This is a genomic window from Fictibacillus sp. KU28468 (assembly GCF_026153615.1).
In the GTDB taxonomy this organism is placed as follows: Bacteria; Bacillota; Bacilli; order Bacillales; family Fictibacillaceae; genus Fictibacillus_C; species Fictibacillus_C marinisediminis.
The window spans coordinates 3,546,708-3,604,106 of the sequence record NZ_CP110666.1 but is presented as its reverse complement, the minus strand read 5'-3'; the positions used below and the strand labels follow the sequence as shown (position 1 = coordinate 3,604,106).

Below are 57,399 nucleotides of genomic sequence, written 5' to 3'. Positions count from 1 at the left end.
ATGGACAAAAACGTCCCAGGCAGGCCGGCAACGAGAAGAGCTGTACCGAGGAAAATCGATCCGCTCACAATCGTTCCAGCGAAAGTTAATATCGCAGCTGTTAATGCATTTAGTTTAAAGCGCGAAACGAGTAGGAATAGTCCTAAAAAAACGAGTGCGGTTATTGGTTTATCGACCAGGTTGGCGATCTGCCCGCCCGGGAAAGTTGTTGTTATGGCTGTAATGACTCCTGTTGCCAGCGCAGCTACAATGACGTTAGAAAGCGACGGGAACATGATAATCGTTAGAAAAAGCATAGTAAGCATCATATCAGGCCTCATGCCTAAAAAGAATGGCGGCATAATAGCATGAAGAACATACCCCAATGCTAATAAAACACCTGTTAGTGCTAATGATTTAGTTTTCATTACTCATCTCTCCTCAACTCAACTCTTAATTCATCTTTCATAGGTGCACTTTTGCCCTATGCAAAGAAGTTATCACTATAATAACAAATCTGGAGCTTTTTGAACAGTAATTAAAGACTATTTATCATGTTTTTTCTGGAAATTTTCCATGAAATTCCTAAGTGCCTGACAGGCCTTAAGAGGAACTGCATTATAGGCTGATGCTCTGCATCCGCCGATGGACCTGTGGCCGGCCAGCCCGTAAAATCCTTGTTCATTTGCTTCTTTTAAAAACTGCTTCGTCAAATCTTCATTTTGTAAGGTGAACGTAATATTCATCAATGAACGGCTGTCCTCGGCAGCATGTCCTGAATAAAAGCCGCTGCTTTGATCAATGGCTTCATAGATGAGCTGCGCTTTTTCCTGGTTTCTTTTTTCGAGTTCCCCCAGACCGCCCAGATTTTCCGCCCATTCAAGAACGAGTTTCAAGAGATAGATGGAAAAGGTAGGCGGGGTGTTATAGAGCGAACGGTTTTTAATGTGTGTCTCATACGAAAGAATGGCCGGAAGCCCTTCATTTGCCAGTTCGGCTGCATCTTTTCGAAAAATTACTACCGTCACACCCGCAGGGCCCAGGTTCTTTTGAGCTCCTGCATAAATAAGGCCGAACTTATCTACGGGAATCCTTCTGCTTAAAATATCACTGGACATATCAGCGATCAAAAAAGGGTGGTCAATACCTTCGAATGAAGCCCATTGTGTACCATAGATGGTATTGTTGGATGTTATATGAACATACGAATATTCTTCAGGAGAAAAAGAAGGAAGATCAGGAATAGAGGCGTAGTTGGAAGCTTTTCCTGATACGATCTCTTTTGCATCTCCAAATTTACTGGCCTCTTTTAACGCTTTTTCAGACCAGGAACCGGTTAAGATATAGCCGGACTGTTCGTCGGGCTTCATAAAATTCATGGGTATCATCGCAAATTGCAGGCTAGCACCGCCCTGCAAGAATAGAACTTCATACTGATCGGGTATAGAAAGCAGTTCTTTTAAAAGGTTTTTTGCTTCTTCATGAACTTCCTCATAGTGTTTTCCGCGATGGCTGTGTTCCATAATGCTGATCCCCGTGTCCTGGAAATCCAAAAATTCTTCTTTTGCTTTTTCCAATACCTGCCGGGGTAAAGCTGCAGGTCCTGCGTTAAAATTATATACCTGTTTCATGAATAGAATTCCTCCCCTTATTTAGTGGTTTCAATGCTTTGTTAAAGCAGATTGTTAATTTCAATCATATTGGACATCGCATAGATGCTTAAAAGAGGCCCTCAAGTCTTTTTCTCCAATAAGAAGGGGTGATAGCTGGCGGTTCAATCACACCCCACCAAAAATCAACAACATGGACTAACAGAGCTTATAAAATAAAAAACTGCCTTGATTCAGGCAGCAGATATACAAATGTTATTAAGAAAGATGGGAAGCAATCGAGCTGGAAATCTCACTGAACTCTTCCTGTGAGTAATCATGGGTTTCCCACACCGCTCCAAAGCCATCTCCTTTGCCATAGCGGGGAATGATATGTACATGGTAATGAAAAACGGATTGTCCTGCAGGTTCTCCGTTATTATTCAGTACATTAAGACCGATGGGATCAAATGACTCTTTAATCGCTTCGGCAACGTCCGGAACAGCTGCGAACAGTTTTCCTGCTGCTTCAGCAGGCAGGGCATAAATATCTTTGTAATGTTCCTTTGGGATTACGAGGGTATGCCCTTTTGTGACTTGGCTGATATCGAGAAAGGCCAGAACGTTTTCGTCTTCATATACTTTATAGGCTGGTATTTCGCCCTTCACGATTTTACAAAAAATACAATGCTCGTCATGGTTCATTTCATCACCTCTGAAAATGTTTTTTCTCATTTTAGCATAAGTGCGGACAATATGTTATTGGAACATTTAGAAATTTAAACAAAGAAAGAGGACCCTACGTTTGTAGAGCCCTCTTCCTTATAGAGGTTAGAGAAGAAAGGAGAACCTGGAAACATACATTTCGATTTTTTTGCGAACACCTCATTCTGTTGGATTAAAAGCTTAGGTAAGCAATAATCTTTCCAAGAGAATCATCTCCCTGAATTTGGTTGTTCAAATCGTTATATAGCACCTAAAATCTCCCTCGAAGAAGGGGGGATGCCTTCTTCAAATATAGGTTTGCCAAGAATCAAGAAGTTTATCCATAAAAAATGCAGCCGTTGGAAAACAAAAAAGAAACATAGTATGATGAAGATGAAATAAAGACGGAATTGATAACAAATTAGAGGTGCCGCAGCTGTTCCTGAAAGGAAGGACAGCTTTTTTAAAACGTGGTTCGCGGTGCGGTTTTTCATATAAAATGGACAATCTCGGTAAAATAGAGGAGAAGCTGGGAAAGAAGGGGTCGAACATGAAAAAAATTCTTGAAGTCAACGGATTAACAGGAGGCTATTCACCTGACAGGCCTGTGCTGCATGATGTTTCCTTTAATGTGCATGCCAATGAAATCGTAGGGCTGATCGGTTTGAACGGAGCGGGTAAAAGTACGACCATCAAGCATGTTTTAGGTCTTATGGAGCCGAATAAAGGTACTTCCAGAATTAATGGGAAGACCTTTCAGGAGGAACCGGAGGAATATCGCGGACAGTTATCATACATACCAGAGACACCTATCCTGTACGAAGAGCTTACTCTTTGGGAACACCTCGAGATGACTGCCATGGCTTATGGCCTGGAGGAGCAGACGTTTTTAACAAGAGTAAGGCCCCTGCTTACGGAATTTAACATGGAAAATAAAATCAAATGGTTTCCTGGACATTTTTCAAAAGGTATGCGGCAGAAAGTCATGATCTTGTGCGCTTTCCTGGTAGAGCCTGAACTCTACATCGTTGACGAACCATTCGTCGGACTGGACCCGCTCGGCATTCATTCATTTCTGGAACTGATGGAAAGGTTTAAAAATAACGGAGCAGGCATCCTGATGTCAACACATATCCTGGCAACGGCGGAACGGTACTGCGATCGTTTCATCATCCTGCATGAAGGCAAGATCGCTTTGGAAGGGACGTTAGCGGAATTGAAAAATCAGGTCGGAAATCCTCAGGCTACGCTCGATGAGATCTATATTTATACCAGCAGAGGAAACAGGCCATGATGGATTTCACAAAGATATGGGAGAACAGGAAGGACCAGTATTTTACAATAGCGCTCCGCTACTTCAGATTGATTGGAAACAGCGGGTTCATGCTCTCGCTTTACATTTTGTTTGTGATGGGAAGCTTCTATTATGCCAGGATCCTTAAACAGCTGCCTGAAAACTTTCCAGCGTCCTGGCTGCTTGTAGCGGTGTTTGCCTATTTGCTGACAAAAAGCCCAGTACGGACGTTTTTGAAAAAAGGCGACCTCGTGTTTCTCCTGCCTGTCGAATCGAGAATGAAAGAATATTTCAGGCATTCCTTGCGCTATACGATCATCATTCAATGCTTCGTGATCGTCGTTGTGTTTCTCGCATTCGGGCCGCTGTTTTCAAAGTTCATTTCCGGAAGGCTGTTTGAGATGCTGCTGACCTTAATTCTGTTGCTGTCAGCAAAAATATGGAACGTCAAAACCTCATGGGAAGAACAGCGGCTGCCCTTTGACCGCAGCAGGAGGAACTATATGGCCATCCGTTTGGCTGTTAATGCAGTGTTCCTGTATCTTCTTTTTCAGAAGGCTTATGTGTTTATCATCGCTATTCTTGCCATTATGTACGTTTTATCAAATTTTGTGTTTGGTTACATCAAGAAAGTGCACGGCTACAAGTGGGAGCATTTGCTTGAAGTGGAAAATGGCATGATGATGAAGCTTTATCGGATTGCCAACTTGTTCACAGACGTCCCTCATCTGTCTCAAAAAGTAAAGCCGAGAAAGTGGCTGTCACTGCTTTCCAAAGTGGCCTATAAACAGAGACATACGTTTGACGGTTTATACCGCAAGACGTTTTTTCGATCCAATGATTATTATGGAATCTACATTAGACTGATCATCATCGGCGTTCTTTTCCTTTTCTGGATCCCGTCCGGGTGGTGGCATCCTTTACTCGTCTTGTTATTTATGCATGCAACAGGCGTACAATTGCTGCCGCTTTACGGTCACCACAGGGGAAACGTATGGTTTGAGCTGTATCCTGTCAAACACCAATGGCGTTTTCAGGCCTTTCAAAAATGGCTTCGTATCCTTTTATCCATCCAGGCCGTCCTTTATATTGCCTTTCTGCTTCTGACGGGAGGGACTTGGATGATTGGAGCTGTATCAGGAGTGGCTGCAGTTATCTTTGTTTGGCTGTTTACCGCTTACTATACTAAAAAACAGCTTTTGCGAGTAATGTAGTAGTAATACAACCAAGCAAGGCTGGGAAGGATTGAGGGGAAGCTGAATGGGAAAGTATGAAACACAAATTCTGGCTGAACTGAACAGATGGGAAAAAGAGATCAACAAAAAGCCCTCTCTCTGGGACCGATCTGCTAAAAAACTGCAAACCCGCATAAATGAACTTCTGCCCGAAAAGGTTCATCAGGTGATCACGAAAAGCATCAAAAGCATGGTGCACGGCACACTGATTGGTTCAGAATATACCTCGAAAAAGCAGCCGCTTGCTCCTCTTGCCCTCAGGGAAAGTGATCAAGCGGCAGATTCTTTAATCACCGCTTACCGCCGGACAGCTGCAGTTGAGGGGGCGGGGACAGGGGCGGGGGGATTTTTGCTGGGCCTTGCGGATTTTCCAATCTTATTAGGAATTAAAATGAAATTTCTGTTCGATGTGGCTGGAGTCTACGGATACAATGTAAAAGATTATCGTGAACGCCTGTATATTTTGTATATCTTTCAGCTTTCTTACTCAAGCCCGTTTAAGAGAAAAGAACTCTTGGAGAAAATCATGAACTGGGAACTGACCATTGCAGATTTTCCGTCTGAGCAGCAATATTTGCAGAATATTGATTGGCAATCTTTGCAGCAGGATTACAGAGATCATGTCGATCTAGTAAAAATGCTGCAGATGATCCCTGGTTTTGGAGCAGTAGTGGGTGCTTATGCGAACTATCGCTTTTTGGATGAACTTGGAAAAACAGCGAAGAATTGCTTCCGGCTGAGGACAATCAATCAATTAAAGGAAAAAGGCTGGCTGAAAGAGACATAATTAAAGCTGCCCCCGGATAAAGCAATTGGTTTATCCGGGGGCAGCTTTATTGTTTTATTTTAGAATCGGTTGTCTTTTAAGAGACGATCCATTTCTTCTTTATGTTTGGTTTCATCAGCAATCATGTCTTCGAGCTGGACAACCAGTTCCGTCAGTTTCAGCTGAGCTGCCTGCTCTTTGCGTTCTTCGTATCGGCGAATGGTGTCAATTTCTGCATTTCTTGCTTCTTCAAGCATTTGGCGTACATCTGTTACCTGTTTGACTTCTTTTGGAGTTGTTGTAGGTATTCCGCCGAGTGTGCTGATCTTTTCTGCAAGGTAAAGGGCATGGCCTTGTTCATCGCCAATTTCTGACTCAAAGAATGGCTTTAGCACTTGGCGAAAGATTCCTGAAACCGTTGCTGCGTTGTGATTGTACATAATGATCGCTGAATATTCGTTGGCTAGATCCTCGTTTAGTCCATCAATTAGTGCTTGTAAATCTTTTTCCATCTTTACATTACCTCCCAAAATTCATTCTGAGTTATTCTTCCCCGTTTGCATAATGGATAAACTATGGAAAAAAGGGTTTACTTCAGTTGGCAAAAGGAAATGTTAAGAGGTGTAGACAGATAGAAATGTAAAGGAGCGTGGATTTCAGTGGCTAAAATTGCAACTGTACTTACCAATTTATTTGAAGATGTTGAATATACAGACCCAGCGAAAGCTTATAAAGAAGCGGGTCACGAGGTAGTAGTGATCAGCTCGGAAAAAGGAAAACAGCTGGAAGGAAAGCAGAAAGAAGCAACCGTTACTGCTGACGCAGGCATTGGCGATGTCAGCCCTTCTGATTTTGATGCTCTTTTCATCCCCGGCGGCTTCTCGCCTGATCAACTTAGGGATGATGAACGGTTTGTGAGGTTCGCAAAAGATTTTGCTGATAACGGAAAACCAATCTTTGCGATCTGCCACGGCCCTCAGCTGTTAATTACAGCAGAAGTATTAAAGGGCAGAAAAGTAACAGGCTATAACTCCATTAAAGTGGATTTGAAAAATGCGGGAGCTAATTTTGTCGATGAAGAAGTGGCAGTTTGCGGAGGCAACCTTGTGACCAGCCGACAGCCTGATGACATCCCGGCATTCAACAAGGAGTCCCTTTCTATTCTTTCAAAATTAAATCAATAAAGGAGAAGAAAGCTATGGGCAATGAAGAAAAGCATATCCTGCACAAGGACGATACAGTGAACATCAACAAAGTAGATGATACTGTTGGACGCATCAGTGATGAACGCAAAGATGAAATTTTACGGAACTTTTCTGAATTTAAATCGTATCTTCATACAAGGGTGGCGCTTGGTGAGAAACTTGGATTAAATGAAGAAACACTTGCTAAAGCTGCACAAAAAGTTGCAGATCATCTGGCTGAGACCGAAGAGCCGCGCAATGCTGAAGAAAACCTTCTGAAAGAGCTTTGGAAGGCAGGCGACGAAAATCAAAGGCATCAATTGGCGCATATGCTTGTAAAACTTGTACAATAGGACGCAGAAAAAGCTGCTTTGATTGCTCTCAGCAGCTTTTTCTTATTGCCAGATGTTATGACTGAGAAGCAAGAGGTGTTAAAATGCTGAAAAAATGGATGAAAAAAATATCTTTCCCTATCGTCCCGGCTGTTCTGCTTGTGATTGGATTTTTGCTGGCGGCGGCTGCTATTTTTATTTTTGCTTCCCTCTCTGAGGAAATTGTTGAAAAGGAACCTTTTGAATTTGATCCGGTAATTATTGATGCCGTACGTTCTTATTCCTCACCGGGGCTGGATCGTGTGATGTTATTTTTCACAGAAATAGGGTCCAAACTGGCTCTTGGCATTCTGCTTGCTGTGGGTATGCTGTGGCTGTGGTTCAAACGGCAGAACCTATGGGGGATGGTATTCTTCCTGCTGGCTGTTGGCGGGGGAGGCTTATTGAACTTGCTGCTCAAAAATGCTTTTCAAAGAAAAAGGCCCAATGCAGATCCTTTGGTAGAAGCACTCGGCTTCAGTTTTCCAAGCGGGCATGCAATGGGCAGTATGGTGTATTACGGATTCCTGGGATATTTGGTTGTAAGGAGCAAGAGAAAGCCCTTAAGAAAAATAGGGTGGACCTTATTATTTGCGGTCGCCATAATTGGAATCGGCATCAGCCGCATTTATCTCGGTGTTCATTATCCCTCTGATATTATTGCCGGTTACTCTGCAGGATTGGTATGGCTTCTCTTATGCATAGCAGCCCTGGAGGCTGTTTATTTTTATAAACAGCCAAGGAGATGATACTCAGACTGGAAAATTGCCGACGATGACTGACAAATACTTTTCCAGGTTAACCAGTTCAGCGGGTGTATGGACATTTCGTTCACCATCACAGTCGATCAGTTGATCAGGCGCTGTATTCACCATAAGGCGGCTGGTTTTATAGTATTTGATATCGTCATTGGCGGGATTCTGGTTCAGCATTTTGGATTGAATCGTATCCCAGATTAAACGCAGAGATGGTTCTTTTACGATAAGAATATCGAATTTTCCGTCCTGTATATCGGTATCTGGGAAAAAGGCTTTGATGCCTCCAGTAAAAGGGCCATTTCCAACGATAAGCATGGCGGCTTCCCCTTGATACGTAAAGTCGGGGCTCTTGATATCAAGTTGAAACGGTTCATAATTTTTTAATGTTTGGGCGGCTGAAAGGTAGTAGGAGAGCCGTCCGAATTTATCTTTGATCTGGCTGTCTATATTGGTGGAAACTTGTGTAATGAGACCGATTCCCCAAAAGTTAAGAAAATAGTGAGCATTGCAGTGTCCAACGTCCAGCTGCTCGACCTTATGCTCCAAGATCTGCTCAACAGCTTTGAAGGGATTCTGATTCATGCCGATCGCCCTTGAGAAGTCGTTGCATGTACCTCCGGGAAGTATAGCAAACAAAGGCCTTTTTTCCAGAGGGCAAAGCGCGTTTACGAGCTCGTGAATGGTACCGTCTCCTCCCGCTCCAATCACGAGATCGACTTCACCTGCAATCTTCGTCAGATAGTTTCCTCCATCTCCAACATCCTGCGTTTGATGGACGATGACTTCGCTGTATTTTTCTTCTAGTTTTTGTACGACTTCATTTATGTTTTCAACAAGTTGCTTATTTCCGGCATTCGGATTTACGATAATGGCGGCTTTATTCATATCCGCGCCTCCCCATTCTTGTTACTAGAAATTCGAAATGACTTTTTTGTTTATAATACGATTGCCATTGTATATTTCAGTCAGGAAAAAGCCTGCAGAGCAGCAATTCTGCCTGCGGGCTTTTCGGGACGCCAATGTTTAAAAGCAGTTTTACGATTTTGAAACGACATCATATTCTTTTACAAAAGAGGGACCGGAAAATAGAGTCTGGGGCAGTCCTGAGCCGGTGCCTCTGTTCTTGTGGGCTTCGGCATAGGCATTCGACTGCTGCCAGCTCGTAAAATCTCCTTGTGATTTCCAAAGGGTCATCACAATATAAGGGTCATTTTCTTCTGGTCGCAGTACCCTGATGGCAGCAAAGCCCGATTCCTGTTCAACAAGACCTGCGCGCTGCTTAAAACGTTCTTCAAAGAGCGATTTTCCTTCTTCAGTTACTTGTATGTGGTTTAAGACAGCGAAAGAGCCTTCCTTCAATTGGCCTCTTGCATTTAAAATCTCATAGCCATGGCCCTCTTGGAAGGGATTTTCTCCTTCAAGCTCTGCGATCAGTGCCGCATCGCCGCTGCTTTCCAGCAGAATGGAGTGATCAGAAGAGGCTTCTGGAAGATTTTCTAAAAAGTGCTGAGTTCCATATGTGATATATAGCTTCATATAATCCGCTCCTTATGTTTTTTATGTTTGAAATGCAGTCATCTTTAATTCATGATTTACCCGCGGAAAGCAAATAATAAACGAAAGCAAAAACGGACAGCAGGCAGCGTAAGCAATTTTTTACTAGGGTCTGCAATTAAAAAGACTTTATCCTTGTTTTAGCGGATTCTGTAATAATATAGTAAAATAAGCAATCAGGTATGGGCACGTTGATAGGGAAACTTTGTATTGAAAAGAGGTACAGACGTGTTTAAAAACGGAATGCTTGGCATCGGTTTATTAATAGGAATATTGATAGCAGGTTTCATGGGCTATTTATTCATACTTATGGCTGGCGACTATGTCGTCGACGAGAAAGATCTTGTAATGAGCTCTGCCTCTAAACTTGTTGATATGAAGGGCAGCACAATCACCCGGATTTATTCTGAAAATCGGGAGCTGGTTTCAGCTGATGAAATCCCAGATGAAGTGAAGGATGCTTTTGTTGCGGTTGAGGATACAAGATTTTATGAGCATCACGGGCTGGATTTTCGCTCGATCGCCCGTGCAGTTTATCGTGATATCGCGGCAGGCCATAAAGTTGAGGGAGGCAGCACGATCACTCAGCAGCTTGCTAAGAACGCTTTTTTATCCCATGAGAAGTCATTGCTCCGAAAAACGAAGGAAGCAGTGATCGCTATCAATCTTGAAAGGAAGTACAGCAAGGACAAGATTTTGGAGATGTATTTAAATCAGATTTATTTTGGGCATGGCGCATACGGGATCCAGGCAGCGTCCAAATTTTATTTTAATAAAGATGTCAGCGATCTGACGGTTGAAGAAGGGGCCATGCTTGCCGGAATGCCCAAAGCCCCAAGCTATTACTCTCCGATCGAACATAAAGAAGCGAGTAAAAAAAGAAGAGACCTCGTATTGGACCTGATGGCAAAGCATCATTTTATTTCAGCCGAACAAGCGGTAAGGGCGAAAGGGAAGACAATTGCTCTTAATATCCACAAGGAAGAGCGGAATCCAGCACTTACTACTTACATTGATATGGTGCTCCATGAGGCTAAACAGAAATATCACCTTTCCAGGGAAGAAATGAGAAAAGGCGGCTACAAAGTTGTCGTGCCGCTGAAAGAAAGTACACAAGAGGCGATGTACCAGACCTTTTTAAAGCCGGATTATTTTGCAGGAACAGGGAAAGAGCGTCCTGAAGGAGCCATGGTGCTCATGGATGCTGATACAGGCGGAATTATTGCTGCGCAGGGAGGAAGAGGCTATCTCACGGAGGGGCTGAACCGGGTATATGTTAACCGGCAGCCGGGTTCCTCCTTTAAACCGCTTGCAGTTTATGCGCCTGCATTGGAGTCAAAGGCCTATAAACCTTATTCGATGTTAAAAGATGAACAGCTCAGCTACAACGGCTATGAACCGAAAAATTACGATGGACGATACAGGGGAAGGGTGTCCATGGCAGAAGCAATCCGAGATTCCATCAATGCTCCTGCTGTTTGGCTGCTCAACGAATTGGGAGTCGATCAATCAAAAGCAGCGTTGAGCAGTCTGGGGATGGATATCCCAGATAAAGGTCTCGGCATTGCACTCGGAGGTCTGGATCATGGTGTAACCCCTTATCAGATGATGGCAGCCTACCGTTCATTTGCACGTGAAGGAAAAACTGTCAAACCGTACGTCATCGCCAAAATTTATGACCGAAACGGCGAACTGGTAGGAAAGGCAAGCCACAAGGAAAAGAAAGTATTTAAAAAACAAACCGCATGGTACATGACCCGTATGCTTCAGCAAGTAGTGGAAAAAGGTACGGGGAGATACGGCACGGTTAATACAGAGCTGGCGGGCAAAACCGGTACAACAAACTATGAAGGTGTGCCGCATGCCAACAAAGATGCATGGTTTGTAGGATATAGCCCGAAAGTAGTAGGAGCAGCATGGATTGGATACGATAAAACGACGAATGAAAGCTATCTCAACACGTCCAGCGAAAAAGCAACAAGGCTCTTTAAAGATGTCATCAATCAGATGCCCTCACAGCGGGGCCTGACCTTTAAAAAGCCTAAAGGGGTAAAAGAGCTGGAGCCTCCGGTCGATCTCGTTAAGATCAAGGACCTGAAGGCTGATTTCGCATTGGGATCCTTCGGTGTTCCGGGAATAAAACTGACATGGACTCCATCAGCTGATAAACGATTGCAGTATAAAATCTACTCAGTCAAAGAAGGAAAGGCAACACATATTGATACCGTAACGGGCAAAGGAAGCTACAACGTATCCGCCAAATATTTGTTCAGCATGCCAAAGTTTTATGTCGTCCCGCTAAATCCGCAGACCGATCAGGAAGGCGAACCGTCCAACACCGTCTCCATGGAGTGGTTCAGATGATACCTTCGAAGTAAACAAGGTGCCAGGCACTCTGATGTAAACAAGGTGCCAGGCACTTCACTACGAAGTTTAGGTTAATATAGCAGTGCCAGGCACCCGCAACGGAGCAGTGCCAGGCACCAATCGACGAAGCTTTTGCAAGCACCAGCTTCGAAGCGGTGTCTGGCACCGTTTTTTGGTGCCTGGCACCATGTTTACATCCTGCGCTGTGATATTTGCCCGTTGTGGATTGTCAAATTCATGACATTTAAAACCGGAAGCTATACATTTATTGTGAATTCTTTTACAATGTTTAATGGATATGGAGCGAACGGGTTTCTAAACGTTAAATTACAGGAATTCATAGTAGGTCGGGACACAAAGTATAGGAAGAAACGTGGATCGGGCTTTTGCTTCAAAGCAGAAAGGTGTGTTGATTTTGACAGTTAACGATGAGTTTTTAAAAGCCTGCCGAAAAGAGAAAAACAGTTTTGTACCGGTTTGGTATATGCGCCAAGCAGGGCGTTCACAGCCGGAGTATCGAAAACTGAAAGAGAAATATTCGCTTTTTGACATTACTCACCGCCCCGAGCTTTGTGCTCAGGTCACGAAGCTTCCTGTCGACCAGCATGGTGTAGATGCAGCGATCCTTTATAAGGATATTATGTCGCCGGTTCCCGCTTTGGGCATCAACGTTGAGATCAAAGCTGGTGTTGGGCCTGTTATTGACCGTCCTGTACGCACAATGGAAGATGTAGAAAAGCTTGGAGCTATTCAGCCGGAGAAGGATGTACCTTATGTGCTCGACACAATTAAACTCCTTCGCCAGCAGCTAGAAGTGCCGCTGATTACATTTGCAGGTGCGCCGTTCACGATAGCAAGCTATATGATTGAAGGCGGGCCATCCAGGGATTATCACCATACAAAAGCACTGATGTTTTCTGATCCTGAAGCATGGTTCCTGCTTATGGACAAGCTTGGAGATATGACGATTGCTTATGCAAAAGCACAAATCGCTGCAGGCGCTCAGGCGTTCCAAATATTTGATTCCTGGGTCGGTGCGCTGAACGCAGAGGATTTTAGAACATATATCAAACCAGTAATGAACCGCATCTTTACAGCGCTTCGCAGTGAAGGGGTCCCCCTCATCCTCTATGGTACTGGAGCCCGGCACCTTCTTCACGAGTGGAACGACCTGCCGGTCGATGTTATCGGACTTGACTGGAGAACCTCTCCAAGAGAAGCCAGACAGATGGGGATTACTAAAGCATTGCAAGGTAATTTGGACCCATCCATCTTACTGGCCCCATGGAAGGTCATTGAGGAAAAAGCGAAGCAGATCCTTGACGAAGGAATGGAAGAACCAGGTTTCATTTTTAACGTTGGAAAAGGGATATTCCCACAGGTACAAGTGGAAACCCTGCAGCGTTTAACCGCGTTTATTCATGACTATTCTTCTAACAGGCTGGGGTGACGATGATGGGAAAACGAAAAGTAGGATTGCTTGTCATGGCTTACGGAACACCAAGAAGCCTTGAAGAAGTTGAGCCATATTATACACATATCAGACGCGGAAAAAAGCCTTCAGAAGAGCAGCTTCAAGATTTAACACGCCGTTATGAAATGATCGGGGGGATCTCTCCTCTCGCTAAAATAACGGAAGAACAGGCACAAAGGCTTGAAGAAATGATGAACAGCCGTTATGAAGATCTTGAGTTTAAGAGTTATTTAGGTTTAAAACACGTAGATCCATTTATTGAAGATGCCGTAAAACAAATGAAGGAAGATGGAATAAATGAAGCAGTCTCACTAGTCCTTGCTCCGCATTACTCTACGTTCAGTGTGAAATCATACAACGGAAGGGCAGCTGAGGAAGCGGGAAATCTAGGAGGCATAAACATCACCTCTATTGATCAATGGTATGATAACCCTAAGTTTATAGATTATTGGGTGAAGGAAATCAACAAGATTATGGATCAGATTCCTTCTGGCGAGAAAGAAAAAACAGTTGTTATTTTCTCCGCACACAGCCTTCCGGAACGTATTTTGCAGATGGGAGACCCTTATCCGGATCAGCTCAAGGAAACAGCTGATCTCATTGCCTCCAAGGCTGGCATCTCTCATTATACGATCGGCTGGCAAAGCGCAGGAAATACGCCAGAACCATGGATTGGTCCTGATGTACAGGAGTTAACTAGAGATCTGTATAAAGAGCACGGGTATATTTCCTATGTTTATTGTCCGGTAGGCTTTGTTGCCGATCATTTGGAAGTTCTGTTCGATAACGACTATGAATGCAAAGTAGTGACAGAAGAGCTTGGCGTAAACTATTATCGTCCGGCCATGCCGAATGCAAAGGATGAATTCATCGATTCACTTGCTGATGTCGTTTCAGAAGCCTTAACTCAAAAAGGAAAGTGATAATCATGCCAGAGCGGAAGCATGTAGTAATTATCGGCGGCGGTATAACAGGATTGACCGCCGCTTTTTACTTGCAGAAGGAAGCGAAAGAAAAAAATCTCCCCATTACTTACACGCTGATTGAAGCCTCTGACCGGCTCGGTGGAAAAATTAAAACCATTCATCGCGATGGTTTTGTCATTGAACGTGGTCCGGATTCTTATTTAGGACGCAAGCAAAGCCTGACGAAACTCATTGAACATGCTGGACTTGAAGAAAAACTGGTTTCCAATGAAACAGGTCAGGCCTATGTGATGTCTGGCGGCAAATTGCACCCTATCCCTGAAGGAGCCGTAATGGGTGTCCCTACCAAAGTGGGGCCGTTCATCAAGACCAAGTTATTTTCCAAAGCCGGCAAAGCGAGGGCTGCAATGGATCTTGTGCTTCCACGCCGTGAAGGAGCGGATCAGGATATTTCTGTCGGCCATTTTTTCCGGAGAAGGCTTGGAGACCAGGTTGTTGAAAACTTGATCGAGCCCTTGCTGTCTGGAATTTACGCAGGAGACATCGACCGGCTGAGCCTGCAGTCGACATTTCCTCAGTTTCAGGATGTGGAAAGAAAGTCCAGAAGCCTTATACTCGGTATGAAACAGAATATACCAAAGGCTTCTGAAAGACCGGGAACTTATGGCAAAAAGAAGAAAGGCCAGTTCTTGACCCTTTCTTCCGGTTTGGAATCTCTTGTAGAAAGACTCGAGGAGCTTCTTGAGCCGGAGAGTATCTGGAAAAACAAAAAGGTTTCAGGCATCGAACGTGAAGAAACAGGACGATACCGGGTTGAATTGGAAGATGGAACGAATACGCATGGTGATTCTGTGATTCTGGCTTCTCCTTATTCAGTAGCCAAGCAGCTGCTGCCAGAACAAATCAGGGTCGATGAGTTCCATTCCACACCATCAACATCAGTTGCAACCATAGCGATGGCTTTTCCGGCTTCAGCTCTGAAAAATGATATTAACGGTACAGGTTTCGTTATTTCGCGGAAGGAACCAACAACCATCACCGCGTGTACGTGGACACACCGAAAATGGCCGCATACAACGCCGGAAGGGAAAGTTCTGCTCCGCTGTTACGTGGGCAGGGCGAATAACCAGGAAATTGTTTTTGAGTCTGACGAAGCTATTCTGAAAGCCGTCCTGAATGATCTGGATAAAATCATGGACATTACCTCTGAACCTGATTTTTATTATGTTTCACGCTGGATTCAGTCCATGCCTCAATATGAGGTTAACCACAAACAATTGTGGCAAAAACTACAGAACAATCTTTCAGCACATTATCCGGGTGTATATGCTGCAGGTGCCTCCTATGAAGGTGTAGGGCTTCCCGATTGTGTAGCTTCAGCTGAAAAGGCGGTTACCCATATTATCAAAACCTTGCGATAGGCCACATCGGACCTATCGCGCTTTTTTGTGCTCAAAACATAAGAAAGGGATAAATTTGATATACTTGGTTTGCAGGGATTTACTGAAGGGACTTATGTGATGAAATACTTTTTACAGCCGCTGTTTGTGAATATAGCTGTTATCTTTTCTTTAACCTATATCGCCAATACGATTGTACCTTTTCTTATTGAGCGGAAGCTGGCGCTAAAGGCCAAAATGCTTTATGGGGGGATTGCCGGCATCTGTGCTTTGCTTTGTATGGCCTATCCTATTGAAACGCTGAAGGACTCCTTTTTTGACCTTAGAAACGTTCCGATTGTTGTTGCGACTCTCTACGGCGGATTGCTGCCAGGTGCGATATGCACGATCATTGTTTCCATAGCGAGGCTTATCATCGGGGGCCATTTTGCTTTCCTTGGCGTTGTGCTTGCCTTAGTGGCGTTTGTCATTGCAGGGGCATACAAAGGTTTTTTTACTGAGGAAATGAAAAAATGGAGAGCTGGAATAGTTATTGCGGCCGTTTACACGATCATCTATATGATGATTATTCATAGTGAGATGGATTTTCTTCCAAGAGACTTTTATTGGGTTTATTTCATTTGCTTTAATGTGTCTTTCTTTACTTCTATCATCCTTATTGAAAGATTGACGTTCATTAATATGAGGCTTGAAGAAACCGCCTATCTCGATAAACTCTCTGTGGTAGGGCAGATGGCAGCAGCGATCGCTCATGAGGTCAGGAACCCGCTGACTACTGTCCGGGGTCTCATTCAATTTTTGGCAAAGGATACGGAAGATAAAAAGCTGGAAGAGCTTGCTCCTTTAATATTGGATGAATTAGACCGAACCAATAAAATCATTACTGATTACTTAACTTTGGTCAAACCCGGAAAGCCAGATCTAAAGGCCCTTCAACTGGATAAATTGATCCAGGATACGCTCTCACTGATAAGGCCTTACGGATTTCTTCATAATACAGTCATTGCGTACGAGCTAACTGGAGAGAATGATGAAATCGTTGCTGATGAGCATCATGTGAAACAATGTCTGATCAATATTATTAAAAATGCCATTGAGTCAACTAATGGAAAAGAAGGGCTGATTACAGTTTATAAACATTCTTTCTCAAAAGACTCCATTACACTGGCGATTGAAGACAATGGAAAAGGCATGTCTGAAGAAGAACTTCAGCAGATCGGGCTTCCTTTTTATACAACAAAGACTAAGGGCACAGGTTTGGGCACAATGATTATTAGCCGGCTCATCCGTGATATCGGAGGGAGCGTGCGGTATGAAAGTAAACCGGAGGAAGGGACGAAGGTTTTATTGACCTTGCCAGTTAAATCTTCCTAATGATACTTGTGTGATCCGCAATAACGTGGTAAAGTTTGAAATTGACCAGATAGGAAAAATGGTCAGTGAAAGGGAATGAGCCCATGATTGATCGAAAACAAAATATTATCGAAGCTGCAGCAAAGTCTTTTTCGCTGTTTGGATATAAAGCCACCACTATGGATCAGGTAGCTAAAATTGCTAATGTCGGTAAAGGGACAATTTATACTTTTTTTGATAATAAAGAAGAACTGTTCAGGGAAATTGTAACCGATCTTGTAAGACAGATACGGCATGTCGCAGCAGATGCGATAAAGGAAGACCGAGCATTTCATGAAAATCTTCATTCCGCATTATATGGTGTCCTGGATTTCCGCAAGTCCCATCAGCTTGCAATCAAGATTGCACAGGAAGGAAGAGAACTGAATACTCCTGCCGTAAAAGAGGCAAGCGTCATGCTTGAGACGGCTGTAATCACTTTTATTAAACAAGAGCTTCAGAAAGCCATTGAAAAAGGAGAAATTAGAAAGTGCAACACAGAGATTACTTCTTTTGTGATGCTGAAAATGTACGTTTCGCTCGTATTTGATTGGGAGCAGGAACATGAGCCTCTCAGCAAGGAAGAGATTGCGGACATTATTGAAAATATTTTAATGACGGGACTTAAAAGGTAACAGTTGCAAACCTGTTATATTCGTGGTATTTTTGTGAATGACCAAATTTTAATTTTAGTCATTTTAAGTGATCTTTATTGCAAGATCTCTCTTTTTTTGAACTAAAATGACCGATTGACCAAAATAGTCATATTGTATGAAATGATAGAAATGGGTGAAATTAGCATGATAAGAAAACAATTTCAGGCCGTTCTCCGCAATCCGAAATTACTGATTCCGGTTGCAGCCATTTTGTTTATTCCCATCTTGTACAGTGGAATTTACTTGTGGGCTTTCTGGGATCCATATTCGCATACGGATAAGCTGCCGGTCGCTGTAGTAAACGAGGATAAGGGAGCTAAGCTGGATGGTGAAAAGCTTCAAATCGGTGATGATTTAGTAAAAGATCTGAAGGATAACTCAGACTTCAAGTGGGAATTTGTCAGTTCGGATAAAGCTGAAAAGGGCTTAAAGGATAATCAGTATTATGCGGTCATTGAGGTTCCGGGAAACTTCTCAGAAAAAGCTAAAACAGCGATGGATCCTCATCCTGATAAACTTCAGTTAAATTATAAAACAAATTCTGGCTATAACTATCTTGCCTCCCAAATCGGGAAAAAAGGTGTAGAACAGCTTGAAAACAAGCTCTCTAATGAAATTTCCAAAACGTATACCGGAATCATTTTTGATAAAATTGGTGAAATGGGCGATGGTTTCAAGAAAGCATCAGATGGTGCGGGAAAATTAGCTGATGGTTCTTCAAAAGCTTCTGGCGGCTCACACGATCTTGTTAAAGGCACTGAAGCCTTTTCAAACAAGACAGAAGACCTTCACAATGGATTGGGCCAACTGGCGGGAGGATCGTCACAGCTTTCTAAAGGCTTGAAACAATCCGAAGACGGAGCTGGAAAGCTGTACTCAGGCATGAAAGAGAAATCCCCTGAGATCGACCAGCTCAATAACGGCGCAAGCAGCCTTGAAAAGGGCCTGAACAGCCTCTCCGGGGGACTGGATCAGCTTGACCAAAAAGGAAATCAGATTACGTCTGGACAGGAACAGCTGGCCAAAGGCGCCGATGACTTGAAGACGGGAGCAGCGGCTGCTTATGAAGGCTCAGGTGTACTCGATGATAAAGGGAAAGATTTAGAGGATGGCGCCCGCAGCATTAAGGACGGAGCGGCAAAGTTATCCTCCGGGATGACAACGTTAAAAGACGGTGCTGACAAAACAGCAGCAGGAGCAAAAACCGTGAACAAGGGTCTTGCTTCTTTAAAAGAGGATATGGCGAAAAATCCCGATATGCCAAAGGCTGAAATATTGGCCCGGGTCGCAGCTCTTGAAGCTGGAAGCAAGCAAGTCAGCGACGGTACTCAAAAAGTAGCCGAGGGGGCAGCGCCTTTAAAAGCTGGTGCCGATCAACTTTCTGCTGGAGCTAACAAGTTATCAGCAGGCCAGGCACTGTTTCAAAAAGGTGTAGAAGCCCTTCATGCCGGCCAGAAGAAACTGGTAGACGGCACGGCTCAGCTGGCTTCTGGACAGCAGAAATTGCTTGAAGGAACAAAAACGTTTATGTCCAAAATCGGAGAAGCAAAAGGTGGTGCCGATCAATTAGCCGATGGCTCCGCTAAATTGTCTGCTGGAACAGCAGGGTTGTCCCAAGGCTGGTCCGGTCTTGTCGATAACGTCGGCAAACTCAGCCAAGGCCAGTCTAAACTGGCAAAAGGAAGCATTGTTCTTACGAATGGCCTGCAGAGTGCAAAAGGCGGTTCAGGGAAGCTGAGCGATGGAGCACGCCAGCTGAATGATGGGGCTGGTAAACTGGCTTCCGGTGTCGATTCTATTAAATCCGGCAATGAAAAACTGGCTGGAGAATTGAACAAAGCGGCAGAAAAGGCTCACAAAGCGAAAGCTACGGATGATGAAGTCAAAATGATTTCCAATCCGGTAAAAACCTTGAACGCCAGCACCGTAAAAGATATGACCTATGGAACCGGGCTTGCTCCATACTTCTTGTCCCTGGGACTGTTTGTAGGTGCCCTCATGCTGACCATTGTGTTCCCGCTCGTTGAACCAGCGATGAAACCCAAAAATGCATTCAGCTGGTTCTTCAGCAAATATGCTTTTATGGCAGTGACTGGCATTGTTCAAGCTCTAATCGCGGATCTGATCTTGCTGCAAGGTCTTGATCTCGAAGTACAGAGCACAGGCAGATTTGTTTTGTTCAGTATCATCATCAGCTTAACGTTCATGGCCATTATTCAGTTCCTTGTTACAACCATGGGCAACCCTGGACGATTTATCGTTATCCTGATGCTGATCTTCCAATTAACATCAAGCGGAGGAACATTCCCGATAGAAATGATTCCTTCTTCACTTCAGAGGGTTCACTTTTTTATGCCGATGTCCTATTCTATCGCCGGGCTGCGTGCTGTCATAACGACGGGGGATTACAGTCTTGTGTGGCAGAATGCGATTATACTCGGGTACTTTATGGTTCCAATGCTGGCAGCTTCCCTTCTCTTCTTCAGAATCAAAATGAAGAAGTTCAGAAACGAAGAACCTGCTGCGAACACTATCTAATACTAAGGCAGTCCTATCTATTAATGAAGGGACTGCTTTTTTGCTATGGCTCTTTTCTAAAAGATTGTTGCTTTGGGGGCATTTAAGTATAGAAACTTCATTGATCAGTTGATTGGAGTGCAAGGTGCGAGACTCCTCGAAAATGAATTTCACATTTTCTTCGTGCGATATAACGCTGCCGAAGCCTTCCTTGTCCTGCGGGAGCAGCGGGACAGGTGAGACCCGCAGACGCCTGCGCCGAGAAAGTAGGCGCTGGCGCCGGTAAGGCTCACCGCACTCCCCGCGAAAGTAGGCGTTTACGCCGGTAAAAGCGAGCAGCCTTAAACGGAAATCAACCACTCCCAAGAGCAGTAAAGGTTACGAAAACAGCCTTTTCTTTAAAACGTTGTTTAGCTCCAGCACTTGTCGGTCCTTAACAGACTACTAGAGTTTTTCTTAAATTTGCTTGCTAAATTGGTTTCTTGCTTGATCAAATAGGGAAACATAGGAATGATGATAAAAATATGCCGTGACAGAAAAGGAAAGAGAAAGTAGGAGATAGACCTTGATCACATTTAAAAACGTGGCAAAGAAGTACCCTGATGGCTTTGAAGCCCTTAAAAACATTGAATTTCATATTAAGAAAGGAGAATTGATTGCATTAATCGGGCCGAGCGGCTGCGGGAAGACGACAACAATGAAGATGATTAACCGCCTGATCGAACCGACAGGAGGAACCATTCTAATTGACGGTGAAGATATTTCTGAAAAAGATCCAGTTCAGCTTCGCCGAAATATAGGATACGTGATTCAGCAGATCGGCTTATTGCCCCATATGACAATCGGTGAAAACATCTCCCTCGTACCAAGGCTGAAAGGCTGGAAGAAAGACAAGTATGATCATAAAATTGATGAATTGCTGAACTTGGTCGGACTTGACCCAGAAACGTTCAAAGACAGATACCCTTCCGAGCTAAGCGGCGGACAGCAGCAGAGAATAGGCGTCATCCGGGCTCTTGCCGCAGAACCACCTGTTATTTTAATGGATGAACCGTTCAGTGCACTGGATCCGATCAGCAGGGAGCAGCTTCAGGACGAACTGATCAAGCTTCAGGATACTATCCAGAAAACGATTGTATTTGTAACCCATGACATGGATGAAGCGTTAAAAATAGCTGATCGTATCGCCATTATGCGCGAGGGCAGAATTGTCCAGTTTGATACCCCGGAAAGAATCCTGCGTCATCCAGCCGATGATTTTGTCAAAGGCTTTATTGGTGAACAAAGGCTTGAAGACTTAAGCAACGATAAGCCGGCAGCAGCTGATCTCATGATTGATAAAGTTGTGACTGCGAGGGCTTCAAGAGGACTGGCGGAAGCATTGAAGATGATGAAACGCTATAAAGTAGACAGCTTAATGGTGACCAATCCGGAAGACAAGCTTCTTGGGATTGCAACTATTGGTGCGGTGGAACAATTTTATAACGAGGAAGACAAAACGATTGGTGATATTATGGACAAGGACTTTCATGCCGTAGAGCTGGAGTCACCCTATACGGATGTCGCTGAGGTGTTTGCCAAGAAAAGGGCTTCATTTATTCCGGTCTTGAACAATGGAAAATTGGCAGGCTTGATTACTCAATCCACGATGATGCGTGGCCTTGCAGGAATGAAGACCTCCGCAAGACAGGAAGGAGGGTCTTTAGATGAACAATAAAAACTTTTTCTCAACACTTGTGGATACGTTTAAAACGAGGTGGCCGGACATTCTGGAAGGGCTGCAGCAGCATTTATTTCTTTCCCTTGTTTCGATCCTTATCGCAGCTGCGATTGCCATACCACTAGGCATTTATATTTCAAGAAGAGCTAGAATTGCGGAGCCTGTAATCGGTGTAACAGCTATCTTTCAGACGATTCCAAGCTTAGCATTATTCGGATTTTTGCTGCCGCTCTTTGGCATCGGAAGCACAACTGCCATTATTGCATTGACTGTTTATGCACTGCTTCCCATTTTAAGAAATACATATACTGGCATTACAGGAGTGGATCAGTCTGCAGTTGAAGCGGGCCGGGGAATGGGGATGACGAAGAATCAAATTTTAAGAATGATTGAACTCCCGCTTGCCCTTCCTATTATTATGGCAGGCTTGCGCACCGCCACAGTGTTAACGATCGGGGTAGCCACATTGGCGGCCTTTATTGGTGCTGGCGGACTCGGTGACCTGATCTACAGGGGGCTTTCAACAACCAGGAATGAGCTCGTGCTTGCTGGTGCTATACCAGCTGCTCTGCTCGCGCTTGTTATCGATTATATTCTGAAGCGGATTGAAATCGCGTCTAATCCGGTCGGCAAAAGGAAGTTTTCGTGGAAGAAGGCGTCTATTATTCTCATACCCGTCGCTGCGCTGCTTCTGTTTTTCGCCATAAGGAGCGGTACATCAGACGATACGATTAAGATTTCAGGGAAGAAATGGACAGAGCAGTATATCCTTCCTTATGTTATCGCGGAATATGTAGAAGCAAAAACAGACTATAAAGTAGACGTAGGAGAAGGGCTCGGAGAAACCCCGATATTGACCCAGGCCATCAAAAAGGGTGATATTGACATGTACGTAGAGTATACAGGGACTGGACTGCTTACCATCCTTAAGGAAAAGTATTCTCCCAATCTTACTCCTGATCAAATCTATGACCGTGTGAAAGAAGGATACAAAAAGAAATATAAACTGGACTGGCTTGAGCCCCTTGGTTTTCAGAATACGTATGCTCTTGCTCTACAGCCTCAAAAGTATAAAGAACTTGGAGTGAAAACAACATCTGAGCTTGCAGGCAAATCATCACAAGTCACGTTCGGCGCTCCAACCGAATTTTATGAACGTGAGGATGGCTATCCCGGTTTCCAAAAGGTGTATAACTTTAACTTTAAAGATAAAAAAAGCCTTGATCCCAATTTGATGTATGGAGCGGTAAAGGCTGGAAAAGTAGATACCATAGCTGCCTTTACAACTGATGGAAGGATTGCGCGCTATAATCTCAAGCTGTTAAAAGATGATAAGAAATTCTTCCCGCCTTATTATGCGGCACCGATTGTCAGAGAAGATACGCTGAAGAAATTTCCGAAGCTGAAGGATACGGTTAACCAGCTGGCAGGAAAAATAAGTGAAAAGGATATGGCAGAAATGAACGCGAAGGTGGACATCGATAAGGAAGAACCAGGGGATGTAGCAAGGGATTTCCTTAAGAAAAAAGGGTTAGTTAAATAAACATCCAATAAAAAAAGCCTGGCGATGCCAGGCTTTTTTTATTGGACTATAGAACCTTGCTTAAAAAGGATTTTGTCCTTTCATGCTGTGGGTTTCCAAATAATTCAGACGGAATGTTCTCTTCAACGATATAGCCGCCATCCATGAAAATGACACGGTCACCGACCTCACGGGCAAAGCCCATTTCGTGGGTAACAACGACCATCGTCATTCCTTCCTTCGCAAGCTGTTTCATCACTTCGAGCACTTCTCCCACCATTTCGGGATCCAATGCTGAAGTGGGTTCGTCAAAGAGCATGATCTTAGGATCCATGGCCAGTGCACGGGCGATGGCCACACGCTGTTTTTGTCCTCCGGATAACTGTCCCGGGTAACTGTCTGCTTTGTCATTCAAGCCAACTTTGGATAGAAGAGCGAGAGCTTTTTCTTTAGCTTTCGCTGGTTCCATTCCCCGTACTTTTATAGGCCCAAGCGTCACGTTTTCCAGAACGGATTTATGTGGAAAGAGGTTGAACTGCTGAAACACCATACCAACATCCTGGCGTACAAGGTTAATGTTTACCTTCGGATCAACAAGATTATAGCCATTCACCACTACTTCTCCGCCAGTGATATCCTCTAGCTTATTTAAACAGCGGAGAAACGTGCTTTTCCCTGAACCGGACGGACCGATCACGCAGACTACTTCCTGTTCCTTGATTTCAGAGTTTATATCTTTTAACACTTCTAAATCCCCAAAGGATTTTTTTAAGTTTCGTACTTTGATCATTGAGAGTTCGTTCCCCCTTTTTTATATCCTATTAGATCTCTTTATCGTTTTCCTGATGTTAACTAGATTATACCTTCTGAAAGGGGAGAATGCGATGAATAAAACTTTTAATGTAAACTATTATAAAAATTTTTAGAAAACTTATTGACCTTCTAGGATGTTTCACCTATACTCAATTTATGAAAACGATTTCATGATTTCGATTTCATAGTGAGAAATGAAGGAGAAACGCAATGGCGACTATTCAAGATGTAGCAAAGCTGGCCGGATTATCGAGAACAACAGTCTCCAGAGTAATCAATCAGCATCCATATGTTACGGATGAAAAGAAAAGACTCGTTATGAATGCGATGGAAGAGTTAAATTATGTACCTAATTCTTCTGCACGCCGGCTAAGAAAGCAGCAGACTGAAACCATTGCCGTTTATGTCCCAAGGATCACAAATCCCTTCTTCAGCCAAATGGTTGAGGTCATGGGAAACTATGCTTCCGATAAAGGATACCAGCTTATTCTCTGCCAGACGAGCTACAGCCGCAATCAGGAGATGAATTATCTTGAACTGCTGAAAACGAAGCAAGTAGACGGGTTGATCCTCACGTCCATCGAGAATGAATGGAGTGACATTGAACCGTATATGAACTTTGGGCCGATCATGCTATGCAATGAATACAATGATGAAGCTGAGGTACCAACCGTTTATTTAAATCAAGTTGAAGGCGGTTACATAGGGACGCGGCATCTCATCAAGCAGGGACATACGAAAATTGGATATTGCTCGGGGGATAACACCGCATCGCGCGTAGCTTCTGACCGGTACAAAGGCTATAAGAAAGCATTGGCTGAGGCGGGGCTTCCTCTCAACGAGGAGTGGTTCCTGACAAGTGCATACAGCATAGAGGATGGAAAGCGAATTTTTCAAACCATCGCAAGCATGCAGAACCCTCCTACGGCAGTGTTTACCGGCAGTGATGAAGTAGCAGCAGGAATCTGGAAGGAAGCGGTCAATCATCAATGGCGAGTACCGGATGATTTAGCGATCATAGGTTTCGATGACCAGCCAATTGCAGATTTGATCGGTTTGACGACGATTGAGCAGCCGATAGAGGAAATTGCAAAGCGGGCAATGGAACAAATGATTCAAACGATAGAAAAGAAACTGCCAAGCAAGAAAAAGGAAATACAGCTTGATTTTAAATTGGTTAAACGGCGGTCTACCTGATTCCATTAATGGAATCAGCAATCCGCGTACTATATTAAAGGGGGATAACCTTGATGAACATCAAAAAGATCTCAAAGGTCATTACAACATCGCTCGCTCTTTCACTCGTTTTGTCTGCATGCAGTGACAACAAAGCGAGCACAGACGAAAAGGCAAAGGATTCTGGCAGCAAAGGGAAAAAAGTCGAGTTGATTTATGCCCGCGGTAAAGATGACACACATGCTACGCAAAAGATGGTAGCAGCGTTCGAGAAGAAGTATCCGAACATCGATGTTAAGTTTCGTGAGATGCCTGCTGATACAGGCAAACAGCATAATGCGTATGTAACGGCGTTCAACGCCAAATCGGATGAGATCGACGTCTTTGATATGGATGTTGTGTGGCCGGCAGAATTTGCACAGGCTGGCTACGTAATGCCGCTGGACCGTTTTATCCAAAAAGACGGTGTAAAGCTGGACGAATATAACGAAGGTGCATTAAGCGCTTCTAAATTTAAAGGAAAACAATGGGCTCTTCCTAAGTTCATCGATGCCGGTATGCTTTTCTACCGTACAGACCTTGTAAAATCACCGCCGAAAACGTGGGATGACCTTTTGAAACAGGCAAAAGCAGATAAAGGAAAAGGCGGCACGAAGTTCGGATACTTGATGCAGGCGAAGCAATATGAAGGACTTGTATGTAACGCGGTTGAATTTATCGCTTCTTACGGCGGAGAGATCATCAATGACAAAGGAGAAGTTGTCGTAGATTCTCCGCAAGCTGTAAAAGGGATCAAAAAGCTTGTAGAAGTTGCTACTTCTGATGTTGTACCTAAAAACGTAACGACATTCGCAGAGCCTGAATCACATACAGCGTTCATTAACGGACAATCGGCGTTCATCCGCAACTGGCCGTATCAATATGCACTTGCTAATGATAAGTCACAATCTAAAATCGTTGGCAAAATTGGCGTAGCACCACTTCCTGCTGGTGACAAAGGACCTGCAGCTGCACTTGGCGGATGGCAAGCAGGTATCAACAAGAATACTGATGTACCGAAAGAAGCTTGGTTATTCCTTAAATTTATGGCGGGTGAAGAAGGACAGAAGCTTGATGCGATCAATGGCGGACATGCTCCAACGCTCAACAAATTGTTCGACGATCCAGATGTTCAAAAAGCAAATCCTTACTTTAAAGAAGAAGGATTCGTAAACGCTCTTAAATCAGCGGTTTCCCGTCCGGTAGCACCGAACTACACTGAGATCTCAGATATCATCCAAATCCAGATTTCCAAAGCGATCGCTAAAGAAATCACACCGGAACAAGCAGCGAAAAACATGCAAAAAGAAATCTCTGCAAAACTTCAAAAGTAATAGACTCGACAAGTAAATGCATAAGCCTTCATGTATATGGAGGCTTATGCAAAATTATTAGTGGTATCGATTCCAGAATGAAATGGATGGACTGTAGCTTCGCCAGTCCATCGATGGCATTCGTTATGTAAGGAGTGGACAAACGTGGAAGTAAAGCTAAATCCAGAGAAACAGCCAAAGCAGGTAAAGCCTTCTTCAGGAAAAAAACGAAAAGCGTCTGAAAGCAGATTGGGCTATACGCTTGTTGCCCCATCTTTGATTTTAATTCTCCTTATCGCAGTATGGCCCGTACTTCAATCGTTTTATTACAGCCTGTTTGACCTCAGGTTAAATAACCCGACAAAATCCGAAGTAAACTTGAGTTACCATATTGACCTTGAAAAGTATTTAAACAGTTACCCTTTTCTGATCAGTACACTCGAAGACGAGGCAGGGAAAGCAGAGGGGTCAACGGCTGATACGCTAAATGGATTGATTAAAGAGCTAAAAGATGTTGATACAGGCATACAAAGTGATGCTGCCGTTAAGAAAAAATATGAGCAAGTCGATGACAAGCTGACGAACATGGAGCCGGTAAGTGAGGATCTAAGCTCGGTAAAGGTTGATAAAGCTGATGCTATGAAGCTTGATAAGACGCTTCATAAAGTTTCCACACAAGTAAAGGACCTTAAGGGGCTTAAGAATGAAGACGATGCTCTCGGATTGTCTTCTTCCCTGAACGAAGCGGTAATCAAGCCTAACTTTATCGGATTTGACCATTACAAGAGCAATCTGACGGATAAGCGGATGTGGATGGCGATTTGGAATACAAGCGCGTTTACCATCATTTCCGTTTTTATAGAACTGGTACTTGGACTTGCAATTGCTGTATTGATCAATAAAGCTTTCTTTGGAAGAGGTCTGGTCAGGGCGACGATCCTCATTCCATGGGCAATTCCAACCGCCGTTTCTGCGAAAATGTGGCAGTTCTTATATGATGGCCAGAATGGGATTGTCGCTAAGATTTTTGAAAAAATAGGACTCGTTGATAATGCGACGGATCTCCTGACAAGCAATATCGGAGCCATGTTCTCTATTATTTTTACGGATGTCTGGAAAACGACTCCATATATGGCGTTATTGCTCTTAGCCGGCCTGCAGACAATCTCATCTTCACTCTACGAGGCCGCGTCCATTGATGGAGCGACCAAATGGAAGCAGTTCACGACCATTACACTGCCTTTGTTGAAATCCAGTATTCTGGTAGCCCTGCTGTTCAGAACACTCGATGCTTTCCGGGTATTTGACCTTGTTTATGTACTGACAGGCGGGGGTCCTGCCAACTCAACGGAAACGATATCGATCCTGGCGTACAAAAGAATGTTCGAACAGACCAATTTCGGGGACGGTTCAGCACTGTCGGTTATCGTCTTTGTCTGTGTTGCCGTCATTTCCATGATTTTCATCAAGTTTCTTGGCCGTGAGCTGTTAAACGACAAGTAGGGCAGTTACTGTAAAAAGGAGTGAGAATTCGTGAATAAAAAAGCAGGACCGCTGTTTTATATCTTTCTTGCAATCTTTGTGTTTTTCGTCATGTTCCCGTTCTTATGGATGCTGTTAAGCTCGATTAAGCCAGTTTCAGAGCTGTTTGGGGATAAGGCGTTCCATCCGTTTACAGACCATCCTACTTTTAAAAACTATGTGTCTGTATTCACTAACTATCCGTTTCTTAAATACTTATGGAACAGCTTCGTTGTTTCGGGTGTTACGACGGTGTATACAGTTTTAATCGCATCATTCACAGCTTACGCGATCGCGAGGCTGCAATTTAAAGGGAAGACAGTCATTTTGGGGCTGGTGCTCTCGGTATCCATGTTCCCGCAGATCGCTACCATTTCACCGATCTATATTCTATTGAAGAATATTGGATTGACCAACAGCTACTTAGGTTTGATCATTCCCTATACAACGGTTACGCTTCCGCTGTCGATCTGGATTCTGGTTACCTTCTTCCGCAAGATCCCGTTTGATCTGGAGGAAGCAGCAAAGATGGATGGAGCAACCTTGATGCAGACGTACTGGAAAGTTATACTGCCGCTGGCTGTACCGGGAATCTTTACAACAGCCATTCTCGTATTTATCGCAGCGTGGAATGAATTCCTGTTCGCCTTAACCATCAATACCGATGATAAATTAAAAACAGTTCCAGTCGGGATTGCAATGTTTGAAGGGCAGTTCACCGTACCTTGGGGCGACATAACAGCAGCAACGGTTATTGTTACTGTTCCGCTCGTCATCATGGTTCTGTTGTTCCAGCGCAGAATTGTTTCCGGTCTTACATCCGGAGCCGTAAAAGAATAGAAGGCTTTCCTTTCGTTTAGGTGCCAGGCACCCGCCTTTGACAGATGTCAAAAGGCGGTGCCTGGCACCTTTTAAGGTTATACTAGGAGTAAAATCATAAGGAAGTGAATGAAGTGAAGCTAACAGTAATTGGGTATTGGGGCGGCTATCCGGGAAAAGGAGAAGCTACTTCGGGTTATCTTCTGCAGCATGAGGGATTTAATCTGCTGATTGACTGCGGGAGCGGTGTTTTGTCCAGCCTGCAGAACTATATAGGGGTTGAGGAATTGAATGCTGTGATCCTGTCGCACTATCATCATGACCATGTGGCAGATATTGGCGTCCTTCAGTATGGACGGCTCGTTCAATCCTTTTTGCAGAAAGGTATTCCAACACTGCCGGTTTATGGCCACACAAAAGATCAAAAGGGTTTCCAGAGCTTAACGTACCGTTCAGCTACTGCGGGTAAAGCCTACTTCCCGGAACAACTGCTCCAGATTGGTCCGTTTCACATCTCCTTTATGGAGACAAAGCATCCGGCACCATGCTATGCGATGAGAATTACAGATGGAAGCAAAACCTTCGTATATACAGCAGATTCTGCTTATCTCTCTGACTTTGTTCCCTTTAGTAAAGGTGCAGATCTGCTTATTTCAGAATGCAATTTCTACAGTGATCAAGATGGAAGCGGCCCTGGACATATGAACTCTCATGATGCTGCAAACATTGCAGCCAAAGCGGATGTTCCTCATCTGCTTCTCACGCATCTGCCGCATTTCGGTGACCATAACCAGCTAATCGAACAGGCGTCAGAAAGGTTTAGCGGCAAAGTGGAAACTGCATCTGCCGGGTGGACGTGGGAAGGATAAAATACAACCATAAATTGTTAGGGAATGAGAAGTCTGACAGCTTGCTATTCTTCTAAAAGAGTTGTATAACGAAAAAGGAGAAATTATTTATTATTTCTAACGGAGCAGTGAAGGAGAATAAGCTATGCTGTTTATTGATAACCGTAATATTACGGATCCCAGAGTAAACCTTGCCATCGAGGAATACGCTTTAAAAAACCTGGATATTAACGAAACGTATCTTTTATTTTATATTAATGAACCTTCTATCATTATCGGGAAGAATCAGAATACGGTAGAGGAAATTAATGCTGATTATGTTCGGGAGCACGGCATCCATGTCGTCCGCCGACTATCTGGCGGGGGAGCGGTCTACCATGATACCGGCAACCTGAACTTCAGCTTTATTACGAAAGATGACGGCAATTCTTTTCATGATTTTAAAAAGTTTACCGACCCTGTCGTCAAGGCACTCAACAAACTTGGTGTTCATGCAGAGCTTAGCGGGAGAAACGATATTCTCGTCGACGGAAAGAAAATTTCAGGAAATGCGATGTTTACGACCAGAGGCAGAATGTTCAGCCACGGTACACTGATGTTTGATTCTGAAATTGAAAATGTTGTCTCTGCATTAAATGTAAATTTGGACAAGATTCAATCGAAAGGCATCAAGTCGATACGCAGCCGGGTTACGAATATTAAAGAGCATATGAATGAAGAAATGACGATGGAAGAATTCAAGCAGATTCTACTTTCGTACTTGTTCGAAGAATTTGAGGAAATCCCTCGGTATGAACTGACCGAGAAAGACTGGGAACAAATTAATAAGATATCGGAAGAAAGATACCGCAATTGGGATTGGAACTACGGCAACTCTCCAAAATCCAACGTCGAGCTTTCTAACCGTTTCGCCGGAGGATCTGTGGAAGTAAAGCTGCAGATCGAGAGAGGCATCATGCGTGAATGTAGAATTTACGGTGATTTCTTCGGAGTAGGCGATGTACGTGACATCGAAGAGCGGCTGATTGGCACTCGCTATGACAGAGGTGAAATCGAAAAAGCGCTGGAGGATGCAGACATGCGCCATTATTTCGGAAATGTAACGAAAGATGAATTTTTGGACTTGCTCTATTAAATAAAGAGAAAAGACAGTTATGGCATTATGCCGTGGCTGCCTTTTTTTATGCTCATCTTCCATTTGACAGAATAATCGTAAAACGATAAGCTTTAGGAAATAGTATTACATATATAATTAAAACGAAAATAAAACGTCATACGTAATTATTAAAAATGAAAGGGCTTACAAATTAAAGAAGAGGTGAATGAAGTTGATCTTTGATCGGGAAATGGAATGCATGGAACGAGGGGAAAAGCAGGAACTTCAGTTATCAAGACTTAAGGAAACAGCTGGGAAGGTATATGAGAATGTGCCTTTTTACCGAAAAGCATTTGTGGAAAAAGGGATAGCGCCTGAGGATATTCATACGCTGGAAGATATAAAAATATTGCCATTCACCGTAAAAAAGGATCTTAGGGATCATTACCCCTTTGGCCTTTTTGCCGTGGAGACAAAAGAGCTGACACGCGTTCATGCTTCTTCGGGAACGAGCGGCAAGCCTACTGTTGTCGGTTATACTGCGAGGGATATTGAAAACTGGAGCGAAATGGTGGCACGGTGTATTGCGATTGGCGGAGGAGAGCCGGGCAAATTCCTTCATAACGCTTACGGTTACGGACTGTTTACCGGAGGGCTTGGCCTTCATTTCGGTTCTGAACGTCTTGGGATGGTGACGGTCCCGGTTTCTGGAGGCAACACGGAACGCCAAATCCTGCTCATTGAAGACTTTAAGCCAGAGGTGATCTGCGGAACTCCGTCCTATATCCTGACTATTGCAGAAAAGATGGAGAAAATGGGCAAGGATCCTCGCGCTACTTCCTTAAAATACGGCATATTTGGTGCAGAGCCTTGGTCAGAGGAGATGAGGACTGCTCTAGAAGAAAAGCTGAATATTAAAGCGATGGACATCTATGGACTCAGTGAAGTGATGGGGCCGGGTGTAGCCATGGAGTGCCATGAAGCACAGGACGGACTTCACATCATGGATGACCAATTTTTTGTTGAAGTGATCGACCCTGACACACTTGAACCAGTTCCAGAGGGAGAAACGGGCGAGCTTGTGTTTACTAGTTTAACGAAAGAAGCCTTCCCTGTCATAAGGTACCGCACAGGTGATATCGCTTCGCTTCGTACGGGAAAATGCGTCTGTGGACGCACTTCCGTCAGGATGTCACGTGTTAAAGGCCGGATTGATGATATGCTCATTATCCGCGGTGTCAACGTTTTTCCATCCGAAATTGAGAACTGTCTTCTGAAAGCAGAGGATCTTGTTCCTCATTATCAGCTCCACGTTCATGCAGACGGTTTTAAAGAGAATGTTCAGCTTCACGTAGAGATTACAGAAGCTTGTTTCACACGCATGGAACAAAACCTAGACCATGTGGAATTGGAATCTTTAAAAGACCGAATCAAACATGCGGTTAAAAGCAGCTGTCTTGTAAATCTCGAGATCCATCTGTTTCCTCCGGGCTCCATTCCAAGGTCTGAAGGGAAGGCGGTTCGGGTCGTCAGACATAAAACCGCTCAATTAGGTGTATAGTTGGTTGTTATTTATATGACGATATTTTATAATAACGGTAAATAAACGTAATGTAATTAGGAGGGGCTTATTGTGCAGGCAGGTCTCAGCTTTGAACAGTTAACAAACGATGAAAAGCACCAGCATTTTATGGATCGAATCAACAACGGTGAAAAGATAGAAGCCGATGATTGGATGCCGGATGATTATAGAACAAATCTCATACGTCTCATTTCTATGCATGGCATTTCGGAAATAATGGGAGCGCTTCCAGAAAAGGAATGGGTACCAAAAGCACCATCCCTTCACCGTAAATTAGCGATTATGGCGAAAGTGCAGGATGAAATGGGGCACGGCCAGCTCTTATTGCGTGTTGCGGAGGATCTCATGGCTCCTCTCGGGAAAACAAGAGAAGACATCATGCAGGATCTGTTCTCCGGCCGTCTGAAATTTCACAACGTCTTTCATATGGATGCACCGACTTGGGGGGATGCCGGAATGATCGCCTGGCTAGTGGACGGGGCAGCCATCATCTCGCAGAGCATGATGCTCGATTCATCATACGGGCCATACGCAAGAGCGTTAAAGCGTATTTGCGCAGAAGAAGTCTTCCATGCTCAGCATGGCGAGAGCATTATTTTAGCCCTTGCTGAAGGTACGCCTGAACAGCGAGCATTGCTGCAGGATTCCCTTAACCGCTGGTGGACGTCACTGATCATGTTCTTTGGTCCGAAGTCAGCAAAAGAAACGGGCAATTCGAACGCCGATAAGAACATCATGTATAAAATCCGGACGAAAACAAATGAAGATCTTCGCCAGGAGTTCTTCACCAAATATATTCCGCGCGTCTGGGCGCTCGGCCTTACCATTCCAGATGAAACGATCCACTTTGATGAAGAGACACAGATGTGGGTGTATCAGGATGTCGACTGGAATGAATTTAAACAGATTGTTTCAGGAAATGGGCCGCGTTCCCAGGAACGATTGGATTTGAGAAGAAGTTCATATGACAACAACAGCTGGGTTCGGGAGGCACTTGCCGCCCAAAAGGCGATCTAAAAGCGGAGGAGAGTGGATAACGAATGAGCGAACAAGGAAACCAATTTTATAACGTGTATGAAGTGTTCAGCAAGAAGACAGATAAAGCTCCTTTTCAGCATCAGTTCAGCCTGCTTGCGCCGAACGCAGATATGGCTCTTGTCATGGCAAAGGAAAATTTCTTCCGCAGAGAGACAGTGGCTGACATTTGGGTCGTCAAACGGGAGAACATCCGCGGCTTATCGCAAGGTGAAAGAGAGATGCTGAAGAGGCTGGATAAAGATTATCGAGAAACCAAAGGATACGGCTACCTGAAGAAAAAATGGCGTGACTACAATCAGGAACAGTTTACAGAACAGCACATCATGGGCGGAAGGGAAGAGAGCCGATGACCGGAGAAACATTAAACCAACAAGAAAAAAAAGCGCTCAAGGAATTGATCTATCAACTGGCAGATGATGACTTTATCCTGGCTTACAGAGGATCGGAATGGCTTGGACTCGCCCCCCATATCGAAGAAGACGTTGCGTTCTCTTCCATTAACCAGGACATGATGGGGCATGCCTCAATGTACTACCACCTTTTGGAGGACCTTGGTGAAGGAGAAGCGGACCGCATTGCGCATCTCAGAAAACCCGAAGAGTTCCGCAATGCCATCCTGCTTGAAAGGGTGAACGGAAGCGGGACCTATCTTGATAAACCGGACTATGACTGGGCATTTGCCGTCGTAAGAAACTATTTTTATGCGGTCCACAAACACATCCGTCTGGAATCGCTGAGAATGTCTTCCTGCGAACCGCTGGCCAATGCAGCGAAGAAAATCATGACAGAGCAGTATTACCATTTGATGCACTGGGATATTTGGTTCAAGCAGCTTGTAATGAGCACAGAAGATGCGAAGCAACGCATGCTGTCAGCAGTGGATAGAGTATGGAGAGATTTTGGCGGAGTACTTACGCTGGGACCATTTTATGGAGAGATTGTAAAAGCTGGATTAATAGAAGATGAACCGCTTCTGAAGAAACGCTGGCTTAACAGGATTGAGAAAGTATTCTCGGAAACCGGTATAACAGTACCAGGAGAGCCGCTGATTGAAAGCGGAAACGGCCGGAAAGGCGAGCATACGCCTGATCTTGCTGAAGCCCTTTCCACTCTTTCAGAAGTGTTTGCCACTAACCCGGCTTCCGGCTGGTAACAAAACGCAGGACCGGAAAGGAGAGACAGCATGGTTATACAATCTATGAATCTCAAAGAAAAAGTAATCTCAGCCCTCAAAGATGTAAAAGACCCGGAGATTGCTTCTGTAAGCATACTGGACCTGGGAATGATTAAAGACGTTGAGGAAAGAGAAGGCTCTGTACTCATCAAAGCGCTGCCTACGTTCGTTGGCTGTCCGGCCCTTCATATCATTGAAAGAGATATTAAACAGGCTGCCCGTGCTGTAGAAGGTGTGAAGGAGGTTCATGTGGAGTTTGTCTACACGCCGGCTTGGACAACAGACCGGATTACTGAAGAAGGCAAAGAGAGATTAAAAGAGTTTGGGATTGCGCCTCCACCGGCAAATCATGTGATGGGGGAACCGTGGAGCATCGATTGTCCGTATTGCGGCTCCTCATATGTAACCATGGAGAATATCTTCGGCCCGACCGCTTGCCGCAGCATCCTATATTGCAAGTCTTGTAAAAACCCTTTTGAAGCGATGAAGCCTGTAGCGGATATGAACTGAAAAAGAAGGCTCTTTTCAAAAAAATGTTGCTTATGAGTGTAAAGAGCTTCATTGACAAGTTGATTGGAGTGCAAGGTGCGAGACTCCGGCGGGATGAAGCGTGACAGGTGAGACCAAGGCGGCGCTTGCGCCACGGGGCTCTCCGTACGCCCCGCGAAAGTAGGCGTTTACGCCGGTTAAAGCGAGCAGCCTGAAACGGAGATCAACCGCCTTCCAAGAGCACCAAAGGTTACGAAAACAGCCAAAAAGAAAAAGGGGAACAGCCAGTTTTATAGAAATGATGTAATGCTGTCTTATTATGACGAACCAATAAATATACAGTCGAGAGGAAGATACAAATGGTAAAATTGATCGCACTTTATAAAACTCCGGAGAACAAGGAAAGATTTGATGACCATTATTTCGGTACACATACAGAAGTAACGAAAAAGATTCCAGGGCTTCGCAAAATGGAAGTAACAAAGATTGTAGGCTCCCCAATGGGAGAAAGCAAATACTACTTGCTCTGTGAAATGTATTATGACGATCATGAATCCTTAAAAGCAGGGATGAAATCAGCTGAAGGAAAAGCTTCGGGCAAAGACTTGATGTCTTTTGCCGGAGACCTCGTTACATTGATGATCGGTGAGGAAGTTAATGAGTAATTTCACAACGATAACGTCAAAAGTAGAAGAGGGTATTGCGCTGATTGAGCTTAACCGCCCCAAAGTGCTTAACGCCATCAACCGAAGCATGGTGTCAGAGCTTCTGTCTGCTTTTGAGCAATATGACCGTGATGACCAAGTGAAAGCGATCGTTCTAACCGGAAACGACCGGGCATTTGCGGCCGGAGCCGATATCGATGAAATGATGAATGACGATGCCATTACGCTTGAACTGCTTAACCAGTTCAAGGATTGGGACCAGCTGCACACCATCAAGAAGCCGATTATCGGAGCGGTAAGCGGATTTTGTTTCGGCGGCGGGTTTGAGCTTGCGCTGTGCTGTGACATCCTTTTTGCTTCTGAAAAAGCACAGTTCGGTTTTCCGGAAATCAAGCTTGGCGTGATGCCTGGTGCAGGAGGAACAGTCAAGCTGACCAAGCTCATGGGGCAGAAAAAAGCACTGGAATGGCTGTGGCTCGGTGAACCGATGACTGCGAAGGAGGCTCATCAGCACGGGGTGATCAACAGGGTAGTAGCTCCTGAACTCGTGTTAGAAGAAGCAATGAAATTTGCACGTACCATCGCCTCCAAAGCACCGCTCTCCTTACGGTTGATTAAAGAGACGGTCTATAAAGCGGTCGATGACTCTGTTCTCGACGGCATGCAGTTTGAAAGAAAAAATTTCTATCTGCTGTTTTCTTCTGAAGACCAGAAGGAAGGCATGAAAGCTTTTGCTGAAAAACGGCGGGCTAATTTCAAGGGGAAATAAGGAGGAGCGCTGATGTTTGAAACGATCATGTACGAAACAAGAGCCGGAGTAGCCTGGATTACACTGAACAGGCCCGGCAAGCTCAACGCGTTCACGAGTGTGATGCATAAAGAGATGCTTTCTGCGTTAAAAACGGCCAGCAAAGATGAAGAAGTCCGTGCCATCGTTATCACTGGCGCAGGGCGTGCGTTCTGCTCCGGCCAGGATCTCGGCGGAAGCGACAATCCTGACTACGGAGAGGTTCTCCGCCAAGGCTATAATCCAATGGTCCAGGCGCTTGTTTCCATTGAGAAGCCGGTCATCGCTGCTGTAAACGGAGTGGCAGCCGGCGCCGGAATGAGTCTGGCACTTGCCTGTGACTTCAGGGTGGCTTCTGAAAAAGCGAGCTTTATCGAAGCGTTCATCCATGTAGGGCTTGTGCCCGATTCAGGCAATCTGTACTTCCTTCCGAGGCTTGTCGGACATGCAAAAGCCATGGAACTTGCTGTTTTAGGCGAGAAAATTTCTGCTGAACAGGCAAAAGAGTTGGGTCTTGTCACAAAGGTTGTATCCGATGAAGTTTTTGTTCAGGAAGTGGAGACATTTGCGGTGAGATTGGCGAATATGCCGACGAAAGCAATCGGTCTGATCAAACGATACATGAATAAAAGCTGGGAGAGCGATTTAAACGAAGTGCTGGAATATGAGGCACTTGCACAGAAAACAGCGGGCGGCACCCAGGACCATAAAGAAGGGGTTACCGCATTTATGGAAAAACGCAAGCCCGTGTTTTCAGGGAAATAGATTGTATGCTGGAATGTGGCTGGTTCTAACTAGCTTCTATTCCTTCAGGAAGACAAACATTCGAGGATCTATATATAGCTGAAAAATAAAAAAGGCGGGCTGCAGCAGGGCTCGCTTTTGCAACATTCAAGGAATGTGGAGGAGATACCATTGATGCAATCCATCGTTGTTGTCGGATCAGGAGTAATGGGCAGAGGAATTGCCTACAGTGCAGCAGTAGGGGGCTTCCATGTGCAGCTGGTTGATGTTCAGGAGGAAGCGCTAAAAAACGCGGAACGTGAAATAGAAGCCATTTTTTCAAAAGGTGTTGCCAGAGGAAAGCTGGGTGCAGAAGAAGCTGAAACGGCGAAAAATCGGCTTTCTTACTCCAGCCATCTTTCGGAAGCGGCAAGCCAGGCTGACTTGGTCATTGAAGCCGTTCCGGAAAATCTTGAGATTAAAAAGGCTGTATTCACAGAGCTGGACAAAGCAGCACCAGATCACTGCTTTTTAGCTACAAATACATCGACTATGAGCCCGACTGAAATCGGTTCATTTACGCAGCGTCCTGAAAAGGTCGTCGCTATGCACTTTTTCAACCCGGTCCACAAGATGCCGCTTGTTGAGATTGTAAGGGGGCATGAAACGAGCGATGAAACAGCAGCGGCGGTAAAAGAAGCAGCAGAGCGGATGGGAAAAGAAACGGTCATTGTTAACGAGTTTCCTGGCTTTGTAACGAGCCGGATTTCGGCGATGGTCGGAAACGAAGCGTTCTTTATGCTTCAGGAAGGTGTAGGTACCCCTGAAGAAATCGATAAAGCGATCAGGCTTGGTTTAAACTATCCGATGGGGCCGTTTGAACTTGGCGATCTTGTCGGTCTGGATACACGGCTTAACAACTTAAACTATCTTCATCAGACCCTCGGTGAAAAATACCGTCCATGTCCGCTTCTTGTTAAATATGTGAAAGCGGGAAGACTTGGCCGCAAGACCGGACGCGGCGTCTATGATTATATGATCGAGAAGGGCGGCGTAACCAAATGAGAGAAGCCGTTATTGTCGATGCAGTGAGGACGCCCATCGGCCGCTACAAAGGCGGGTTGAAAAACGTCCGGCCGGATGACCTTGCAAGTATTGCCATTAAGGCGTTACTGGAGAGAAATCCGAATGTACCAGCTGCAGAGGTTGAAGAAGTTATTCTTGGAAACGCAAATGGTGCAGGAGAGGATAACCGGAACGTAGCCCGCATGGCCGCGTTACTGGCAGGCCTTCCTGTCGAGGTTGGCGGTACGACGATCAATCGATTGTGCGGTTCCGGACTTGATGCCGTCATCTATGGAGCAAGGGCCATCATGGCGAATGAGGGAGATATCTTCATTGTCGGCGGGACGGAAAGTATGACAAGAGCACCTTTCGTAATGGCGAAGCCGGATGCGGAATTTCCGCGCGGCGACATGAAGATGTTTGACACAACAATCGGCTGGCGGTTCATCAACCCGCTCCTTAATGAAAAGTATGGAACGGACTCCATGCCGCAGACGGCTGAAAATGTGGCGCAGCGCTGTGGAATTTCCCGTGAGGCGCAGGACAGCTTTGCGGCAGAGAGCCAGCACAGGGCCCAGAAAGCGATAGAAGCAGGGCGGTTTAACGAAGAAATCATTCCTGTAGTTTTAAAGGATAGAAAAGGCAATGAAACCATTTTTGATAAGGATGAGCATCCTAGACCAGGTACTACAGCTGAAAAATTGTCAGGGCTCAAACCTTTGTTTGCCGGCGGCACGATCACTGCAGGAAATGCATCCGGAGTGAATGACGGTGCAGCTGTGCTGTTGATGATGAGCGCTGAAAAAGCAAAGGAATTGGGCGTGAAACCTCTGGCGCGCTATAAGGCTTCTGCTGTTTCCGGTCTGGAGCCTTCAGTTATGGGGCTGGGGCCGATTGAAGCGAGCAGAAAAGCGGTGCAGCGGGCGGGCATCACGCTGGAGGAGCTTGGTCTGATCGAACTGAATGAAGCATTTGCCTCCCAATCTCTGGAGTGCATAAAACAGCTGGAGCTTGATCAGCAAAAGGTAAATGTAAACGGCGGCGCGATTGCTTTTGGACATCCGCTTGGAGCGAGCGGTGCAAGAATCCTTACGACGCTAATTCATGAGATGAAGAAACGAAACGTAAAGCATGGGCTGGCAACGATGTGCATCGGAGTGGGCCAGGGCATCGCTGCCGTCGTTGAAAATATAGAGGAGTAAGGAGAGAATGAAATGTCAGAAGCTATTCTTTATGAAGTAAAAGACCATATCGCTTATGTTACGTTAAACCGTCCTGAAGTGCTGAACTGCTTTAACTATCGAACACTTCAGCGGCTCGGTGAGGTTGTTGATGAGATCCATCATAATCAAAATGTCCGTGTTGTTATTTTTACAGGGGCAGGAGAGAAAGCCTTCAGCGCAGGAGCGGACCTCAAAGAGCGGCGCACCCTCTCAGAGGCCGATGTTAAACGCAACGTACGAAAAATCCGTGATGTATTTTCTGCGGTTGAGGCGCTTCCGCAGCCTACAATCGCCGCGATTAACGGCCATGCGTTCGGCGGCGGGTTTGAACTGGCGCTTGCATGCGACATTAGAGTTTCCGTTGAGTCAGCTTCCATGGGTCTGACTGAGCTTAGCTGGGCGATTATTCCGGGTGCAGGTGGAACACAGCGGCTTCCGCGATTAATTGGGCAGGCTAAAGCGATGGAGCTTATTCTGACAGCCAAGAAAATGAAGGCTGATGAAGCCTGGAAATACGGCATTCTGAATAAAGCGGTGACGAGAGAAGAACTGTTGCCGGCATGTGTAGAATATGCTGCCGCCATCCTGAAGAACGGACCGATCGCTGTGCAGCAGGCAAAGTACTCCATCAAGCACGGGATGGAAACCGACCTGCAGACAGGGCTTGCGATCGAGGCCAAAGCCTATGAAGTGACCATTCCTACAAAAGACAGAGTGGAGGCGCTTGATGCCTTCAGTGAAAAAAGACCTCCTGTTTTTAAAGGAGAGTAGATTTTACCTGGATAGCTTGTTCTGCTCTATGTGTTTTGGTAGGATAAGAGTCATCTAAATTGACAGTAAAGCAAATGAGGGAGAGTCATGCAAAACAGTTTAAACACGCGTTCAATGATTTTTACGCTGTATGGAGATTACATACGCCACTATGGCAATGAAATATGGATTGGAAGCCTGATCCGCCTTCTTGAGGAGTTCGGCCATAACGAACAGGCGGTAAGGGCAGCCATCTCCCGTATGAACAAACAGGGCTGGATCGTTTCGCGCAAGCAGGGGAACAAGAGCTATTATTACTTAACCCCGCGCGGAGCAAGACGGATGGATGAAGCTGCAAAACGGATTTTTAAGCTGCAGCCCGAAAAATGGGACGGTACTTGGTACATGTTTACGTATACCATTCCCGAAGAAAAAAGAAGCATCAGGGACGAGTTAAGAAAAGAATTGGTATGGAGCGGATTCGGTCTTTTGGCCAACAGCTTCTGGATTTCTCCCAACAACCAGAAAGAACAGATCAAGCAGATGATGGAGAAATATGAAATCCAGGATTTTGTCCACTTTTTCACGGCAACTTATGAAGGACCTCATGAGAACGCACAGCTCGTGAATGAGTGCTGGGACTTGGCGGATACTAACCGGAAATATGATGAGTTTATCAAGACGTACTCCCAAAAGTATGTGATTGATAAGAATAAGATTGAAAAGGGCGAGATGACAGATGGCGAGTGCTTTGTAGAACGAACAAAGCTCGTCCATGAATACCGCAAGTTCCTGTTTGTTGATCCCGGGCTTCCTCAAGAACTTCTCCCATCCGACTGGCTCGGAGATTATGCAGCCTCCTTATTTGGAGATTATTACAGAACACTCGCGGGTCCTTCCAGCCGCTTTTTCGAGGAGATCTATCAAGAAGGAAACGAACTGAAAAGAGACAAATCTTACAACGCGCTGAACCACCCGCTCATTCAGGAACTGTAGATTTGTAAACAAAAAGCACTTTCATCCTGAGCGGGAAAGTGCTTTTTATTTCCATTATTTTAGCTCCTGCTTAAACTGCTGCCCTTTTTGCTGATACGTTTCAATGGTTATTCGGATAATCTCCAGGTCTTTGTCATTCAACTCCCGAATGACTTGGCCGGGAGAACCCATGACCATGGTACGGGGCGGAATCTTTTTTCCGGGAGGGATAAGGGTGTTTGCTCCGATAAAGGCTTGTTCACCAATCTCGGCACCGTCGAGGATTGTCGCACCCATTCCGATCAGTGCACCCATTCCGATCAGTGCACCCTTTCTGACCGTGCAGCCATGAAGGATAACATTATGCCCGATCGACACTTCATCCTCAAGAACGAGGGGATACTGCTCGTATAGATGCAATGTGCAGTTATCCTGGACATTGCAGCGATCTCCAATGGTGATCGGCCCTTCATCCCCGCGAAGGACACTGTTAAACCAGATACTGGATTCTTTGCCGATTTTGACATCGCCAATGATATGTACGCCTGGTGCAATAAAAGCGCTTTCATCAATCTGCGGCTCTTTTCCGTTAAATGTGTAATTCATAGAATAGATCCTCCCTGTTGTTTTGACTGTGATTATAAAAAGTATAACAGATTCATAGGAAGGAGTAAGAAAATGAACACTGTATGCAAGATTTTAGGCATCCAATATCCCATTATTCAAGGAGGAATGGGGAATGTCAGCAACGCACAGCTGACAGCGGCTATCTCAAACGCAGGTGCCCTGGGGACAATTGGAGTAGGGACGGTGCTCCCTGATGAAGTAGAAGCGATGATCGTGGAGGCAGCTTCGAAAACATCGATGCCGTTCGCTGTCAATGTTCCGCTCACTGTGGCATCCAACGTAAAAGAAATCTTTCAGCTGATCATCAAGCACCATGTACCCGTTGTTTCTTTATCAGCTGGAAATCCCGCCCCCTACATTCGCAAGCTGCAGGAACACGGCATTAAAGTCATTTGCGTGGCCGCTTCTGTTTATCATGCGAAAAAGGCAGAAGACGCCGGAGCAGACCTCATTGTCGCAGAAGGATATGAGGCAGCTGGTTTGAATTCTCCTTTTGAAACAACAACGATGACGCTCATTCCGCAGGTAGCCGATGCGATCAAGATTCCGCTGATCGCAGCTGGCGGCATCGGGGATGGACGAGGTGTAGCGGCCGCCATGATGCTCGGGGCAGAGGGTGTGCAGCTCGGTACGAGATTCATAGCAGTTAAAGAAGCTCCGTTCCACCTGCGCTATAAAGAAGCGCTCATTCAGGCAGATGACCGGGATACAGTTGTTGTCGGCCGTTCTGTCGGAAGAATCCGCAGAGTGATGAAAGCTCCTTATGCCGAGAGACTGCTATCGAAGGAATCAGAAGGCATTACGCTCGAAGAATTTAATGCACTGACGACGGAAGACCAGCACATTGCAGGCGCAATAAAGGGTGACTTTGAGCAAGGATTCATCAACAGCGGGCAGATTGCAGGATTGATTAAAGACATGCCTTCAGCAAGCGAGCTGATACAGAAAATGATGAAAGATGCCGGACTGGCCATCAGCCGCAAGAGCAGCGAGCTTTCTAGCTGGCAAAAACAAGGAACAGACCTTTAAAAGGAAAAGAATTTATAATATAATTAATTTTGTAAATAGTTCGAAAAATTTACTAGAGGCATGACCGTTCAACCAGTGCTGCAACGAGATAGGGAGATGTCTGCTTTAGTAAAAAGGGGGAAAAAGAGAATGAAGAAGTGGAAAGGTTTACTTGGTGTTTCACTGGCTGGTATGGTGCTGCTGGCAGGCTGCGGAACATCGAAAGAAACGAACAGTGAGGAAAAAGGCGGCAAGGAAATCAAGATTGGTGTCACTCAGATTGTAGAGCACCCGTCGCTTGATGCGGCCTATAAGGGCTTTAAAAAAGCTATTTCTGCCAGCGGACTGAAAAATGTAAAGTATGATGTCCAGCTAGCGCAAGGAGATCCAAACAATTCTCAGACGATTGCCAAGAATCTTGTGGGTGAAAAAGTAGATCTCATTTTTGCCAACTCCACACCGAGTGCCCAGCATGCTCTTAACGCTACAAAAGACATTCCGATCGTATTTACTTCAGTAACGGATCCAGTCGGAGCCAAGCTCGTACAAAGCTTTGAAAAACCTGGAGACAACATTACTGGAACGACGGATACTCATCCTGATGCTATCCCAAAAACGATAGAGTTTATTGACAAACAGACCGATGCAAAAACAGTGGGCTTGATTTACAACAAAGGAGAACAGAACTCTGTTGCCCAGGTAGACCTTGTGAAAAAAGCGCTTGAGAAATCTAATCTGAAACCAGTGGAAGTCAGTGTCTCAACCTCTGCGGATGTGAAGCAGGCTGCAGAATCACTCGTTGGACGTGCGGATGTTTTTTATATCGTTACCGACAATACAGTAGTATCTGCCCTCGAATCCGTTATCAGTGTGGCTGAAGACAAAGATATACCGATGTTTGCAGGTGAGCTTGATTCTGTAAAACGCGGAGCCTTCGCCGCATACGGATTCGATTATTATGACATCGGCTATGAAGCCGGGCAGATGGCAGCGGACATTTTGAAAGGGAAAAAGAAGCCTAGCGAAATTAAGGTGCAATACCCTCAAAAGCTGAAACTCGTCATCAATAAGAAAGCTGCAAAAGCCATGAACATCAAACTGAAAACTGAATGGGACTCAATGGCTGAATATACAAAGTAAGTCTCCCGTGTTGGGTTTGACACATCGCTTTTGGTCAAATCCAGCACGTTTTTTTCGATGGCAAAGGGAAAGAGCCAACCGTATGCAGTTTATAAAGACAAACGCTTTTTAGGGGAGGAATACAGATGTTTGCACTCTTTAGCGCTTTGGAATCAGGTGTGATCTATGCCATTATGGCACTCGGTGTATACCTTTCGTTCCGTATCCTGGACTTTCCAGACTTAACGGTAGACGGAAGTTTTGTAACAGGTGCAGCGATATCTGCCAGTTTAATAGTCCACGGACAGAACCCTTTTATTGCCACGATGGCAGGAATACTCGCTGGATTTATCGCAGGCTGTATAACAGGAATCTTACATACCAAAGGAAAAATTAATCCGCTCCTATCCGGAATTCTCATGATGATCGCCCTCTACTCCATCAACCTCCGGATTATGGATCAGCGTTCAAATGTACCGCTTCTGGGAGAAGATACAGCATTTACTTTAATCACTTCCTTTTGGCAGAAACTTGGGCTCGACAGCATGTTCAATAAGCTGTTCACAGCTATTGGACTGGGAGATAGTCTTCCAAAAACCTGGGGCATCTTTTTTGTCATGGCGATCGTGACGATTCTTATCAAATTTGCAGCTGACTGGTTCCTGAAAACGGAGATTGGGCTGGCACTCCGGGCGACTGGAGACAATAAGCGGATGATCCGAAGTTTTTCGGCAAACACGGATGGCTTAACGGTTCTTGGGCTGGGGTTGTCAAACGCTCTTGTCGCTTTTGCTGGTGCACTCATCGCCCAATACGGAGGTTTTGCTGACGTCGGGATGGGGATTGGCATGATTATTATCGGACTCGCTTCTGTCATTATCGGTGAAGCTTTGTTCGGAACAAAGTCCATTGCCCGTGCAACGCTTGCGGTTGTTTTAGGGGCCGTTGTTTATCGCATCATCATTGCCTTTGCCCTGCAGATTGAATTTTTTGAAACGGGTGATTTGAAATTGATTACAGCGCTGATCGTTGTCTGCTCTCTTGTCCTTCCTAAACTGCTGGAAGCGAGAAAGGAACAGGCGAGGAAAACGAGGAGAAAGCAGCTGAACCATCAGACTATGGACAGAAAGGGTGAAGAAATTGCTGCATCTAAATTCGGTTCATAAAATCTTTAACGAAGACACACCCGATGAAAAAATCGGCCTGTCGAACATCAACCTGCAACTCGAACCTGGAGATTTTGTCACAGTTATCGGGAGCAACGGAGCGGGAAAATCAACCTTAATGAATGTTATTTCAGGTGTACTGTTTCCCGATGCAGGCCAGGTTATGATTAAAGGAAAAAACATACTTTCTTTGCCTGAACATAAACGTTCCAAGTTTATTGGAAGGGTCTTTCAGGACCCGATGGCGGGAACGGCTCCGACGATGACGATTGAGGAAAATCTGGCGATGGCTTACGCGCGCAATAAGAGAAGAACTCTTAAACGGGGGATTACGAGAAAATCCAGGGACTTCTTTAAGGAAGCAATAAAGTCTCTTCATTTGGGCCTGGAAAACCGTTTTACGGCTAAAGTCGGCCTGCTATCCGGAGGTGAACGCCAGGCGCTGTCCCTGCTTATGGCAACTTTTACAGAGCCCGATATCCTGCTTTTGGACGAGCATACAGCAGCACTTGATCCTTCCCGTGCGGCGCTCATTACGGAGCTAACGAAGGAGATTGTGGCCGCACACGGGCTTACTACCTTAATGGTCACTCATAACATGCAGCAGGCGATCGATCTTGGCAACCGGCTGATTATGATGGATAAAGGGCAAATCATCCTGGATGTCGATGAAGTCAGCAAAAAGTCTCTAACCGTAGAAATTCTTCTCAATGAGTTTCAGCGCATAAGAGGAGAAAAGATGGCGAGCGACAGGGCTCTTCTTTCATAAATCACGAGGCGAAACTAAAGCTGTGTTCCGGCTGGAACACAGCTTTTTATACGTTTTGAGGGCGTTTATTGAAGGGGCTTTTGAGCCAGGAGCGAATTCCTCGCCCCGCGTAAGGTTCATCTGAAAAACGGGGAATAACGTGAAGATGGGCATGCAGGATATGCTGGCCGCCAATTTCGCCGCTGTTCCAACCGATATTATAGCCATCCGGCTTCAGTGTTCGATCAAGATAAGCATTAGCGAAGGCCAAAAGACTATAGGTATCATTCCATTCTTCCTGTGTAAGATCAAAGACAGACGGCCGGTGAGCTTTTGGAATGATCAATCCGCTTCCTTCAAGGATCGTCTGGTTTTGCGGGCTTTGGATATACAGACACGTTTTGTTTTCGAACACAATCTCCTGATCCTCCAGCCCGAATGGCTGGCATAAAAGACACTTTTCCATATTTTCACTCCTTCTGGTTTTTATTTTTTCATAGTCTTGCTATATTGTATAGATATGAAATCTTCAGGCTATTCATTGACTGACTATTCAACAAAATGATATCATTACGTTAAGAAAACGTTATATAATTATCGTGTTTAAACGAATGAATAAATGAGGGCATGGACCATTAGCTGGAATATGTCCTCATTGTCTGCGGTCTAACGAATGGATGTATCTATTAAGAGGTGATGTCATGAAACCAGGAATGAAAATCGGTGATACAGCAACCATTACAGCTGTAGTGACACCAGATATGTTTGCGCAATTCGAAGGAAAACTCGTTCATCCTGCTTATTCCACCGTATCCATGGTCTATCATATGGAATGGGCGGCGAGGCAGATTATTCTGCCTTACCTTGAAGAAGATGAGGAAGGAATCGGTGGAGGAATCAAAGCTTCCCATCTAGCGCCTACACCTGAAGGAATGAAGCTTGAAATAAAAGCAACCCTTACAGAACTAAAAGGAAGGGCTGTGATATGCAAAGTTGAAGTAAGAAATGAAAAAGCAACAGTAGGAGAGGGAGAGGTCACACAATACATTCTTCCAAAAGAAAAAATCTCTCAGAAACTGCATGAAATGACAATCTAAATGCCATAAAATGAAAGCGCTTACTTTAAAGCGCCAAAGAGATAAAGGATCACCAAGGGGGAGTAAGCATGTTTGAAAAGATATCGCAGCATGAACAGGTTGTATTCTGCAACGATCCGGCCACCGGCTTAAAAGCCATTATTGCTATACATAACACCACGCTTGGGCCGGCACTTGGCGGCTGCAGAATGCGCCCGTATAAATCAACGGATGAAGCACTTGAGGATGTACTTCGGCTGTCAAGGGGGATGACGTACAAGTGTGCTGGAGCAGACGTGGATTTTGGGGGAGGAAAGTCGGTGATCATCGGCGATCCGACAACAGATAAATCTCCGGCATTATTCCGTGCTTTCGGCCAATTCGTAGATTCTCTTAACGGCCGCTTTTATACAGGCACAGATATGGGGACAACACCGGATGACTTCGTGCATGCCCTGAAAGAAACGTCTTGTATAGTAGGTGTGCCGGATGAATATGGAGGAAGCGGGGATTCGTCCGTCCCTACTGCACAGGGTGTCATATACGGGCTTCGAGCAACCATCCAGGCGCTGTATGGCTCAGAAGATCTTTCCGGTATGTCCTACAGCGTACAGGGGCTTGGAAAAGTTGGCTATAAGGTAGCGGAGCAGCTTGTCGCTGCCGGTGCCCATGTGTACGTCACCGATATTAACCAGCAGGCGCTAAAGAGTATCGTGGACCGGGCGGAGCTTCTTCCGGGAACGGTTGAAGTTGTTGAAGGGGATGAAATTTACGGAGTGAACGCTGATATATTTGTTCCTTGTGCACTTGGAGGTATTGTCAATGACGAAACCATCGACAGGCTCAAGGTCAAAGCGGTTGTCGGAAGTGCAAACAACCAGCTGCTTGAAGACAAACACGGAATCTATCTTCAGCAGAAAGGAATCCTTTACGGACCAGACTATATCGTGAACGCCGGAGGGTTAATCCAGGTCGCTGATGAGCTTTACGGACCGAATAAGGGCCGTGTGCTGAACCAGACAAGAGCCATCTATGATTCTCTTCTGGCAATCTATAAACAGAGCAAGGAACAGAATCTATCTACCATGGAGGCAGCCAACCGCTTCTGTGAGGACAGGATTGAACACCGAAAACAGCGAAACAGTTTCTTTTCCCATGATAAAAGACCGAAATGGAATGTGCGGCATTAAAACGGAATCTATCAAATTAAAGGGGGAGTTAGTGTGGAAAGTCAATTTCCGAGGAAGCAGATTTTAAACGAAGAGGGAATGCTGGTGGATGATTCATATAAAAGCAGGCTGACGGTAGAACTCGTGAAAAATCTCTATACAAAAATGCTGAGAGCCCGTCTCTTTGACCGCAAAGGAGTAAATCTTCAGCGGCAGGGCCGTATCGGAACGTACGTGCCGTTTGAAGGCCAGGAAGCGGCGCAGATCGGCAGTGCCATGGCGATGGGAGAGGGAGACTGGATGTTCCCTACCTACCGCGACCATGGGGCGACGTTAACGTTCGGACACTCCGTAAAGAATGTGCTTCTCTATTGGAAAGGCCGCCAGGAAGGCTGTATTCCCCCCGCTGGAAAGAACATTTTTCCGCCTGCCGTTCCGATTGCTTCTCAGCTTCTTCATGCAACCGGGACAGCATGGGCTGAAAAAATGAAAGGAACAGACCGTGCCTCCATCGTTTACTTTGGAGATGGAGCGACCTCAGAGGGTGATTTTCATGAAGGGCTTAACTTTGCGAGCGTGTTTAACATTCCGGTTGTCTTTTTCAACCAGAACAACGGTTTTGCCATCTCTGTTCCAATTGAAAAGCAAATGAAGGCAAAGACCATCGCACAAAAAGCACTCGGCTATGATATTGAAGGAATAAGGCTGGATGGCAATGATGTATTTTCCGTTTACTTCCATACGAAAGCGGCCATTGATAAGGCACGGGCTGGAGGCGGTCCTACTTTAATTGAGGCCGTTACCTGGAGATATGGTGCTCATACGACAGCAGACGACCCGTCCAAATACAGAGACCAAAACGAGAGTACGATTCGGCGTGAAACGACTGATCCTCTTATCCGGCTGGAAAAGTATATGAAGATGGAGAACATCTGGGACGGCCAATGGGCTTCAGGTCTTGAAAAAGAAATAACAGCGGAGATTGAAGCAGCCGTTAAAGAAATGGAAAACGAAAAACCGCCGCACGTCAATGACATGTTTGATTATGTTTTTGCAGAAAATCCATGGCCGATCAACGACCAAAAAGAAGCGTATGCGCTTATGAGGGAGGGAGTAAGATGACAACTGCAGCAGTTGAAACGAAAAAGCTGACACTTGTTCAGGCAGTAACGGACGGGCTTAGAACGATGATGAGGGAAAGCGAAGAAGTCATCGTTTTAGGTGAAGACGTCGGGCGTAACGGAGGAGTTTTCCGAGCGACTGACGGATTGATGGATGAGTTTGGCGAAAAGCGTATCATTGACACTCCGCTGGCTGAGTCAGGGATTATCGGTACATCCATCGGGCTTGCGATGAACGGCTTTCGCCCTGTAGCAGAAATGCAATTCCTTGGCTTTATTTATCCAGCATTTAACCAGATCATGACTCATGCTTCAAGGATAAGAGCAAGAACACTAGGTGCTTTCACGGTCCCTATGGTTATCCGTGCTCCGTTCGGTGCAGGTGTGCGCGCTCCTGAAATCCATTCTGATTCGGTGGAAGCTCTGTTCACTCACATGCCAGGAATCAAAGTGGTTGTTCCCTCGAATGCGTATGATGCCAAAGGGCTGCTCATCGCGAGCATAGAGGATCCGGATCCAGTGCTTTTCCTTGAGCCGATGAGATGCTACAGAAGCTCAAAGATGGATGTTCCAGAAGGAAAGTACACCGTAGAAATCGGTAAAGGAAGTGTTCTGAAAGAAGGAGAACACGTAACGGTACTGACTTATGGGGCGATGGTAGATACAGCATTAAAAGCAGCAGAAGAAGCAGAAAAACAAGGGGTAAGTACAGAAGTTATTGATCTGCGTACACTGTATCCGCTTGATAAAGACCTGATCGCCCAAAGTGTCCAAAGGACAGGCAGAGTAGTCATCGTACACGAGGCACCATCTACAGGAGGCCTTGGAGATACCCTTGTTTCTTTAATCAACGATACTTCATTCCTTTATATGAAGGCGCCGGTAGAGCGGGTTACCGGGTTTGATACGCCAGTACCGATGTTTGCCCTGGAGGACCATTATCTTCCGGACACGGAAAGAGTAACATCAGCAATTCATAAAGTGATTAATTTTTAGGAGGCTGTAAAAATGGTTGAAGTAAAGTTGCATGACATAGGCGAAGGGATGCATGAAGGAGAGATCATTCATTTCTTTGTAAAACCTGGAGATACGGTTTCCATTGACCAGCCTCTTGTTGAAGTTCAAACCGATAAAGTGACCGCAGAACTGCCGTCACCGATCGCCGGCAAGGTTACTGACATTCTTGTGAAGGAAGGAGAGACGGTCACTGTAGGAACGGTTCTTCTTACTCTGCAAGGAGAGGGTTCTGGCCAAGAGTCCATAACAGAGATTGACTCTCCACAGGTGGTGCAGGAACCGACAGCACAAGCATCTGAAAGAGAAGCTTCCATCGCGATGCTGACTAAGCGGGTTATGGCTGCACCTTACACACGTAAAATAGCGAGAGAGCACGGCGTTGATATCGAACAGGTGACAGGCACCGGACCGGCAGGAAGAATTACAGAAGAGGATGTATTGTCGTTTGCAAAAGGAAGTACAGAACCGAAAACATTCGAAATTTCTGCAGCTCCCGAGCCTGCCGTAAAGCTGAAAATCGAAAATCCTCCTGCAGAAGCAGAGGAAATTCCATTCAGAGGCCGCCGCAAGCAAATCGCGAAAAAGATGACTCAATCGCTGTTCACCATTCCACATGTTACTCATTTTGAGGAAGTGGATATGACGAATTTGCTTGAATTAAAGAAACAGATGAAAGAGCTGGATCCTAACAACAACAAGGGATTCAACGTTTCTGTAGCAGCGTTTTTTGTAAAAGCCATTCAGCTCGCACTGCAGAATTTCCCGATCTTCAACAGCAAACTGGATGAAGAAAAAGAAGTCATCAGACTTGAGAAGCAAGTGAATATCGGTATCGCCACAGATGCTGAAGATGGTCTGATTGTGCCGGTGATCAAGAATGTAGAACGCAGAACCATTAAAGATATTAATTCCGATATGAAAGAAAAAATAATGAAGGCAAAAGAAGGCAGGCTCACAAGAGATGAACTGACTGGCGGGAGCTTCACGATCTCAAATGTCGGGCCATTGGGCAGCATGGGTGCGACCCCGATTATTAACCATCCCGAAGTTGCTTTAATGGCTTTCCATAAAACGAAGAAGATGCCTGTTATCATCAACGACGAGATTCAGATCAGATCCATGATGAACCTTTCGATGTCGTTTGACCACCGAATCGCTGATGGGGCAACTGCAGTTCAATTTACAAACCGTTTTAAAGAACTGATTGAAAATCCTTCCGTCATGGTATTGGAGCTGATATAAAATGGTCGTAGGAGAATTTCCACAAAAGCGGCAGCTGATCATAGCGGGTGGAGGGCCAGGAGGCTATAATGCAGCCATCCGTGCGGCACAGCTCGGCATGGAAGTGACCATCATAGAAAAAGAAAAGCTGGGCGGGGTCTGCCTGAATACGGGATGCATTCCGTCCAAGACACTGACGCATGCGGCGGCAGCATTCGCGTCATTGTCTCATTTGAACGATATGGGCATCCAAACAGGAGAAGCTGGATTTGAACTGCAGACATTTAAAGCGTATCAGCAAAAAACAGTATCAGCTCTGCAAAAAGGGGTTGAGGCTCTTTGCAAAGCAAATAAAATCGAAGTCATCACCGGTACAGCTACATTTATGTCTGGGAACCGGATCGGTGTAGATTCCGGCCATCATTATGAAATGTATGAGTATGAAAAAGCGATTATTGCCGTGGGAGCATCGCCTGTATTACCTCACGGAATCGTGCCGGTGGAAGGAAGGATTATCAGTGCCGATGAGCTGCCTCGCCTTCAGGAGCTGCCAGAACATCTTGTGATCAGCGGATCGGATTACATCGCGCTTGAAACGGCAATGGCTTATCGAAACCTGGGCTCGGAAGTTTCCATCATTTGTGAGGACGATACATTTGGACTGGATGAATCCATCTCTAAAGAACTTCATCGGGTATTAAAAAAGTCCAAGATTAAGCTTTTCAAAAACAGCACACTGCTCGAAGCCTATGCATCAGAAACCAATGTCGCTATTACCATTCAAAGCGATCAGGAGAAAATCACTCTGGATGCCAGCCACCTGATGGTTTCAGGTGAATCCAGGCCAAACACGAAGGATCTGGGATTGGAATTCTTAAACATCAGCACCAATAAGCAAGGATTTATCATAGTCAATGAATTCGGTGAAACAAATGTTGATGGAATTTATGCTGCAGGAGACTGTACAATCGGCAGGAGGCTTGCCAGCAAGGCGATCAAGCAAGGAAAAGTGGCGGCTGAGCATATCAGCGGCATGAACTCATCCTTTAACTTGGCACTGGTACCGCTTGTCATTCAAACTGTTCCTCCAATCGCATCAGTAGGATTGACAGAAGGAGAGGCGAGGCAGCAGGGCTATGAGGTGAAGACCGGTCAGTTTGCCATGGGGGGCAACGGGTTTGCCAGTATTGCCGGACAGAAGGATGGTCTCACAAAAATGGTCATTGATGAGAAGACAGATCTTCTTCTAGGTGTTCACATGATGGGTGCCGGTGCAGCGGAATTAATTCAGGCAGGTACAACGGCCCTTGAAATGGTAGCCAGGGATGAAGACCTTGCCTATCCGGTTTATGCGCATCCATCGCTAAGTGAAGCATGGCTTGAAGCGGTTGAGCACGCAGCCGGAAAAGCGATTCATATCCCGCCTGCCAGGAAAAAGGCAACCTCACGATCGTAATACAAATAGAAAACAACCTTCCATCGTTTTGGAAGGTTGTTTTCTATGGATAATAAATCATCATCGTTATTCTTACAGGGTCATTCTCCTGATTTTCATATACATGGACATAGTCTGCAGCAAAACGAATATTTTCACCTGCTGACAAATTAAAATAGTTTTGATGGACAGTTAATGAGAGGCAGCCTTTTTCCACGAGAATGTATTCTTCTACACCATCCCCATGGGGCTCAGACGTATAATGGCATCCTGGAAGAAGTTCGACAGAATAGATTTCAAAGGATTTTCCAGGCTCTATAGGATATAGCGGCCTTACAAGGAATGTCCCATCTCTGTCTGCTATCGGTTCAACATCCGCAGTGTTTACTTTTTTGATAGCGGGCTGATCCTCCTCCAAAAAGGAGCTGAATGAAACACCTAACCCATTTGCGATTTTCCACAGTGTACTGACGGTGGGATTGGATTCTCCCCGTTCAATCTGGCTGAGCATGGGTTTAGAAACTCCAGTTGCATTTGCCGTTTTTTCAAGGCTCCAGTTCCGCTGCCCTCTCATCGCTTTTAACCTTCTGCCTATGACTTCATTCAAATTCATAAAAAGAAATTCTCCTTGTTGTTTCGTTTTATATAACATACAATATGTATAATATAACATACTATCTGAAAATGAAGCTAATAAAGGAGTGTTCTACATCATGCTGCCATTTCCTTCTGCAGAAAAGGAAAGTCACCCATTCTCTACAGGTATTCAGGCGGGGCTATCAATTGCTATTGGTTATTTGCCGATTGCTTTTACATATGGATTGCTGGCGAAATCAAGCGGGCTGTCATTGGTTGAAACGGTTGGAATGAGTGTCATCGTTTTTGCAGGTGCTTCACAGTACATTGCTCTTTCGATGATTGGAGCAGGTACGGGTGCTTTTGAAATCATCATAACCGCGTTTATTATGAATATCCGCCACTTATTGATGAGTGCTTCATTAAACGAAAGAATGAAAGATGACGCTAAGTGGGTTAAAGCTTTTTACGGATTTCTGATTACGGACGAGACGTTCTCAGTAGCAGCCACACGAACAGAAAAGAAGCTGACATCAGCTTTTATGCTCGGTTTAGGTTTAATTGCGTATGGCAGCTGGGTGGTTAATTCAGGGATCGGCTATTTGATTGGTGCTGGACTCCCTGCAACGATCCAAAACGGTATGGCAGTTGCTCTTTACGCGATGTTCATCGGGCTCTTGATTCCTTCTGCGAAAAAATCACGAAAAGTCATCGCATTGGCAGGTACAGCTGCACTTCTTAACTCGCTCTTTTCTCTTTATGAACCGTTGGCAGGCGGCTGGGGAATCATTTTATCAACTCTTATTTCTTCGGTAGGTATTGAATTTTTTGTTAAGGAGGAGAAGGTTCATGGAAAATAATCTGCTTTGGATGATTGCTGGCATGGGAGTTGTGACTTATCTTCCGCGTGTCCTGCCACTTGTACTCATCAATACGAACCGAATTCCTCCCAGACTGCAGCGGATTTTGAGCAATGTTCCTTTTGCCATTCTCGGAGCATTGATTTTCCCCGGGATCCTGCATATAAGCGGGGATAGTATGTGGTTTGGATTATTGGGGGCATGTGTGGCGGGCTTGACCGCGTATCTGAACTTGAACATAATTTTAGTGGTTTTAAGCTCTGTTGCGGCTTTAAGCCTCTGCTCCTTTTTAATGGGATGACAGTTTTGTTTCTTTTGAACTACATGTATGTTAGGATACGCATCCATTAGACAGGAGGCGAATGGTATGGGTTTACATCTTATTCGATTTGCTGCAATGGGATTGTTTTCTACAACCGTGTTATCGCTTATTCTTTTTCAATGGCTGTTTTCGTAACCTTTGTTGCCCTTGGCAGTGGTTGATTTCCGTTTCAGGCTGCTCCCATCAACTTGTCAATGAAGCTCTTTACAAAAATGTTTCCAAAGCAACAATCTTTTAGAAATGAGCCTTTTCAATCTGTAGAAGTCCTTCATGCTTTCATCGATGTGTATACAGGTTTTTTTCATAATGATTAAAGGGTAAAGAGCTATTGTGCTCTTTTTTTTATTACATTAAATGCGCTTGCGCTCTTATTAATAATTAAGGTAATGTATTGAAAAAAAGGGGTACACTGAAAAAAGGAAAGAAAGAGATAAAGGATGATAAGATGAAACTGATAGCAATAGATATGGACGGAACACTAGTAAGCAAACAATTGAAAGTGACGAAAGCGAATAAAGAAGCCATTGAGAAAGCCAGGGAAAAAGGCCACATGGTTGTGATTGCTACGGGACGTTCCTTTGATGAAGCGAGATATACACTCAGTGAAGCAGAACTGTATCTTCCGTTGATTTGTGTGAACGGCGCTGAGATTCGCTCGGATAAATGGGAGAAGGTTACGAGCATTCCTATTCCGTCAAAACAATACTTTGACATTGAAAAAGCGCTTCGTGTCAACGACATCTATTATGAAGTGTATACGAGTGAGGGCACCTATACAGATAACCGTGAAAAAGCGTTTAAAGTCATGAAAGACATCGTTCTGACTTCGAACCCTGAAGCCACAGAAGACGATGTCCATAAAGCGGCATTAAGGCGGTTTAAATTGGGTACTGTTAAATATATTAGCGATTATGACAAGCTGATGGAAAAAGAAGGTCTCGAAGTATACAAAATTTTGGCATTCTCCAGTGAGCAGGAAAAAATCGCAAACTCTGTAGACAAGCTGAGCAAGATTGATCATCTGGCCGTCAGTTCATCTGCAAATAATAACCTTGAGATTACTAATGCGGATGCTCAAAAAGGAGTTGCCCTTGAGAAGTTTGCCAAACTGCACAACATCAGCCTGAACGATACGATGGCGATCGGCGATAACTATAACGATGTCTCCATGCTTGAAAAAGCAGGCATCAGTGTTGCCATGGGGAATGCTTACGATGAAATCAAACAGATTGCTAAGCATGTGACCAAAACGAATGATGAGAGCGGAGTCGCCTATGCGATCGAAAATTATTTGGAAGAAAGGAAGACGAGCCTTGCTTAACAGGCTTGTCTTTTTTTGTTGAGAATTATTTTCTGTGGTACATTTTTAAAATTTACAATATTTATACTTTCTAAATATTTGTTTACCTCTTATTTACACCTGCTTTATTACCGCTTAATACTCCCTTGGTACGCTTGGTCTGTTCGATAACGCGGAAGGGGAGAGTAAGTTGAACAAAAAAATGACTTCTTTACTAAGTGCTGCCGTTCTTGGAGCCAGCCTGCTTGCAGGACATAATGCGGATGCTGAATCTGTTCAAAAACACCATGACGTTCTTGACGTCGCACATCGAGGTGCATCTGGCTATGCTCCGGAACATACGCTGACTTCCTATCATATGGGCGACAAGATGCATGGAGATTATATTGAGATTGACTTGCAGATGACGAAAGACGGCAAGCTGATCGCTATGCATGATGAAACCGTCGATCGTACAACAAACGGAACGGGAGAAGTGAAAGATTTCACTTTAAATCAAATCAAACAGCTTGATGCCGGTTCTTGGTTTAATGAAAAATATCCGCAATATGCGAAGCCGATGTACAAAGGGTTGAAAGTACCTACCCTCGAAGAGATTTTCAAGACATTTGGCAAAAACAAAAATTACTACATTGAAACAAAATCACCAGAAGTGTATCCAGGTATGGAGGAAAAGCTCATCAGCCTTGTGAATAAATATCACATCAATAAAGACACGCTGCTCGTTCAATCGTTCAGCAAAGACAGCCTGCTGAAGGTACACAAGCTTGACCCATCTTTAAAATTAATTCAGCTTCTTGAATATAAGAAGCATGCAGTTTTAACTGACCAGGATCTTAATTCCTATAAGCAATATGCAACTGGCATCGGTCCAAACAAAGATTACCTGGATAAAGCTTATGTACAAAAAGCGGTAAACGGCGGATTGGAAATTCATCCTTACACCGTGAATGAAACAGCAGATATGCAACGATTGATCGATTGGGGAGTAACAGGGATGTTCACGAACTTCCCGGATAAGCTTCATCAAGTGATTGAGAAAAATAAACAGGAGCAAAATCATCGCCCTGTAAACACAGAATGATGAGAAAGCCGCTCAGATGATGAGCGGCTTTTCGTTATTTTTTTG

The 57,399-nt window shown here is 44.9% G+C and carries 58 protein-coding genes (2 of these 58 running past the window's edge); 47 read left to right on the top strand and 11 right to left on the bottom strand.

Translation table 11 applies throughout. From position 1 onward, the window contains the following. The 3 genes from OKX00_RS18900 to OKX00_RS18890 all read right to left on the bottom strand — a co-directional run. Window positions 1–407, bottom strand: the 5' portion of a protein-coding gene (locus tag OKX00_RS18900; RefSeq protein WP_053355549.1) for a tryptophan transporter. The gene continues 124 nt to the left of window position 1, outside the view; only the first 407 of its 531 coding nucleotides appear in the window; its start codon is at window positions 405–407; its stop codon lies off the left edge, out of view. Between the two features lie 117 nt (window positions 408–524). Beyond that, window positions 525–1,610, bottom strand: coding sequence for a 3-phosphoserine/phosphohydroxythreonine transaminase (gene serC / locus OKX00_RS18895; protein WP_265408440.1), 1,086 nt, complete (start codon window positions 1,608–1,610; stop codon window positions 525–527). Between the two features lie 237 nt (window positions 1,611–1,847). Continuing rightward, window positions 1,848–2,273: an HIT family protein gene (locus OKX00_RS18890; protein WP_265408439.1), complete on the bottom strand. Its 426-nt coding sequence runs from the start codon at window positions 2,271–2,273 to the stop codon at window positions 1,848–1,850. Window positions 2,274–2,823: 550 nt separating this feature from the next. On the opposite strand from OKX00_RS18890, the gene OKX00_RS18885 reads away from it, so the two are divergent. From OKX00_RS18885 to OKX00_RS18875, 3 genes are read left to right on the top strand one after another with little or no spacing between them, the layout of a single operon-like run. Beyond that, window positions 2,824–3,567 (top strand): ABC transporter ATP-binding protein, encoded by a 744-nt coding sequence (locus tag OKX00_RS18885; protein ID WP_062236648.1) that lies wholly within the window; start codon window positions 2,824–2,826, stop codon window positions 3,565–3,567. Then, on the top strand, window positions 3,564–4,781 hold the full coding sequence (locus OKX00_RS18880; protein WP_265408438.1) for an ABC transporter permease: 1,218 nt from the start codon (window positions 3,564–3,566) through the stop codon (window positions 4,779–4,781). Before OKX00_RS18885 ends, OKX00_RS18880 begins: the two co-directional genes overlap by 4 nt. A 46-nt stretch (window positions 4,782–4,827) precedes the next feature. Beyond that, window positions 4,828–5,589: an EcsC family protein gene (locus tag OKX00_RS18875; RefSeq protein WP_265408437.1), complete on the top strand. Its 762-nt coding sequence runs from the start codon at window positions 4,828–4,830 to the stop codon at window positions 5,587–5,589. Window positions 5,590–5,648: 59 nt separating this feature from the next. On the opposite strand, the gene OKX00_RS18870 is transcribed toward OKX00_RS18875, so the two are convergent. Next, window positions 5,649–6,080 (bottom strand): ferritin-like domain-containing protein, encoded by a 432-nt coding sequence (locus OKX00_RS18870; RefSeq protein ID WP_053355543.1) that lies wholly within the window; start codon window positions 6,078–6,080, stop codon window positions 5,649–5,651. A gap of 147 nt (window positions 6,081–6,227) precedes the next feature. Between OKX00_RS18870 and OKX00_RS18865 the strand changes: the two genes are divergently transcribed. The 3 genes from OKX00_RS18865 to OKX00_RS18855 all read left to right on the top strand — a co-directional run bounded on the left by OKX00_RS18865 (window position 6,228) and on the right by OKX00_RS18855 (window position 7,872). Next, window positions 6,228–6,752, top strand: a complete 525-nt coding sequence (locus OKX00_RS18865) for a type 1 glutamine amidotransferase domain-containing protein (RefSeq protein ID WP_265408436.1) — start codon at window positions 6,228–6,230, stop codon at window positions 6,750–6,752. Between the two features lie 14 nt (window positions 6,753–6,766). Further along, window positions 6,767–7,105 carry a DUF3243 domain-containing protein gene (locus OKX00_RS18860; protein ID WP_062236637.1) on the top strand — a complete coding sequence of 113 codons (339 nt, stop codon included), beginning with the start codon at window positions 6,767–6,769 and terminating at the stop codon, window positions 7,103–7,105. An 83-nt stretch (window positions 7,106–7,188) separates the two neighbouring features. After that, the gene (locus tag OKX00_RS18855; RefSeq protein WP_265408435.1) at window positions 7,189–7,872 is read left to right on the top strand and encodes a phosphatase PAP2 family protein; all 684 of its coding nucleotides are present in this window, start codon (window positions 7,189–7,191) and stop codon (window positions 7,870–7,872) included. Between the two features lie 3 nt (window positions 7,873–7,875). On the opposite strand, the gene OKX00_RS18850 is transcribed toward OKX00_RS18855, so the two are convergent. Further along, window positions 7,876–8,766, bottom strand: a complete 891-nt coding sequence (locus tag OKX00_RS18850; RefSeq protein WP_062236632.1) for a diacylglycerol/lipid kinase family protein — start codon at window positions 8,764–8,766, stop codon at window positions 7,876–7,878. A gap of 150 nt (window positions 8,767–8,916) precedes the next feature. Continuing rightward, window positions 8,917–9,417, bottom strand: coding sequence for an antibiotic biosynthesis monooxygenase family protein (locus OKX00_RS18845; RefSeq protein ID WP_265408434.1), 501 nt, complete (start codon window positions 9,415–9,417; stop codon window positions 8,917–8,919). A 261-nt stretch (window positions 9,418–9,678) separates the two neighbouring features. Here OKX00_RS18845 and OKX00_RS18840 point away from each other — a divergent pair, with 261 nt between their 5' ends. The 9 genes from OKX00_RS18840 (at window position 9,679) to OKX00_RS18800 (ending at window position 23,430) form a co-directional block, all read left to right on the top strand. Beyond that, a complete protein-coding gene (locus OKX00_RS18840) occupies window positions 9,679–11,799 on the top strand; it encodes a transglycosylase domain-containing protein (protein ID WP_265410587.1) in 2,121 nt (706 codons plus the stop codon). 418 nt (window positions 11,800–12,217) lie between these two features. Further along, on the top strand, window positions 12,218–13,252 hold the full coding sequence (gene hemE / locus OKX00_RS18835; RefSeq protein WP_416054261.1) for a uroporphyrinogen decarboxylase: 1,035 nt from the start codon (window positions 12,218–12,220) through the stop codon (window positions 13,250–13,252). 5 nt (window positions 13,253–13,257) lie between these two features. Further along, window positions 13,258–14,199: a ferrochelatase gene (gene hemH, locus OKX00_RS18830; protein ID WP_265410586.1), complete on the top strand. Its 942-nt coding sequence runs from the start codon at window positions 13,258–13,260 to the stop codon at window positions 14,197–14,199. Window positions 14,200–14,204: 5 nt separating this feature from the next. After that, window positions 14,205–15,623, top strand: a complete 1,419-nt coding sequence (gene hemY, locus OKX00_RS18825; protein ID WP_265408432.1) for a protoporphyrinogen oxidase — start codon at window positions 14,205–14,207, stop codon at window positions 15,621–15,623. A gap of 99 nt (window positions 15,624–15,722) precedes the next feature. Then, on the top strand, window positions 15,723–16,976 hold the full coding sequence (locus OKX00_RS18820) for an ATP-binding protein (RefSeq protein ID WP_265408431.1): 1,254 nt from the start codon (window positions 15,723–15,725) through the stop codon (window positions 16,974–16,976). Between the two features lie 83 nt (window positions 16,977–17,059). Then, window positions 17,060–17,629 (top strand): TetR/AcrR family transcriptional regulator, encoded by a 570-nt coding sequence (locus OKX00_RS18815; RefSeq protein WP_062236620.1) that lies wholly within the window; start codon window positions 17,060–17,062, stop codon window positions 17,627–17,629. Window positions 17,630–17,794: 165 nt separating this feature from the next. Next, window positions 17,795–20,188: a YhgE/Pip domain-containing protein gene (locus tag OKX00_RS18810; protein WP_265408430.1), complete on the top strand. Its 2,394-nt coding sequence runs from the start codon at window positions 17,795–17,797 to the stop codon at window positions 20,186–20,188. Between the two features lie 544 nt (window positions 20,189–20,732). Continuing rightward, window positions 20,733–21,884: an ABC transporter ATP-binding protein gene (locus OKX00_RS18805; protein ID WP_265408429.1), complete on the top strand. Its 1,152-nt coding sequence runs from the start codon at window positions 20,733–20,735 to the stop codon at window positions 21,882–21,884. Continuing rightward, entirely contained in the window at window positions 21,874–23,430 is a 1,557-nt protein-coding gene (locus OKX00_RS18800) for a glycine betaine ABC transporter substrate-binding protein (RefSeq protein WP_265408428.1), read from the top strand. Before OKX00_RS18805 ends, OKX00_RS18800 begins: the two co-directional genes overlap by 11 nt. 46 nt (window positions 23,431–23,476) lie before the next feature. Here OKX00_RS18800 and OKX00_RS18795 read toward each other — a convergent pair whose 3' ends face one another. Next, window positions 23,477–24,199 (bottom strand): amino acid ABC transporter ATP-binding protein, encoded by a 723-nt coding sequence (locus tag OKX00_RS18795; RefSeq protein ID WP_265408427.1) that lies wholly within the window; start codon window positions 24,197–24,199, stop codon window positions 23,477–23,479. A 233-nt stretch (window positions 24,200–24,432) separates the two neighbouring features. Here OKX00_RS18795 and OKX00_RS18790 point away from each other — a divergent pair, with 233 nt between their 5' ends. From OKX00_RS18790 to paaX, 18 genes are all read left to right on the top strand, one after another. Further along, window positions 24,433–25,419 (top strand): LacI family DNA-binding transcriptional regulator, encoded by a 987-nt coding sequence (locus OKX00_RS18790; RefSeq protein ID WP_265408426.1) that lies wholly within the window; start codon window positions 24,433–24,435, stop codon window positions 25,417–25,419. A gap of 53 nt (window positions 25,420–25,472) precedes the next feature. After that, window positions 25,473–26,771 (top strand): ABC transporter substrate-binding protein, encoded by a 1,299-nt coding sequence (locus OKX00_RS18785; RefSeq protein WP_265408425.1) that lies wholly within the window; start codon window positions 25,473–25,475, stop codon window positions 26,769–26,771. A gap of 144 nt (window positions 26,772–26,915) precedes the next feature. Then, a complete protein-coding gene (locus tag OKX00_RS18780) occupies window positions 26,916–28,253 on the top strand; it encodes a carbohydrate ABC transporter permease (protein ID WP_369795820.1) in 1,338 nt (445 codons plus the stop codon). A 30-nt stretch (window positions 28,254–28,283) separates the two neighbouring features. Next, window positions 28,284–29,111 carry a carbohydrate ABC transporter permease gene (locus OKX00_RS18775; protein WP_062236603.1) on the top strand — a complete coding sequence of 276 codons (828 nt, stop codon included), beginning with the start codon at window positions 28,284–28,286 and terminating at the stop codon, window positions 29,109–29,111. 113 nt (window positions 29,112–29,224) lie between these two features. Further along, entirely contained in the window at window positions 29,225–29,959 is a 735-nt protein-coding gene (locus OKX00_RS18770) for an MBL fold metallo-hydrolase (protein ID WP_265408424.1), read from the top strand. Between the two features lie 124 nt (window positions 29,960–30,083). Continuing rightward, window positions 30,084–31,073, top strand: coding sequence for a lipoate--protein ligase (locus OKX00_RS18765; RefSeq protein ID WP_265408423.1), 990 nt, complete (start codon window positions 30,084–30,086; stop codon window positions 31,071–31,073). 196 nt (window positions 31,074–31,269) lie between these two features. Then, window positions 31,270–32,595: a phenylacetate--CoA ligase family protein gene (locus OKX00_RS18760; protein WP_416054355.1), complete on the top strand. Its 1,326-nt coding sequence runs from the start codon at window positions 31,270–31,272 to the stop codon at window positions 32,593–32,595. Window positions 32,596–32,724: 129 nt separating this feature from the next. After that, window positions 32,725–33,633, top strand: a complete 909-nt coding sequence (gene paaA / locus OKX00_RS18755; RefSeq protein WP_416054354.1) for a 1,2-phenylacetyl-CoA epoxidase subunit PaaA — start codon at window positions 32,725–32,727, stop codon at window positions 33,631–33,633. A gap of 23 nt (window positions 33,634–33,656) precedes the next feature. Continuing rightward, complete coding sequence (paaB, locus tag OKX00_RS18750) at window positions 33,657–34,004, top strand: 1,2-phenylacetyl-CoA epoxidase subunit PaaB (RefSeq protein ID WP_265408420.1); 348 nt, start codon at window positions 33,657–33,659, stop codon at window positions 34,002–34,004. Then, window positions 34,001–34,807, top strand: a complete 807-nt coding sequence (gene paaC, locus OKX00_RS18745; protein ID WP_265408419.1) for a 1,2-phenylacetyl-CoA epoxidase subunit PaaC — start codon at window positions 34,001–34,003, stop codon at window positions 34,805–34,807. The genes paaB and paaC overlap by 4 nt, the downstream gene beginning before the upstream one ends. 30 nt (window positions 34,808–34,837) lie before the next feature. Continuing rightward, window positions 34,838–35,338 carry a 1,2-phenylacetyl-CoA epoxidase subunit PaaD gene (paaD, locus tag OKX00_RS18740; protein WP_265408418.1) on the top strand — a complete coding sequence of 167 codons (501 nt, stop codon included), beginning with the start codon at window positions 34,838–34,840 and terminating at the stop codon, window positions 35,336–35,338. Window positions 35,339–35,676: 338 nt separating this feature from the next. Then, window positions 35,677–35,982, top strand: a complete 306-nt coding sequence (locus tag OKX00_RS18735) for an EthD family reductase (RefSeq protein WP_256226641.1) — start codon at window positions 35,677–35,679, stop codon at window positions 35,980–35,982. After that, entirely contained in the window at window positions 35,975–36,751 is a 777-nt protein-coding gene (locus tag OKX00_RS18730) for an enoyl-CoA hydratase/isomerase family protein (RefSeq protein ID WP_256226640.1), read from the top strand. Before OKX00_RS18735 ends, OKX00_RS18730 begins: the two co-directional genes overlap by 8 nt. Before the next feature lie 12 nt (window positions 36,752–36,763). Continuing rightward, the gene (locus tag OKX00_RS18725) at window positions 36,764–37,534 is read left to right on the top strand and encodes an enoyl-CoA hydratase-related protein (RefSeq protein WP_265408417.1); all 771 of its coding nucleotides are present in this window, start codon (window positions 36,764–36,766) and stop codon (window positions 37,532–37,534) included. A gap of 150 nt (window positions 37,535–37,684) precedes the next feature. Then, window positions 37,685–38,557 (top strand): 3-hydroxyacyl-CoA dehydrogenase, encoded by an 873-nt coding sequence (locus OKX00_RS18720; RefSeq protein WP_265408416.1) that lies wholly within the window; start codon window positions 37,685–37,687, stop codon window positions 38,555–38,557. Further along, window positions 38,554–39,759, top strand: coding sequence for a thiolase family protein (locus tag OKX00_RS18715; protein WP_265408415.1), 1,206 nt, complete (start codon window positions 38,554–38,556; stop codon window positions 39,757–39,759). Before OKX00_RS18720 ends, OKX00_RS18715 begins: the two co-directional genes overlap by 4 nt. Window positions 39,760–39,771: 12 nt before the next feature. Then, on the top strand, window positions 39,772–40,551 hold the full coding sequence (locus OKX00_RS18710) for an enoyl-CoA hydratase-related protein (protein WP_265408414.1): 780 nt from the start codon (window positions 39,772–39,774) through the stop codon (window positions 40,549–40,551). Window positions 40,552–40,638: 87 nt separating this feature from the next. Beyond that, a complete protein-coding gene (gene paaX, locus OKX00_RS18705) occupies window positions 40,639–41,526 on the top strand; it encodes a phenylacetic acid degradation operon negative regulatory protein PaaX (protein ID WP_062236571.1) in 888 nt (295 codons plus the stop codon). A gap of 54 nt (window positions 41,527–41,580) precedes the next feature. Here paaX and OKX00_RS18700 read toward each other — a convergent pair whose 3' ends face one another. Continuing rightward, window positions 41,581–42,111, bottom strand: a complete 531-nt coding sequence (locus OKX00_RS18700; RefSeq protein ID WP_265408413.1) for a gamma carbonic anhydrase family protein — start codon at window positions 42,109–42,111, stop codon at window positions 41,581–41,583. A gap of 72 nt (window positions 42,112–42,183) precedes the next feature. Here OKX00_RS18700 and OKX00_RS18695 point away from each other — a divergent pair, with 72 nt between their 5' ends. The 4 genes from OKX00_RS18695 to OKX00_RS18680 all read left to right on the top strand — a co-directional run bounded on the left by OKX00_RS18695 (window position 42,184) and on the right by OKX00_RS18680 (window position 46,194). Continuing rightward, window positions 42,184–43,161 (top strand): NAD(P)H-dependent flavin oxidoreductase, encoded by a 978-nt coding sequence (locus tag OKX00_RS18695; protein ID WP_265408412.1) that lies wholly within the window; start codon window positions 42,184–42,186, stop codon window positions 43,159–43,161. Between the two features lie 129 nt (window positions 43,162–43,290). Continuing rightward, entirely contained in the window at window positions 43,291–44,280 is a 990-nt protein-coding gene (locus tag OKX00_RS18690) for an ABC transporter substrate-binding protein (protein WP_053355510.1), read from the top strand. 125 nt (window positions 44,281–44,405) lie between these two features. Then, on the top strand, window positions 44,406–45,425 hold the full coding sequence (locus OKX00_RS18685) for an ABC transporter permease (RefSeq protein ID WP_053355509.1): 1,020 nt from the start codon (window positions 44,406–44,408) through the stop codon (window positions 45,423–45,425). Then, window positions 45,400–46,194, top strand: coding sequence for an ABC transporter ATP-binding protein (locus OKX00_RS18680; protein ID WP_265408411.1), 795 nt, complete (start codon window positions 45,400–45,402; stop codon window positions 46,192–46,194). The genes OKX00_RS18685 and OKX00_RS18680 overlap by 26 nt, the downstream gene beginning before the upstream one ends. Before the next feature lie 46 nt (window positions 46,195–46,240). On the opposite strand, the gene OKX00_RS18675 is transcribed toward OKX00_RS18680, so the two are convergent. Beyond that, complete coding sequence (locus tag OKX00_RS18675; RefSeq protein WP_265408410.1) at window positions 46,241–46,639, bottom strand: HIT family protein; 399 nt, start codon at window positions 46,637–46,639, stop codon at window positions 46,241–46,243. Between the two features lie 235 nt (window positions 46,640–46,874). On the opposite strand from OKX00_RS18675, the gene OKX00_RS18670 reads away from it, so the two are divergent. From OKX00_RS18670 to lpdA, 6 genes are all read left to right on the top strand, one after another. After that, window positions 46,875–47,270 (top strand): thioesterase family protein, encoded by a 396-nt coding sequence (locus OKX00_RS18670; protein ID WP_265408409.1) that lies wholly within the window; start codon window positions 46,875–46,877, stop codon window positions 47,268–47,270. Window positions 47,271–47,338: 68 nt separating this feature from the next. Then, the gene (locus tag OKX00_RS18665) at window positions 47,339–48,439 is read left to right on the top strand and encodes a Leu/Phe/Val dehydrogenase (RefSeq protein ID WP_265408408.1); all 1,101 of its coding nucleotides are present in this window, start codon (window positions 47,339–47,341) and stop codon (window positions 48,437–48,439) included. 33 nt (window positions 48,440–48,472) lie between these two features. Beyond that, window positions 48,473–49,540: a pyruvate dehydrogenase (acetyl-transferring) E1 component subunit alpha gene (gene pdhA / locus OKX00_RS18660; protein ID WP_265408407.1), complete on the top strand. Its 1,068-nt coding sequence runs from the start codon at window positions 48,473–48,475 to the stop codon at window positions 49,538–49,540. Further along, window positions 49,537–50,535, top strand: coding sequence for an alpha-ketoacid dehydrogenase subunit beta (locus OKX00_RS18655; protein ID WP_265408406.1), 999 nt, complete (start codon window positions 49,537–49,539; stop codon window positions 50,533–50,535). Before pdhA ends, OKX00_RS18655 begins: the two co-directional genes overlap by 4 nt. 12 nt (window positions 50,536–50,547) lie before the next feature. After that, entirely contained in the window at window positions 50,548–51,798 is a 1,251-nt protein-coding gene (locus OKX00_RS18650; RefSeq protein ID WP_265408405.1) for a dihydrolipoamide acetyltransferase family protein, read from the top strand. A 1-nt stretch (window position 51,799) separates the two neighbouring features. After that, complete coding sequence (gene lpdA, locus OKX00_RS18645; RefSeq protein ID WP_265408404.1) at window positions 51,800–53,233, top strand: dihydrolipoyl dehydrogenase; 1,434 nt, start codon at window positions 51,800–51,802, stop codon at window positions 53,231–53,233. 43 nt (window positions 53,234–53,276) lie between these two features. Here lpdA and OKX00_RS18640 read toward each other — a convergent pair whose 3' ends face one another. Continuing rightward, window positions 53,277–53,825: a helix-turn-helix domain-containing protein gene (locus tag OKX00_RS18640; protein WP_265408403.1), complete on the bottom strand. Its 549-nt coding sequence runs from the start codon at window positions 53,823–53,825 to the stop codon at window positions 53,277–53,279. Between the two features lie 100 nt (window positions 53,826–53,925). Between OKX00_RS18640 and OKX00_RS18635 the strand changes: the two genes are divergently transcribed. From OKX00_RS18635 to OKX00_RS18620, 4 genes are all read left to right on the top strand, one after another. Continuing rightward, window positions 53,926–54,648 (top strand): AzlC family ABC transporter permease, encoded by a 723-nt coding sequence (locus tag OKX00_RS18635; protein ID WP_265408402.1) that lies wholly within the window; start codon window positions 53,926–53,928, stop codon window positions 54,646–54,648. Further along, window positions 54,638–54,949, top strand: coding sequence for an AzlD domain-containing protein (locus tag OKX00_RS18630; protein WP_265408401.1), 312 nt, complete (start codon window positions 54,638–54,640; stop codon window positions 54,947–54,949). Before OKX00_RS18635 ends, OKX00_RS18630 begins: the two co-directional genes overlap by 11 nt. A gap of 466 nt (window positions 54,950–55,415) precedes the next feature. Further along, the gene (locus OKX00_RS18625; protein WP_265408400.1) at window positions 55,416–56,291 is read left to right on the top strand and encodes a Cof-type HAD-IIB family hydrolase; all 876 of its coding nucleotides are present in this window, start codon (window positions 55,416–55,418) and stop codon (window positions 56,289–56,291) included. 181 nt (window positions 56,292–56,472) lie between these two features. Further along, window positions 56,473–57,354 (top strand): glycerophosphodiester phosphodiesterase, encoded by an 882-nt coding sequence (locus OKX00_RS18620; protein ID WP_416054353.1) that lies wholly within the window; start codon window positions 56,473–56,475, stop codon window positions 57,352–57,354. Window positions 57,355–57,366: 12 nt separating this feature from the next. Here the strand turns inward: OKX00_RS18620 and OKX00_RS18615 are convergent, their stop codons facing one another. Further along, a protein-coding gene (locus OKX00_RS18615) for a YetF domain-containing protein (protein WP_265408398.1) crosses the window boundary here: on the bottom strand, window positions 57,367–57,399 show its 3' portion. 645 nt of this gene lie beyond the right edge of the window; only the last 33 of its 678 coding nucleotides appear in the window; its start codon lies off the right edge, out of view; it ends in the stop codon at window positions 57,367–57,369.

Excerpts from the sequence above, each read along its gene's own strand:
- serC (WP_265408440.1), bottom strand. The coding sequence starts at position 1,610 with ATGAAACAGGTATATAATTTTAACGCAGGACCTGCAGCTTTACCCCGG.
- OKX00_RS18890 (WP_265408439.1), bottom strand. The coding sequence starts at position 2,273 with ATGAACCATGACGAGCATTGTATTTTTTGTAAAATCGTGAAGGGCGAA.
- OKX00_RS18885 (WP_062236648.1), top strand. The coding sequence starts at position 2,824 with ATGAAAAAAATTCTTGAAGTCAACGGATTAACAGGAGGCTATTCACCT.
- OKX00_RS18880 (WP_265408438.1), top strand. The coding sequence starts at position 3,564 with ATGATGGATTTCACAAAGATATGGGAGAACAGGAAGGACCAGTATTTT.
- OKX00_RS18875 (WP_265408437.1), top strand. The coding sequence starts at position 4,828 with ATGGGAAAGTATGAAACACAAATTCTGGCTGAACTGAACAGATGGGAA.
- OKX00_RS18870 (WP_053355543.1), bottom strand. The coding sequence starts at position 6,080 with ATGGAAAAAGATTTACAAGCACTAATTGATGGACTAAACGAGGATCTA.
- OKX00_RS18860 (WP_062236637.1), top strand. The coding sequence starts at position 6,767 with ATGGGCAATGAAGAAAAGCATATCCTGCACAAGGACGATACAGTGAAC.
- OKX00_RS18855 (WP_265408435.1), top strand. The coding sequence starts at position 7,189 with ATGCTGAAAAAATGGATGAAAAAAATATCTTTCCCTATCGTCCCGGCT.
- OKX00_RS18850 (WP_062236632.1), bottom strand. The coding sequence starts at position 8,766 with ATGAATAAAGCCGCCATTATCGTAAATCCGAATGCCGGAAATAAGCAA.
- OKX00_RS18845 (WP_265408434.1), bottom strand. The coding sequence starts at position 9,417 with ATGAAGCTATATATCACATATGGAACTCAGCACTTTTTAGAAAATCTT.
- OKX00_RS18840 (WP_265410587.1), top strand. The coding sequence starts at position 9,679 with ATGCTTGGCATCGGTTTATTAATAGGAATATTGATAGCAGGTTTCATG.
- hemH (WP_265410586.1), top strand. The coding sequence starts at position 13,258 with ATGGGAAAACGAAAAGTAGGATTGCTTGTCATGGCTTACGGAACACCA.
- hemY (WP_265408432.1), top strand. The coding sequence starts at position 14,205 with ATGCCAGAGCGGAAGCATGTAGTAATTATCGGCGGCGGTATAACAGGA.
- OKX00_RS18820 (WP_265408431.1), top strand. The coding sequence starts at position 15,723 with ATGAAATACTTTTTACAGCCGCTGTTTGTGAATATAGCTGTTATCTTT.
- OKX00_RS18815 (WP_062236620.1), top strand. The coding sequence starts at position 17,060 with ATGATTGATCGAAAACAAAATATTATCGAAGCTGCAGCAAAGTCTTTT.
- OKX00_RS18810 (WP_265408430.1), top strand. The coding sequence starts at position 17,795 with ATGATAAGAAAACAATTTCAGGCCGTTCTCCGCAATCCGAAATTACTG.
- OKX00_RS18800 (WP_265408428.1), top strand. The coding sequence starts at position 21,874 with ATGAACAATAAAAACTTTTTCTCAACACTTGTGGATACGTTTAAAACG.
- OKX00_RS18795 (WP_265408427.1), bottom strand. The coding sequence starts at position 24,199 with ATGATCAAAGTACGAAACTTAAAAAAATCCTTTGGGGATTTAGAAGTG.
- OKX00_RS18790 (WP_265408426.1), top strand. The coding sequence starts at position 24,433 with ATGGCGACTATTCAAGATGTAGCAAAGCTGGCCGGATTATCGAGAACA.
- OKX00_RS18785 (WP_265408425.1), top strand. The coding sequence starts at position 25,473 with ATGAACATCAAAAAGATCTCAAAGGTCATTACAACATCGCTCGCTCTT.
- OKX00_RS18765 (WP_265408423.1), top strand. The coding sequence starts at position 30,084 with ATGCTGTTTATTGATAACCGTAATATTACGGATCCCAGAGTAAACCTT.
- paaA (WP_416054354.1), top strand. The coding sequence starts at position 32,725 with ATGGATCGAATCAACAACGGTGAAAAGATAGAAGCCGATGATTGGATG.
- paaB (WP_265408420.1), top strand. The coding sequence starts at position 33,657 with ATGAGCGAACAAGGAAACCAATTTTATAACGTGTATGAAGTGTTCAGC.
- paaC (WP_265408419.1), top strand. The coding sequence starts at position 34,001 with ATGACCGGAGAAACATTAAACCAACAAGAAAAAAAAGCGCTCAAGGAA.
- paaD (WP_265408418.1), top strand. The coding sequence starts at position 34,838 with ATGGTTATACAATCTATGAATCTCAAAGAAAAAGTAATCTCAGCCCTC.
- OKX00_RS18735 (WP_256226641.1), top strand. The coding sequence starts at position 35,677 with ATGGTAAAATTGATCGCACTTTATAAAACTCCGGAGAACAAGGAAAGA.
- OKX00_RS18730 (WP_256226640.1), top strand. The coding sequence starts at position 35,975 with ATGAGTAATTTCACAACGATAACGTCAAAAGTAGAAGAGGGTATTGCG.
- OKX00_RS18725 (WP_265408417.1), top strand. The coding sequence starts at position 36,764 with ATGTTTGAAACGATCATGTACGAAACAAGAGCCGGAGTAGCCTGGATT.
- OKX00_RS18715 (WP_265408415.1), top strand. The coding sequence starts at position 38,554 with ATGAGAGAAGCCGTTATTGTCGATGCAGTGAGGACGCCCATCGGCCGC.
- OKX00_RS18710 (WP_265408414.1), top strand. The coding sequence starts at position 39,772 with ATGTCAGAAGCTATTCTTTATGAAGTAAAAGACCATATCGCTTATGTT.
- paaX (WP_062236571.1), top strand. The coding sequence starts at position 40,639 with ATGCAAAACAGTTTAAACACGCGTTCAATGATTTTTACGCTGTATGGA.
- OKX00_RS18700 (WP_265408413.1), bottom strand. The coding sequence starts at position 42,111 with ATGAATTACACATTTAACGGAAAAGAGCCGCAGATTGATGAAAGCGCT.
- OKX00_RS18695 (WP_265408412.1), top strand. The coding sequence starts at position 42,184 with ATGAACACTGTATGCAAGATTTTAGGCATCCAATATCCCATTATTCAA.
- OKX00_RS18690 (WP_053355510.1), top strand. The coding sequence starts at position 43,291 with ATGAAGAAGTGGAAAGGTTTACTTGGTGTTTCACTGGCTGGTATGGTG.
- OKX00_RS18685 (WP_053355509.1), top strand. The coding sequence starts at position 44,406 with ATGTTTGCACTCTTTAGCGCTTTGGAATCAGGTGTGATCTATGCCATT.
- OKX00_RS18675 (WP_265408410.1), bottom strand. The coding sequence starts at position 46,639 with ATGGAAAAGTGTCTTTTATGCCAGCCATTCGGGCTGGAGGATCAGGAG.
- OKX00_RS18670 (WP_265408409.1), top strand. The coding sequence starts at position 46,875 with ATGAAACCAGGAATGAAAATCGGTGATACAGCAACCATTACAGCTGTA.
- OKX00_RS18665 (WP_265408408.1), top strand. The coding sequence starts at position 47,339 with ATGTTTGAAAAGATATCGCAGCATGAACAGGTTGTATTCTGCAACGAT.
- OKX00_RS18655 (WP_265408406.1), top strand. The coding sequence starts at position 49,537 with ATGACAACTGCAGCAGTTGAAACGAAAAAGCTGACACTTGTTCAGGCA.
- OKX00_RS18650 (WP_265408405.1), top strand. The coding sequence starts at position 50,548 with ATGGTTGAAGTAAAGTTGCATGACATAGGCGAAGGGATGCATGAAGGA.
- lpdA (WP_265408404.1), top strand. The coding sequence starts at position 51,800 with ATGGTCGTAGGAGAATTTCCACAAAAGCGGCAGCTGATCATAGCGGGT.
- OKX00_RS18640 (WP_265408403.1), bottom strand. The coding sequence starts at position 53,825 with ATGAATTTGAATGAAGTCATAGGCAGAAGGTTAAAAGCGATGAGAGGG.
- OKX00_RS18635 (WP_265408402.1), top strand. The coding sequence starts at position 53,926 with ATGCTGCCATTTCCTTCTGCAGAAAAGGAAAGTCACCCATTCTCTACA.
- OKX00_RS18630 (WP_265408401.1), top strand. The coding sequence starts at position 54,638 with ATGGAAAATAATCTGCTTTGGATGATTGCTGGCATGGGAGTTGTGACT.
- OKX00_RS18625 (WP_265408400.1), top strand. The coding sequence starts at position 55,416 with ATGAAACTGATAGCAATAGATATGGACGGAACACTAGTAAGCAAACAA.
- OKX00_RS18620 (WP_416054353.1), top strand. The coding sequence starts at position 56,473 with ATGACTTCTTTACTAAGTGCTGCCGTTCTTGGAGCCAGCCTGCTTGCA.